The following is a 55,400-nucleotide window of genomic DNA, read 5'->3' on the forward strand; positions in this document are numbered from 1 at the left end:
CGCCTGGATTGCTCCAGGCGCCCCACTCGGCGAACCGATTGTCCCTTCCGGAGAAGGGAGCGAAATCAGGCGCTGTAGTACATGTCGAACTCGACGGCCGACGGCGTGGTTTCCCAACGCAGCACTTCCGGCCACTTCAGTTCGAGGTAGGATTCGATCTGGTCGGCAGTGAACACGCCGCCCTCGATGAGGAAGTCGTGGTCAGCGGCCAGAGCTTCGAGAGCTTCACGCAGCGAACCGCAGACGGTCGGCACTTCGGCGAGTTCGGCCGGCGGCAGATCGTAGAGGTTCTTGTCCATGGCGTCGCCCGGATGGATCTTGTTCTTGATGCCATCGAGGCCGGCCATGAGCAGCGCGGCGTAGCACAGGTAGGGGTTGGCCATCGCGTCGGGGAAACGGAATTCCACGCGCTTCGCCTTGTCACCCGCACCGTAGGGGATGCGGCACGAGGCCGAACGGTTGCGCGCCGAGTAGGCGAGCAGAACCGGGGCTTCGTAGCCCGGCACCAGGCGCTTGTAGCTGTTGGTGGTCGGGTTGGTGAAGGCGTTGAGGGCCTTGGCGTGCTTGATGACGCCGCCGATGAAGTACAGGCAGGTGTCCGACAGGCCGGCATACCCGTTACCGGCGAAGGTGTTCTTGCCTTCGTCCCAGATCGAGATGTGCGTGTGCATGCCCGAGCCGTTGTCCTTCATGATCGGCTTCGGCATGAACGTGGCGGTCTTGCCATAGGCCTGAGCGACCATGTGCACGACGTACTTGTAGATCTGCATGCGGTCGGCGGTGGTGACCAGCGTACCGAAGGTCAGGCCGAGTTCGTGCTGCGCGGCAGCCACTTCGTGGTGGTGCTTGTCGCAGGGCAGGCCCATTTCGATCATGGTCGTGACCATTTCGGCGCGGATGTCGACAGCCGAGTCGACCGGAGCGACCGGGAAGTAGCCGCCCTTGGCACGCGGACGGTGAGCCAGGTTGCCCTGGTCGTACGACTTGTCCGAGTTGCCCGGCAGTTCGATGTCGTCGAGCTTGAAGCCGTTGCCGTCGTAGCCGTCGTAGAACTTCACGTCGTCGAACATGAAGAATTCGGCTTCGGGGCCGACGTACACGGTGTCGCCGAAACCGGCAGCCTTGACGAAGGCTTCGGCGCGCTTCGCGGTCGAGCGCGGGTCACGGCCGTAGAGGTCGCCGGTCGAGGGTTCGACGATGTCGCAGAACAGGATCAGCATCGGGGTGGCCGAGAACGGATCGGTGTAGACGGCATCGAGGTCGGGCTTGAGGATCATGTCCGACTCGTTGATGGCCTTCCAGCCTTCGATCGACGAACCGTCGAACATGAGGCCGTCTTCCAGTTCGTCCTCACCAAGAACCGAGGACACCATCGTCAGGTGCTGCCACTTGCCCTTGGGGTCGGTGAAGCGGAGATCAACCCACTCGATTTCCTCGTCCTTGATCTTCTTAAGGACGTCCTTTGCACTTGCCATTTCCGTTGTTCTCCAGTCTTGCCCTGCCGCCGCGCGGAAGGGGATCAGGGGTTTATTGGCACTCCAGGAATTCTACCGGCCCCCCGTGCCGGATTGTTCCCCAGTCCGGCTCAAGCCGGAATTTGAGAAAGCCCTCGGATCAGAGGGCGTCGTCGTCCCGTTCGCCGGTGCGGATGCGCACCGCGGTCTCGACCGGGATGACGAAGATCTTGCCGTCGCCGATGCGGCCGGTCTGCGCGGCTTCGGCAATCGCCTCTACCACGCGGTCCGCCAGGGCGTCGGCCACGACGACCTCGAGTTTCACCTTGGGCAGAAAGTCTACGACGTACTCGGCACCGCGATAAAGCTCGGTATGCCCCTTCTGACGCCCGAAGCCCTTTGCTTCGGTGACGGTGATGCCCGAAACGCCCACTTCGTGAAGCGCTTCCTTCACTTCATCGAGCTTGAACGGCTTGATGATGGCTTCGATCTTTTTCACGCCTGTCTAGACCCCTGCACTTGATCCCGGATTTCCGAAGAGGTTTTCCGGTCCGGGAACCAGATGCCTCGCGCGCGACTCCCATCAAGAATCGTGCCAATACGGTTGCCCACTAGGTAGGACATGTGTGCAGCCGCGAAAAGACCGGAATCGTTCGATTTACCCTATCGAATGCGGTGTTTCGGCAATGTCCGGCGGGCAAGATGCACAACATCTGTTCAATATTCAGGCAAGCCCTGCCTCAAAATTGTGCAATGCGCCCAACAGGGCGTCAGCACGAGGCGCGGCGGGGGTGGCTCCGGGAACCGGGTAAGGCAACGGGCAGCCGGAAGGGCTTGCCGACCGTTCCGGACGTGAAGCCGTTGTTGGTGGGGCCAACCGGCGCTCTATCGGCGCCGGGGCGAAAGGCCGGCTCGTCAGAGACGCAGTCCTGCGGTTTCGGGCAGGCCGGCCATGATGTTGAGGTTCTGGACCGCGGCGCCGCTGGCGCCCTTGCCCAGATTGTCGAGCATGGCAACGAGGCGGGCCTGGCTGCCGTCGGCAGAGCCGAAGACGCGCAGGGTCAGCGTGTCCACCGGCTGCATCGAAGCGCGCAACAGCAGCTCGCCCGGTTCGTCGTCGACGACCGAAACGATCGGGCTGCCGGTATAAGTCTCGCTTAACTTTTCGCGCAGGGCATCGGGCGAGCCGGCATTCTTCATGGCGCCAAGGTGCAGCGGCACTTCGACGACCATGCCGCGATGCGCGGCGACGACGGCGGGCGCGAAGAGCGGTGCAACCGAAAGACCGGCATGAACCGTCATTTCGGGCACGTGCTTGTGTCCCATGGCCAGGCCATAGGCGCGGAATGCGATGTCGCGGTCTTCCTCGAAGCGCCCGATCAGCGCCTTGCCACCGCCCGAGTAACCGGAAACGGCATGGCACACGTAAGGCCAGTCGGCCGGTAGCAGCCCGGCGGCCACGAGCGGCGCGACGAGGGCGAGGAAGCCGGTCGGATAGCAGCCCGGATTGCTGACGCGCATGGCCGAGGCAATCGCGTCGCGGCCGACCAGCTCGGGAAAGCCGTAGGTCCAGCCATCGGCGGTGCGGTAGGCGGTCGATGCGTCGATCACGCGGGTACGGTCGTTGCGGATCATCGCGACGGCTTCACGGGCGGCATCGTCGGGCAGGCAAAGGACGACGAAGTCCGCGTCGTTGAGCGCTTCGGCGCGCGCAGAGGCGTCCTTGCGGCGTTCGTCGTCGAGAATGACGAGGTCGAATTCGCTGCGGCTGCCGAGCCGATCGGCAATTTCGAGGCCGGTGGTACCGGCGGCGCCGTCGATGAAGACCGTCGTGCTCACTGCTCGATCACCTCAATCCCGGAAAGCGCGACGTAGCCGACCTGGCCATCCTCGCCGAGCTGGCCCCAGGCCCAGTTGCCGGCGATATCCAGCACGTTGAAGGTTTCGCCTGCGGGCAGTTCGCGGATCGCGTCTGCATCCTCGCGCCCGGCGATGCGCAGGATCGCGCCCGGAAGCACCTTGTGCGGCATCGGCACCGAGTAGTGCGGCACGAAGTAGAGACCGGCGAGCTTGATGTGCGCCAGATCCCCGCGAACCGGAAGACAGCCGGGATCCGCGGTCACACTCGGCCCGGTCATGGCAAGAATGCCGTCGATCCGGGGGGGACGGGTATGGGAATCCTCGATGGCCAACGCGGTCATGTCTCCAAAGTCAAAGATGGGCGCGCTTAGCTGGGGCATGGCCAAGAAGCAAGGTTTCGGCGAGTCATTTGCCGTACCGCTGTCTTAGCATATTCCAGCTCGCCCGCAGACCCAAAGCGTCTCCCCCCTTCGGACGACCCGGCTTGGCGGAAGGCCGCCAGGCGAAGGTGTCGAAATGGGCCCAGTCGACGCCCTTGGGGACGAAGCGGTCGAGGAACAGCGCCGCGGTGCAGGCGCCGGCAAAGCCGCCGCTGCCGGCGTTATTGATGTCGGCCACGTCGGACTTGAGCATTTCGCGGTAGCCTTCGTGCAACGGCAGGCGCCAGCACGGATCGTCGCTGGCAAGGCCGCCGTCGAGCAGGGCCTGCGCCGTTGCGTCCTCGCGCGCGAAGAGCGCGGGCAGGTCGGGGCCGAGCGCGACCCGGGCCGCACCGGTCAGCGTCGCAAAATCGATGATCAGCTCCGGCTCCTTCTCTCCGGCACGGGCGAGGGCGTCGCCGAGGATCAGGCGGCCTTCGGCATCGGTATTGCCGATCTCCACCGAGATGCCTGCGCGACTGCGCAGGACGTCGCCCGGGCGGAAGGAGTTGGCTGAAACCGCGTTTTCGACGGCGGGGACCAGCAGGTGCAGCCGCACCGGCAGCTTCGCGTCCATGATCAGCCGCGCCAGCGCCAGGGCATGCGCCGCGCCGCCCATGTCCTTCTTCATCAGCAGCATGCCCGAGGACGGCTTGATGTCGAGCCCGCCCGAATCGAAGCAGACGCCCTTGCCGACGATGGCGATCTTCGGGTGCTTGGGATCGCCCCATTCCAGCTCGATCATGCGCGGCGCGTGGCTGCGCCCGGCAGCGCGGCCCACGGCATGGACCATCGGGTACTCGCGTTCGAGCATGTCGGCGCGGGTCACGTGGATTTCCGCGCGATAGGCCTTGGCAAGGCTTTCGGCCTCCGCCTCGAGCTGGCCGGGACCCATGTCCTCGGCCGGGGTGTTGACGAGGTCGCGGACCAGTTCGACGGCCTCGGCTTCGGCGGTGATCGCGTCGATCTTGCCCGCCTCTGCGGTCAACAGAACGCGCGGGCCTTCCTCGGAAGGATCGGAGCGATAGCGCTCGAAGCTGTATTGCCCGGTGATCCAGCCGAACATCGCGCGGCCCGGCTCGGCGCCGTGGCAACGATAGGTGCCGGCAGGCAGCGCATCGGCGAGCTTGGCGAGGCACCAGCTGGACAGTTCCCCGGTCCGGGCGACGCCTGCCACCACGACCCAGCCGTCGCCATCGGGCACGATCGCGTGCTCGCCTGCATCGGCGGTGAACTTGTGTGCGTCGAGCGCGGCGCGCTGGGCCGCGGTGCGTTCCTTGAGGAAGGCATCCAGTCCGTCCTTGTCGACGAGGTGGATTGCCACGGCCTTCTGGCCCCGGTCCGGCTGAATCAAAGGGTTCTTGTCGCTCATATCGAGTTTCTCTAGCGTTGGCTCAGGCCCGAGTGCGAGAGGAAATTTATGCGAATTGGCGGATTGGTGTTGGCAAGCGTTCTCCTGGCAGGCGGCTGTTCGGGCAAGCAGGCCGATGCCCCGGAGGATCAGCCTTCGCTTTCAGCCTCGAATGATGCCGGGGTTGGCGGCACGGGAGCCGGCTCGGCCTCGCAGGCGGCGACGTCCGATGGCGCTTCGCCGGACGCGCAGGCTGCAGCAGCCATGGGGCGCAAGGAAGAAGCCTCGAACGACCTTTACGAGTTCGCTTACGAGTATCCCGATCAGGCCGGCGCGATTCCCGGGCTGCGCGCGCGGCTTGATGCCAAGCTGGATGAAACCCGCAAGGCGCTGATCGCCGAATCGCGCGACGACCGGCGCGAGGCGAAGAAGAACGACTTTCCCTATCACGCGCACAGCAGCCAGACTTCGTGGAAGGTGGTAACCGACCTGCCGGGCTGGCTGTCGCTGTCCTCGGAGTTCTACGTTTTTTCCGGTGGCGCCCACGGCATGAGCGGCTTCGATTCGCTGCTGTGGGACAAGCAGGCCGACGCGGCCCGCAAGCCCGAAACCCTGTTCACCAGCGAAGCGGCCCTGCGCTCGGCAATCCGCAGGCCCTTCTGCAGTGCGCTCGACAGGGAGCGGGAAAAGCGGCGCGGGGTGCCGGTGCAGCGTGGCAGCGACGACATGTTCAGCGACTGCATCGATCCGCTGGAAAGCACGGTGATTCTCGGCTCGTCGAACGGCAAGACCTTCGATCGCCTTGGAATTCTTGTCGGTCCCTATGCGGCCGGGCCCTATGCCGAAGGCACTTATGAGATCACCTTGCCGGTCACCTCGGCCGTCCTTGGCACGGTGAAGCCAGCCTACAAGGACAGTTTTTCGATCGGCAACTGATCTTTCGCGATTGCGAGCATCTCGCATTTGGCGGGCAAGATCGCTATGTGGGGGCCATGAGCGAATACCAGATTGTCGAACCCGGAAGTGAAACCGTCCTGCGCGACGGCACCATCAAGTTGCACGGACCCGAGGCTTTCGAGGGCATGCGCAAGGCCGGGCGCCTTGCTGCCGCGATCCTCGACGAAGTGGCCGCGATGGTGCAGCCGGGTGTCACCACGGCTGAAATCGACGACAAGGTTCGCGAACTGACGCTCGACGGCGGTGCGGTTCCGGCGACACTGGGCTATCGCGGCTATGCGCATTCGTGCTGCATCTCGATCAACCATGTCGTGTGCCATGGCATTCCTTCGGAAAAGACGCTGAAGGAAGGCGATATCCTCAACATCGACGTGACCCCGCTGCTGGATGGCTGGCACGGCGATTCCAGCCGCATGTACTTCGCGGGCGAGCCCTCGCTGAAGGCGCGCAAGCTGGTCGATGTGACTTACGAGTGCCTGATGATCGGCATCGAGCAGGCCAAGCCCGGCAACCGCGTGGGCGACATCGGCGCGGCGATTCAGGCCTATGCCGAATCGCACCGCTACGGCGTCGTACGTGAGTTCTGCGGGCACGGTCTCGGTCGCCTGTTCCATGATGCGCCCGAAGTGGTCCACGCCGGTCGTCCCGGCACCGGGCCGCTGCTCAAGCCCGGCATGTTCATGACCATCGAGCCGATGATCAACCTGGGCAAGCCGCCGGTGAAGCTGCTCAACGACGGCTGGACCGCGGTCACGCGTGACAAGTCGCTTTCGGCCCAGTTCGAACACTCGATCGGCATTACCGAGGACGGCTGCGAGATCTTCACGCTCAGCCCGGCGGGCCAGCACAAGCCGCCCTACGCCTGACCCCGACCGTGGCCGGGGCTGAAAGGCCCCGCCGCAACCGCGCGGCGCCCGGCGCGTTGACGCCTCTGCCATGATCCGCGCCAAGTTTCCCGGAATTTGCCTGCTGCTCGCGCTTGCGGCGGCGCCCGGCCTGTTCCTGCCGGGCGCGGCCCATGCGGGTCCATGCCCTGTCGAACATGTCGGAAAACTCGGCACCGGCGCCTGGCCGGTCGATGGCGAGAACGCTCTGCAGGCCGATCTGGCGCGCCTGCACGGCGGCTGGTTCTACACCTGGCAGGCGAAGTCGGGGCTAAGCGATCCCCGCTTCGTGCCGATGATCCGGTCGGGCCGGGATCTGCCGCAGGTCTTCGCCACGGCTTCGCCAGTGCTGCTGACCTTCAACGAACCGGACGAAGCGAAGCAGGCGAACATGAGCGTCGAGCTTGCGCTGGCCTATTGGCCGACGCTGATGGCGACGGGCAAACGTCTCGGATCACCGGCGACTGGTACGGGCAACGAACTGGGACCTGACAGCTGGCTCGGCCGCTTCATGGCCGGGGCAGGCGCGCGCGGTTATCGCGTCGATTTCATCGCCGTCCACCACTATGCGCAGTCCCCGGATATCGACGCATTCCGCCGTCGCCTCGAGCGGATCCACGCGGCTTATGACAGGCCGATCTGGGTTACCGAATGGGCGCTGGCCGACTGGACGCGGCCGGGCCGCTTTTCCGTTGCCGAACAGGCATCGTTCTTCCGCCGCGCCTCTGCGATGCTGGATGACTTGCCCTTTGTCGAACGCCACGCGTGGTTCGGGCTCTACGAGGGGCTCGACGGCTGGAACCTGCATTCCGGGCTGGTCGCAGACGGCAGGCTCACCGAGGTCGGCAGGGCCTTCGTCGATCTCGCCACCTGCGAGGCCGCACCGGACGATCCGGAATAGCCCTGCCGCTCAGAAGCTGATCACGGCCTCGCCGATGGCATTCCACACGTCGGCCAACTGATCCTCCGTGATGCAGTAGGGCGGCATGACGTAGACCGTATTGCCCAACGGACGCAGCAGGATCCCGCGCTCGCGGAAGAAGGCCATGAGGTCGGGCGCCAGCGTATCGAGATAGCCCCCTTCGCCCGAGGTCTTGAGGTCGAGCGCGGCAATCGTCCCGCATTGGCGGGCGTTGTCGAAGTGGCAGAAGCTGCCGAGCTTTTCCAGCCAGAGCGCCTGCCGCCCGGCCAGTGTGGCGATACGCTCGCGCACCGGTTCCTCGCGCCAGATCTGCAGGTTCGCGTGGGCCGCCGCGCAGGCGAGCGGGTTGGCGGTGTAGCTGGACGAGTGGAAGAACATCTTCGCGCGGTCGGTCGACCAGTGCGCCTCGAATATCGCCTCGGTCGCCATCGTGACCGCCAGCGGGATCGCGCCGCCGGTAAGGCCCTTGGACAGGCACAGGATGTCCGGCGCGACGCCCGCCTGTTCGCAGGCGAGCAGGGTGCCGGTGCGGCCCCAGCCGGTCATCACTTCGTCGGCAATGAACAGCACGCCGTGGCGTGCGCAGACCTCGTGCATCTGCGCCAGCGTTTCCGGGGTGTAGATCAGCATGCCGCCTGCGCCGAGTACCAGCGGCTCGACGATGAAGGCGGCGGTGTCGTTCTGGCGGCAGATCGCGTCCAGCGCATCGAGCGTGGCCTGCTCTGTTCCCGCGGCGGGGAAGGGCACGGTCCCGACGTCGAACAGTAGCGGTTCATAGGCCTGGTTGAACACGCCGCGTGCACCTACCGACATCGCGCCGATGGTATCGCCGTGGTAGCTGTGCTCCATCACGACGATGCGGTGCCGCGCCTCGCCCCGCGCGTGCCAGTAGCCGAGCGCCATCTTCAGCGCGACTTCGACGGCGGTCGATCCGGAATCGGAGAAGAACACCCGCGACAGGTTCTGCGGCATGATTGCGCGCAGGCCGGCGGCCACCGCTTCGGCGGGTTCATGGGTCCAGCCGGCGAAGATGATCTGGTCGAGCTTGCCCGCCTGTTCGGCGATGGCGGCCATGATCTTCGGGTTGCAGTGCCCGTGCGTCGTCACCCACCACGACGAGATCGCATCGATGTAGGATTTGCTCTCCGCGCTATGGAGCAGCGCGCCCTCGGCGCGTTCGATCATGGGGATCGGTTCGCGCAGGCCGTGCTGCGTGAAGGGGTGCCAGACAGATGACGTCACCGGGTGAAATCCTCCAGTCGAAAATGTTCGGCAAAGGCCGCGCGCAGGGTTTCGGGCGTCAGCGGATCGAGCCGCGGCAGGCGGCCCAGGCGGCGGACCTTGCCCATCTCGCAGATCGTCGCCTCGCTGTCTTCCACGGCATCGCCGACGAAGGCGATACCGAGAATGGCGATGCCGCGCCCCCGCAGCGCCTCGATCGACAGGAGCGAATGATTGATCGTGCCCAGCATGGTCCGCGCGACGATCACGACCGGGCATTGCCAGCGCGCGAACTGGTCGGCGTAAGTCATCTGGCGGGTGAGCGGCACGAGGGCACCGCCGGCTCCTTCGATCACCAGCGGCCCGTCGACCTGCGGCAGGGCGAGCCGTTCCGGATCGATGGCGACCCCGTCGATCTCGGCGGCAAGGTGGGGCGAGCAGGGTGTAGTGAGGCGATAGGCGTCGGGCAGCACGCGCTCCGGCGCGATACCGGCGAGACGGGCCACGCGGTCGCGGTCGCCGCCGTCGGCTTCCAGTCCGGCCTGCACGGGTTTCCAGTAATGGGCGCCGAGCGCGCCGGTCAGGGCGGCGGCGAAAACGGTCTTGCCGATTTCGGTGTCGGTGCCGGTGACGATGATGGGGGTGGTTGGCATGGTCGTTTCACCTAGCGCGATGAAGGTGACAGGTCACGACCTCGTATGTCACCGCGCTCCCCGATTGTTCGAAGCGGGTCATGACCTTGCGCAGGACGCCAGGCGGCAGCGGGCGATGGCGTGGCGAGGACGTACCGGCGCCGATGGCCTTGAGCGAGCGCAGGAATGCACGGGCATCGGCATGGCTTTCGACAAGTGCCTCGATGTCGAGCGCGGCCGGGGCAAGCCGGGTGAAGTCCTCGACCGGGCGGAATTCCGGCGTTCCGGCGACCAGCCCCTCGGCCGCGTGAGCTTCGCGCCATTCGGCAAAGGTGCGGGGCCCCAGCGTCGTCACGAGGCAGTGACCGCCCGGCGCGAGCCATTCGGCCATGCGGGCCAGTGCGGCAGGCGCATCGGTGAACCACTGCAGGGCAAGGCTGGAGCAGATGAGATCGAAAGGCCCGCCTTCCGGAGTGCCGAATTCCCCGTCCATCGTCGCGAATCGGCGCGAGGGCGCATCGCCCAGGTTGGCCCGGCAACGCTCGACCATTTCAGGGGCGATGTCGGTGATCGTCCAGTCCCCGCCGATCCCTGCCGCGACCAATGCGCGCGTCAGGAAGCCGGTGCCGCAGCCGATCTCCAGCACGCGGGGGCTTTGCGGCAGGTCAAGCGCGGCGATACGCTCGGCGAGGCGCACGGCGACACTGCGCTGGACGCGGGCATGGCCCTCGTAGTCCGGCGCCCTGGCGAAGGCCGTTGCGATACGTTCGCGTTGCCCGGTCATGCCAGCACCCCGGTCATGTCGCGCACCGCCTGCGCGCAAAACGCCGGGTCTTCGAACGGGAGGAGATGGCCGCCGCTTTCGTGCCTAAGGTGCCGTGCGGCTACGCCGACAAAGCAGGCCTCGCGCATGGCCTCGGGAAGTAGTGGATCCCCGCCAGCCTGTACGATGAGGACCGGCACTTGCGGCAAGGGTGGCCGGGAATCGCGCAAGTGCAGCAGGTCTTCGCGCAGCGGGGCGGGATCGATCCGGGCCAGAGGCTCGTCGCAGCCGACGCGCTGGCGGAATTCTTCGACCACCGGGCGCGGCTCGCGGTCGAACCGGCGCAACATCAGGTCGACGACGCGGGTCGGTACGCCCGGACTGTCGGGTGCGGCGGTGAAGCGCTCGAACCCGTTGATCGCGACGATGCCGGCGAGCCCCGGAGGCGGATCGGCGAGGATCCGCATGGTGCCGAAGGAGTGGGTTATCGCAAGGCAAGGGCCTTCGACCGCCGGGACCAGCGGATCGCCGAAATAGCCGCGGTCGTCGCGGTACTGCTCCCATTCACCGAGGAGCGGAGCGAGGGCGTCCCAGAAATGCCGGTCGAAGCCCCAGCCGTGGCAGAACAGCAGTTTCACCGCTGCACCTCTATCGCGGCGAGCAGGGCGTCGATGTCGGCCTCGCTCTGGCTGGCGCGAAGGGCGATGCGCAGGCGGCTGGTGCCCGGCGGGACCGTGGGCGGGCGGATCGCGGAGGCCAGGAAGCCTGCCTGTTCCAGCCGGGCCGAAAGCGCCATGGCATCGGCTTCAGCGCCGATCACCGCAGGCACGATCTGGGTGCTCGACTCGCCATGGTCGAGGCCGAGGCGCGCAAGGCCGCTGCGCAACCGCTCGCCCAGCATGGCCAGGTGGGTCCGCTCGGCCTCCATGCCCGGCACGAGATCGAGCGCCGCATCGATGGCGCCGAGTACCGCAGGCGGCGGCGCGGTCGTGAAGATGAAGCCGCTGGCAGTGTTGACGAGATAGTCGATCAGCGCCTGCGAGCCCGCGACATAGGCTCCGAACCCGCCGAGCGCCTTGCTGAAGGTGCCCATGGTCAGGTCGACCCGGCCCGGCACTTCGGCCGACAGGCCTGCGCCGCCCGGACCCAGCACGCCGGTGGCATGGGCCTCGTCGATGAAAAGCACGGCATCGTGGGCCTCGGCGATCATGGCAAGGCGCGCCATGTCGGCGCGGTCGCCGTCCATGCTGAACACGCTTTCGGTCAGGATCACTCGGGCCGGGGCATCGCGCCCCTTGTCCGCCAGCAGCGTTTCGAGGTGGTCGAGGTCGTTGTGGCGGAAGCGGTGCTGGCGCACGCCGGCAATGGTGATGCCCGCGTGCATGCTGGCGTGGATCAGCCGATCGGTGAAGACGGCGGCCCCCGGTAAGGCGGCGAGCAGGGCGGGAATCGCCGCGGCATTGGCCTGCCAGCCGCTGGCGAAGATCAGAGCGGCTTCGGTTCCCTTGAACTTTGCGATGCGCGCCTCGAGCGCAAGGTGCGCCTCGCTGGTGCCCGTCACCAGTCGCGATGCGCCTGAGCCGGTGCCCAACTTCGCGGTCCATTCGCGCGCACGCTCGGCCAGCAGCGGATGACGCGCGAGGCCGAGGTAATCGTTGCTGGAAAAGTCGACCAGTTCGCGCCCCTCGCGGATCACGCGGCCGCCGCCGGCGAGGGCAGCCGCACGCAAGGTGCGGCGCTGACCGGCGCTGTCGATCCGCGCCAGCGCGGACCTGAGAAGGGAATCGAGCCTGCTCATCGCAGGTGCCGGTATGGCAAGCGGAGCCTTTGCACAATGGCGCGACGGAAATCGGTGCCCCGGGCACGGCATTTCATCGAGGGGCCGTACTGGATTTTTTAAGAGTTTACGGGCTATGCAATCGATAGCATATTGCATTCCCTAACGCCCGAAGTCGGACGCGGGCGTTGATTGGCCCGGTGCCGGATCGCTTCTCTTCCATTCTCTCTCCGCGATCCTGCACCGGGCACTTTTCCGGGGCACGCGCCGCAGCGATGCAAGAGATCAGCCTTCGAACAGGTCGAGGTAGGCCACCACGTCGTTGTCGGTGGCGATGAACAGCCCATCCTGCACGTCTTCGGGCTGCTGCGCCGCGATCTGCATGGCTTCGGACAGGGGGCCGTAGAACAGGGTCTGCGCGGCGCCGCCTTCGGGGCCGGCATCGAGGTGATAGAGGCGGACCGTCGCGCTTTCGTAAGTCGTGCGCATCAGTCCACGTCCCCGTTCCCGTCTGAGTCTCTCTCGCGCTTCGCCCCGTCTAGCGTCCGGTCGAAGCGGGCCGCTTCGGCTTCGGTCGCCTTGCGCTCGGCCTTCGTGCGTCCATGCAAGGCGCGGTTGCTGTGCGCCTGCGCCTTGTCGGCGGCGCGGTCCCTGGCCTTGCGGGCCAGACGAAGGTTGATGATCTCGGCCATGTCCGGCCCGTCTTACGCCTCGACGGGTGCCGTCGTCACGCCCAGATCGGGCAGGCCGACCGATCGCTTGCCCGAAAAGTCGGTACGCACCACGATCAGGCCGTCCTTTTCCAGGTAATCGAGCAGGCGCTGAACGCGGCGCGGGCTGCTGGTGCCGTAGATGCGCGCCAGTTCCATGTCGTCGGGGCAAGGCTTGCCGTCCATCGCCGCGCGGGCGATGACGTAGAACGTCGCCAGCGCGTCGTCGGGCACGTGCTTGGCAAGGTTGAGCAGGTCGAGCCAGCGCTCGTCCTCCGGGTCCTCGATTCCTGCGAGAGCGGCGGCGAACCCGCGGCGGAACATCGTGGCGTCGAGGCCGCGGATCGAAATTCCCTTCATCCGGCAGCGGATCGTGAAGTCCTGGAACAGCGTGGTCGAGGACTGGAACGTGCAATCCTCCTCCTGCGCCATCGCATTGAGGATCTCGACCATTGCCGCGCGATTCTCTTCCGGCTCGGGTTCGGGCCGTTCGGGGCGCGGCGGCGCATCGGCGACACTGTCGGACGTCGCGATGCTGGCCGCCAGTTCCTCGACGTCGAGGCGCGGGCGCGGCGCCGGGCGCGGGAATTCGGGACGCTCGGGCTCGACGTGGAGGTCGGCGTGGAGCAGCTCGCGCATGTCCTCGGTGCTGGCGGTAGGCAGCGGGGCGAGGCCGGGCGTCACCGACTTCGCGCCGGTCCGGACCGAGCCGATGTTCACCGCGACCGGGCGGCGCGCGATGGCCGGGCCGAGGCCGAGGAACTGGCCGCGCGCAAGGTCGCGGATCTGTTCGGCCTGACGGCGCTCCATGCCCAGCAGGTCGGCAGCGCGCACCATGTCGATGTCGAGGAAGGTGCGGCCCATCAGGAAGTTGGATGCTTCGGCCGCGACGTTCTTGGCCAGCTTGGCGAGGCGCTGGGTGGCGATCACCCCGGCGAGGCCGCGCTTGCGCCCGCGGCACATCAGGTTGGTCATCGCGCCCAGCGAGATGCGGCGGGCTTCCTCGGAAACTTCGCCGGCGGCGGCGGGCGCGAACATCTGCGCCTCGTCGACCACCACCAGCGCCGGGTACCACTGCTCGCGCGGGGCATCGAACATGGCATTGAGGAACTGCGCGGCGCACTTCATCTGCTGGTCGATTTCCAGCTCGTCGAGCGCAAGGACGACCGAGGCGCGGTGCTGGCGGATGCGCGCGCCCAGCCGGACGATCTCGGCCTCGCCATAGGCGGCGCCGTCGATCACGACGTGCCCGAACTCCTCGGCGAGGCTGACGAAATCGCCTTCGGGATCGATCACCACCTGCTGGACGATGGAGGCGCTTTCTTCGAGCAGGCGGCGCAGCAGGTGCGACTTGCCGGACCCGGAATTGCCCTGCACCAGCAGGCGGGTCGCGAGAAGCTCCTTGATGTCTATCCTGATCGCCTCCCCATTAGGGGTCTGGCCGATGACGATGTCTGCACTCACCGGTCCTGCATTAAGCAAGCGGTGCCGGGGAATCAAAGGCGCGAGGGGCTTTTATCCATAGCTTGGGGTGTCCCGGCGGCCTGCGGCGCGGTTCGCCGCCGTCGCGGTTCTATCGGTCCAAGGTACAATTGGCGGGCCATCCCGACAGGCGCACAATGCCCATCGAAACTTCATGCCAGAACATGAATGGAGATTGGGATGCTGGAACAGGCCATGAGCAGATTCACCGGCGATTCGCTGATTCGCGAGCGCTTCGACAACTTCATCGGCGGCAAGTGGGTGGCCCCGGTCCGGGGTGAGTATTTCGACAATATCTCGCCCGTCACCGGCCAGGTCGTGTGCCAGGTCGCGCGCGGCACGGCGGAGGACATCGAACTCGCGCTCGATGCTGCCCATGCCGCCCGCGAGGCATGGGGCCGCGCCTCCACCATCGAGCGTTCCAACACCCTGCTGAAGATAGCCGACCGAATGGAAGCCAATCTCGACAAGCTGGCGCTCGTCGAGACGATCGACAACGGCAAGCCGATCCGGGAGACGACGGCTGCCGACATCCCGCTTGCGATCGATCACTTCCGTTACTTCGCCGCCTGCATTCGCGCGCAGGAAGGTTCGCTGGCAGAGATCGACCACGACACCGTGGCCTATCACTTCCACGAACCGCTCGGCGTGGTCGGCCAGATCATCCCGTGGAACTTCCCGATCCTGATGGCGGCCTGGAAGCTCGCTCCGGCGCTTGCAGCGGGCAACTGCGTCGTGCTCAAGCCGGCCGAGCAGACGCCGATGGCGATCATGGTCCTGGCCGAGCTGATCGCCGACATCCTGCCCGCCGGGGTGCTCAACATCGTCAACGGCTTCGGCATCGAGGCCGGCAAGCCGCTTGCCACCAACAAGCGCATCGCCAAGATCGCTTTCACCGGCGAGACGACGACCGGGCGCCTGATCATGCAGTATGCGTCGGAAAACCTGATTCCCTGCACGCTGGAACTGGGCGGCAAGAGCCCGAACATCTTCTTCGCCGACGTGATGGCGCAGGACGACGATTTCCTCGACAAGGCGCTCGAAGGCTTCGCCATGTTCGCACTCAACCAGGGCGAGGTCTGTACCTGCCCGAGCCGGGCACTCGTCCACGAATCGATCTACGACCGCTTCATGGAAAAGGCGATCGCCCGGGTCGAGGCGATCAAGCTGGGCAGCCCGCTCGATCCCTCGACGATGATCGGCGCGCAGGCATCGAACGACCAGCTCGAGAAGATCCTGTCCTACATCGACATCGGCAAGGGCGAGGGCGCCAGGGTCCTCACCGGCGGCGAACGCTTCGTGCAGGACGGTGAACTGGCCCAGGGATACTACATGCGCCCGACCGTCTTCGAAGGGCACAACAAGATGCGCATCTTCCAGGAGGAAATCTTCGGCCCGGTCCTATCGGTCACGAAGTTCGCCAGTGACGAAGAAGCGCTCGAGATCGCCAACGATACGCTCTACGGTCTGGGCGCGGGCGTCTGGAGCCGCGACGGCACCCGCGCCTATCGCTTCGGTCGCGGTATCCAGGCGGGCCGCGTGTGGACCAACTGCTACCATGCCTACCCGGCCCATGCGGCCTTCGGCGGCTACAAGCAGTCGGGCATCGGCCGCGAGACGCACAAGATGATGCTCGACCACTACCAGCAGACCAAGAACCTGCTGGTCAGCTACAGTCCGAAGGCACTCGGCTTCTTCTGATGCCTTCGGCCCGGGCCTTATCGGGCTTGCCGGTGCCGGTCTTCTCTCTCCACCAGCCAACGACCGGCACCGGAACCTCTGCAACGGCGGGTGGCCATGCGGCCATCCGTCGCCTTTTCGCGTCATGAGCGCCCCCGTGCCACCGCGCATCCTTGCCACGCCAGAGGCCGAGGCGTGGATCGAACGGCTGCGCGCCAGGCATGGCGATCTCATGTTCCACCAGTCGGGCGGGTGCTGCGACGGATCTGCGCCGATGTGCTTTCCCGCCGGCGAGTTCCGCGTCGGCGGGCAGGATGTGCTGCTGGGTACGCTGACGGGCGACACCCCGGTCTGGATCGGCGCGGCGCAGTTCGAATACTGGCGCCATACGCAGGTCACCATCGACATCGTGCCGGGACGCGGATCGGGCATGAGCCTGGAAGCGCCCGAAGGCGTGCGATTCATCATCCGCTCGCGCGTGTTCAGCGATGCCGAGGCCGAGGCGCTGGCGGCAGCGGGAGAGCCCCGCCGCGGCGATGCGCCGCCGACAGGCGCAAGCGGATAGAACCGACAGGAATGCCCGAATTTCCTTGGCGGTCCGTCGGCAAGGTCCTAGAAATTCGGGAGATCGGCACTCGCTCGCAAGACAGAAGCGGGGCCGATGGGAGACAGGCGAATGGACATGGAAGTGCAGCATGGCAAGGATCGGCTGGTGGCCAGCACCTCGCGCGCCGAGGATCCGGTGGCGGCCGTGGCCGAACTTGTCGAAGGGCTGGAGGGGTGCGAACTGGCTGGCGGTCTGCTGTTCTGTTCGCACCGCTACCCGCGCGACGACCTCGCCCGCGAACTGGGCCGGGCACTGCCGGGTGTTCCGCTGGTCGGCTGTACCAGCGCGGGGGAACTGACCGATCGCGGCTATGACACCGACAGTCTGTTGCTGATCGGCTTTCCGGCCTCCAGCTTCTCGATGGCGGCGCTGCGCTTCGACGATCTCGACCATTTCGATCCGCGGGCGGCGCAAGGCGCGATCCGCCAGCTCGTTTCGGGCGCGCGGCTGGATCATGGCGCGGCCGGCGATCTGCACCAGGTCGCGCTGTTCTTCGTCGATGGCCTTTCGCACCGCGAGGAACTGCTGACGATGACGGCGCAACACGCGCTGGGCGATGTCCAGCTGATCGGCGGGTCGAGCGGAGACGACCTTGCCTTTGCCGAGACCGCGGTGCTGCACGAGGGTGAATTCCATTCCGATGCGGCAGTGATCGCGTTGCTCACCAGCAGGCGGCCGATGCACGTCTTCAGCGCCAGCCACTACCAGCCGGGTCCGGCCAAGATGGTGATTACGGAAGCCGATCCGGAAACGCGCACGGTCTACGAGATCAACGCCGCGCCTGCTGCGGAAGAATACCGGCGGCTGGCCGGCAGCCCGGCCGAGACGCTCGACGTCCATTTCTTCGCCGCCCATCCGCCGATGGTGCGCACCGGCGGGCAGTACCACGTGCGCTCGATCCAGTCGGCCAACCCCGACGGCAGCCTGACTTTCTATTGCGCCATCGATACCGGGGTGGTCCTGACCATCGGCGAGCCGGTCGACCGCATTGCGTGGCTGCGCGAACTGTTCGGCAAGGTCGGCGCGCGGGTCGGCGAAATCGACCACATCATCGGTTTCGACTGCGTTCTCAACCGGCTGGATGCCGAGGACCGCCAGATCTCGCGCGAGATATCCGGGCTCTATTCCGAGTTCAACGTGCTGGGCTTCAGCACCTATGGCGAGCAGTTCCTGGCCGCGCACATGAACCAGACTTTCAGCGGCCTGGCGATCGGGCGGTGACGGCGATGGGCACAGCGGCGGATACCGGCGAGGTGGAAGAGCTGAAGCTGCGGATTGCCCGTCTGGAAAAGATCAATGCTGCGCTGATGGACCGGGTCGAGCGCTCGACCGACATTCAGGGCGGGGCCTTCTCGATGTTCGAGACGGCGATTTCCCTGGAGGCCATGGTGCGCGACCGCACCGGGGCACTCGAGGAAGCGCTCGGTCGCCTCAACGATGCGAATGCGGAACTGGCGGCCGCCCATGCCGCTGCAACATCGGCGCGAACCCTTCTGCGCGATGCGATCGAGTCCCTGAGCGACGGCTTCGCGCTGTTCGGCAGCGACGACCGCATGATCCTGTGCAACCGCGCCTTCCTGAAGATCTTTCCCTATTTCGAGGACATCAGCGATGCCGCGCCGGAGTTCTCGCAATTGGCCTCGCATCTTGCCCAGTCGGGCGCGGCCCTGGCGTCGCGCGATGCGCCCGAGCGTTGGCTGCAGGACCGGGTGGCGCGCCATCGCCTGGCGCAGGGCGCGCATGTGCAGGCGCTGTCGGACGGGCGCTGGATCCAGATCAACGAACTCAAGACCAGCGACGGCGGCACCGTCGGGATCTACACCGACATCACCTCGGTCAAGGCCGAAGACGCCCGGCAGCGCGCCCGCGAACTGGCCGAACGCAACCTCGCGCTGCAGGCCACGCTCGATACCCTGTCCGAAGGCGTCTGCCTGTTCGATCCGCAGCGGCGGCTGCAGGCGTGGAACGAGGGCATGCTGACGATCCTCGGGCTTGGCACGGATGCGCCGGGCAACGGTCTCGACAACCACGCTGCGCTCTCCGAATGGTGCATCCTCAAGCTCGGCCTCGACCGGCCCGACGCTCTCGACTGGCGTGAGGGCGGGGCCGCGCAGGTGGCGACCCAGTGCATGATCGGCGAGCGGCATTTCACCGTGCGCTCGGTTCCGCTCAAGAACGGCGGCATGGTCTTCACTTTCGACGACATAACCGACCGCGTGCGGTTCCAGCGCTCGCTGACCGAGACGGCCGAGACGCTTGAACGCCGGGTCGCCGAACGCACTGCCGAACTCGTCGACCTCAACCGGCAGCTCGTCGAGGCGAAGAACGAGGCGGAGACGGCCAACCGTTCGAAGACCAGCTTCATTGCCGCGGCCAGCCATGACCTGCTCCAGCCGCTCAATGCCGCGCGACTGTTCGTTTCGGCGATGGACGGGCATGACATGCCGGCCAAGTCGCACAGCCTCGTGCAGCAGGCATCGACCGCGCTGGACTCGGTGGAGGACCTGCTCGAAGCGCTGTTCGAGATCTCGCGTCTCGACGCCGGGGCGATCCAGCCCGAGTTCACCGATCTCTCGCTCGACCAGATCCTGCGCGCCTTGCGCATAGAGTTCGCCCCGCTGGCGCAGGCGGGCAACCTTGTCTTCGATGTCCCCGAAACGGAGCTGTGGGTGCGCAGCGACCATCGCCTGCTGCGCCGCGTACTGCAGAATTTCGTGTCGAACGCGATCCGCTACACCGAAGAGGGCAGCGTTGCTGTGGAGCTGACGCTGGAGGGCGATCACGTCGTCGTTACCGTGCGGGACACCGGGCCCGGCATTGCCGCATCCGACCGCGACGAGATCTTCGAGGAGTTTCGCCGCATCGGCAAGACGCAGAAAATCCCGGGCAAGGGGCTGGGCCTTGCCATCGTGCGGCGCGTCACGACGATGCTGGGCCACGAGATCGGCCTGGAAACGGCGCCCGGAGAAGGGGCGGCGTTCTCGATCCGCCTGCCGCGCGCGGAACCGGCCGCACTGCCGACCGAAGTGCGGCCTGCCGCCGTGAACGGCTCCGGCGAAGCCGGGGGCCTCGTGCTCGTCGTCGACAACGACCCGGCGATCCTGTCCGGCATGGAAGCCCTGCTGGAGAACTGGGGGCTCGATGTCGTCGCCGTCGGCGATCCGCAGGACCCGGCTGCGCTGGCTGCGCTGCAGCAGGGGCCGGCCATGCTGATCGTCGACTACCACCTCGATGACGAGGTGACCGGCGATGTCGCGGTTGCCCAGCTGCGCGAGAAAGCAGGCTCGCAAGTACCGGCGATGGTAATTACGGCAGACCGCGGCGAGGAGACCAAGGCGCAGCTTGCCGGCCTGTCGCTTCCGGTCCTGCACAAGCCGGTGAAACCTGCGCAGTTGCGGGCCCTGCTGCGCCAGCTTGAGGTGATCTGAAAAGGCGCGGTTCGTCGAAGGACGGGGGCCTTGGCGCTATCTGACGCCGATCACCCCCTGAAACCGACCTTGCCGGCCATGATCACCGCCTGTGTGCGGCTGAAGACGTTCATTTTCTGCAGTATCGCGGAGACGTGGGCCTTCACCGTCGTCATCGAGACGTCCAGCTCGTAGGCGATCTGCTTGTTCAGCCGCCCGGCGACGAGATGGCCAAGGACGACGCGCTGCTGCGGGGTGAGGCTGTCGATGCGCGCGCGGATGAGGTCTTCTTCCGCGGCTTGCGTATCGTCGACCTCCAGTTCGGGCATGTAGATCTCTCCGGAGAGGACCTGTTGCAGGGCATCGACGATCGCGGCGCGCTTCAGTGACTTTGGCACGAAGCCCGCTGCGCCGGCTGCCAATGCATCGCGCACCACGTTGCGGTCGCACACGCCCGAGACCATCACGACGGGGGTCGCGGGAAAGTCGTCGCGCAGGCGCTCCAGTCCGGAAAGGTGCGAGACGTCGGGGATGTTGAGGTCGAGCAGCATCAGATCGACGTCGCCCGATGCCGACAGCACCTGCAGGGCGCTCTCCAGACAATCCGCCTCGAGGATCTCACAATCCGGGAAGGTATCGTCGAAGATCGAGCGCAGTCCGTCACGGACCAGCGAATGGTCGTCGACGATCAGGACGCGGTCCGGTGCGGTGAACTCTTCCATGGTTCTGTCCCTGGCGACCAATATGCTCATGAAGTTAACCCGGGGAGGTTGGGCGCGCCAGTCCCGGACTGGCGCGCCGGTTGCCGTGCTGACCGCTTACTTGGGCAGCTTGAACACCCAGAGCATGCCGCCCTGGCTGATTTCCTTGAACGTCTTGGCGACTTCGCCGCCCCAGAGCGGCACCGCGCCGCCCCAGCCTGACATCACCGCGACGTACTGTTCGCCGTCCTGCATCCAGGTGATCGGCGAGCCGACGACGCCCGAGCCGGTCTGGAACTTCCACAGTTCCTTGCCGGTCTTCGCGTCGAAGGCCTTGAGGTAGCCCTCCGGCGTGCCGGTGAAGACGAGGTTGCCGTGCGTGGTCAGCACGCCGCCCCACAGCGGCGCCGCGTTCTTGTATTCCCACACGATCTTGCCGGTCTTCGGGTCCATCGCACGCAGGGCGCCGATGTGGTCTTCGGCGATCGGCCTGATGGTAAAGCCCGCGCCGAGGTAGGCCGCGCCCTTCTTGTAGGCGATCGGTTCGTTCCAGATGTCCATGCCCCAGTCGTTGGAGGGCACGTAGAACAGGCCGGTATCCTGGGAATAGGCCATCGGCATCCAGTTCTTGCCGCCCAGGAACGAGGGCGAGGCGAACACCGACTTGCCCTTGTCCGGACCGGCCGGTGCGCCGGGACGGTTGGCATCGACGTAGTTGGGACGGCCGGTCTTGAGGTTGATGCCGTTCGCCCAGGTCGTCTCCATCACGAACTTGTGCGCGCCCAGAAGCTTGCCGTTGCTGCGGTCGAGCACATAGAAATAGCCGTTGCGGTCGGCCTTGGCGCCCAGCTTCATCGGCTTGCCGTTCATCGTCGCGTCGAAGGGAATGAATTCGTTGACGCCGTCGAAGTCCCAGCCGTCGTGCGGGGTGGTCTGGTAGTGCCACTTTATCACGCCGGTATCGGCGTCGATGGCCAGGGTGGAACTGGTATAGAGGTTGTCGCCCGGGCGCAGGTGGCTGTTCCACGGGGCCGGGTTGCCGGTGCCGAAGAACAGCAGGTTGGTGCCCGGGTCATAGGTGCCCCCCAGCCATGTGGCGCCGCCGCCCGTCTTCCACATGTCGCCCGGCCAGGTCGCGCCGGTCTTGCCGGTCACGCCGTTTTCCCTGCCGTTGAGCATGCCCATGTGGCCTTCGATGGTCGGGCGCGACCAGATCAGCTCGCCGGTGTCGACGTTGCGCGCCTGCACTTCGCCGATGATCCCGAATTCGCCGCCGGAATTGCCGGTGATGACCATGTCCTTGACGATCAGCGGGGCGGCGGTGGCCGAGTAGCCGGCCTGATAATCGGCGAGCTTCTTGTTCCACACGACCTTGCCGGTCTCGCGGTTGAGCGCGATGAGGTGCGCATCGAGTGTGGCGAAGATCACCTTGTCGCCGTGGATCGCGGCGCCGCGGTTCACGACGTCGCAGCACGGCATGATCGCATCGGGCAGGCGGGCGTTGTATTCCCACTTCTTCTCGCCGGTGCGCGCGTCGAAGGCGAAGAGGCGCGAATAGGAACCGGTGACGTAGATGGTGCCGTCATAGACCAGCGGCTGGGCTTCCTGCCCGCGCTGCTTTTCCCCGCCGAGCGAGGCCGCGAAGGCCGGCACGAGCTTGCTGACATTGTCGGCGTTGAGCGTGTCCAGCGGCGAGAAGCGCTGCTGCCACGGCCCCAGGCCGTAGCTGAGAACGTCGCCGGTGGATTCAGCATCGTTCATGAGGTCGGCGCTGGTCGGTCCGGCCGCGTGGAGCGGTACGGCTATCGTACTGCCAGCCGCGGCGAGCACCGCGATGAGTTTTGAGAAACGCCGCTTCATCCTATCCCTCCTTGTTGCTTATGCGCCGAGTTCAGGTGCCGGTAATCGACCTGTTGCCCCCGGACGTCGAAAGTCAGCCTAGTCGTTGGAGAGGGGCGGACAATTGAACCTTGGGACAAGACGAGTGGGATATGCGCATCTTCGGCAAAGCTTCGAAGGGCGCACCGCAATGGCGGCCGGAAGCGGGCGGGTCGCGCGGATGTCAGGTAAGGATGCGGTTCGGGGGACGCCGGTCGCAGTCGGCGTCCCCGTCCCCCTGGTTCACGAAGCGGAGGGCTGGGCGGCAAGAGCCGGCTGCCACTCGACCCCGTGTCGAGCGAAGATCGTCTTCATCCGGCCGTCCGCGGCCATGGCCATGATCTCTTCCTCGAGGACGAAGCCGAGCGAGCGGCTGTTTTCCTTGACCGCGATGCCGATGTCCCAGCCCGGCGAGAGCATCGCGGGCAGCGGTCCCTTGCGCTTGCGGATCGCGGCATCGGGATGGTCGGCAAGCGCGGCCTCGATCTGCGCGCGGCTGGCGACGGCGAAGTCGGCCTTGTCCTCGCCCAGCGCCGCGACGGCGGCATAGCCGCTCGGCAGGTGGGTCACGTCCCTGGCAAGAATGCCGCCGAAGCTGCCCAGCAGGTAGAAGTCGGGGATCGAATCCAGTTCGGCCGCCAGTCGCTTGCCGTGCATCTGGACGGGTGGAGCCTCGCAATCGCCGATATCGGCCGCGCAGGCCGCGCCGAAGCTCTCGCGGTAATAGGGCGCCAGGAACACGACGTTATCCTCCTGCGCCATGATCTGGCGGTCGAACGGCACGTGCAGCATCACGTCGCAGCGCTGGAAGCCAAGCAGGCCGCCGCGCCATACGACGTTGCGCAAGTCGTCCGACAGCTCCTCGTCGGCCGGGAACAGCGCGATGTCGGCGCGCACGCCGAGGTGTTCGGCCAGCACGCGGGCGAGCTCGACATCGATCCCCGAGGGCGTGCCGTCCCGGTCCCACGACCAGGGCCGGTTGTCGGCATAGAGCCCGACGCGCAGCACGCCCAGTTCGCGGACTTTCTCCAGCGGGGCGGCGAGCAGGGGTGCCGGGCGCAGGGCGGCAGGCAAGGCGAGCGCGCCGAGCGCGCCCGCCAGCCCGGCCAGGAACGACCTGCGGCTGTCGCCTGCCACCGGTCAGTCCTCGGTGTGCTGGGTTTCCAGCCAGGTGCGGATCGCCCAACCGGCCTTTTGCCCCAGCACATCGCCGAAGGGCGGCATATAGACCTTGCCGTCGTGGCTGGAGCCGTGGCGGAAGCGTTCGACGAACCATTCGTCTCCCGATGCACCCAGTTCGAGATAGCGCAGGTCCGGCGCGATACCGCCGGAAATCGCCTGCAGGCCGTGGCAGCGCGCGCAGTTCTGGCCATAGGCGGATTCGCCGATCTCGATGGCCTTCGGGTTGCCGGTATAGGGGTTCTCTTCGAGCCAGTGGTCGTTGCCGCCGTCAATATCGGGCAGGGCGCTGGTGTCGACCGCCTGCGGGGTTACGTTACCGTGCGCATGGAGGTTGCCGGCGATGGAGAAGGAAGCGATGGCCGCCGCGCCAAGCAGGGCCGAGCGGCCGATTGTCAGTTTCATGGTCAGTCATCCTCTGCGACTTGCGGCCTTGCGACTTCGGATTGCCTCCGGTTGCCGCCGCCTTGTTGCCGTTCTGGATAACCGAGAGCCGCGCGCCGCCCCAATTGGACTATGGTACCAGACCAAGGTGCAATTCCCCGCAGGCCGCCAGGTGGTAGGCTTGCCCCCATGGAGAGATGCCTGAACCGGATCGCGCTGGTCGCTTGCGCCGCGCTCTCGCCGCTCGTTTGCGCCGCACCCGCACTTGCCGGGGACCAAAGCGCCGCGACCAGGGCCTATGTCAGCAATGAGCGTTCCTCGACGGTCACCGTTGTCGACCTCGCCAGTGGCAAAGCCGTGGCGAACTGGCCGGTGGGCCATCGCCCGCGCGGCATCGCGCTCACCCGCGACGGCAAATACCTGCTGGTCTGCGCCAGTGCCGACAATGCCGTGGAAGTGCGCGATCCGCAGACCGGGGCGCTCGTCTCGGTCCTGCCCTCGGGCGCCGATCCGGAGCAGTTCTTCGCCTCGCACGACGGGAGGCTGCTGTTCATCGCCAACGAGGACGATGGCGCGGCCACTGCAGTCGATCTCGCCAAGGGTCGCCTTGCCTGGCAGGTTCCGGTCGGGGAAGAGCCGGAAGGGATTGCCGAAAGCCCCGACGGCAAATGGCTGCTCGTCACCAGCGAGGAGGACGCGACCGTCGCCTGGATCGACCTCGCCACGCGCGAAGTGATCGAGGAAATGGAGACGCAGACCCGGCCACGCCACGTCGAATTCACGCCCGACGGCGCCCACGTGTGGGTTGCCGCGGAAATGGCGGGCGTCGTCCAGATCGCCGATGTCGCGAGCCGCTCGGTAATCGCGACCATCGACTTCGCCCCGCCCGGCGTGCCGGCATACAAGGTCATGCCCTGCGGCATCCGCTTCACGCCCGATGGCCGCACCGCCGTCGTCGCATTGGGGCGGGCCAATGCCGTGGCCGTGGTCGACGTAGCCAGCCGCAGGGTGCGCGGCTACATCGCCGTGGGCGAGAGGCCCTGGCACCTGGCGATCCTGCCCGGCGGCAAGCGTGCGCTCGTCGCCAATGGCGGCAGCGACGACCTTTCGGTGGTCGACCTCGAGGCACTGGCGGTCACGGCGACGATCCCCACGGGCGAAGGCCCCTGGGGCGTCGCGCTCGGCCATTAGCCCTCGTTCCAAAGTACAGGAACCAAAGTCCAATACCCGACGGGGCGCTCCCGGCCCATCATCTTCCCCAGTCGCAGGAATAGTCGACACCATCTTACCGAAGGGGGAAGGATAATGATCTCCAGGATCATTCTACGTGGCTCTGCCGCGCTGGGGGCACTCGCCCTGGCGAGCGCGCCAGCATATGCCGGAACGGGCGAAACGCTGCTCAAGCGCCTTCATGAAAAAGGCATCCTGAGCGATGACGAATACGCCGAACTGCTGGCCGAGGAACAGGCGCAAGCGGCTCCGCCGTCCAGTGCCGCACCGATGGAAAGGGCACAGGAAACGCTCGATTCCAGCCGCATGGTGCGCATGACGGAAAGCGGGATCGGCATGGAAGTCGGTCCGGCCACGATCAAGTTCTCCGGCTCGGTCAACGGCTTCTACGTTCACGACAATCCGGACACGCCTTCGGCCACGACGAACGTCGTCGGCGGCATCGCCAGCGTCGGCACCCGCAATTCCAGTGCGGTGCGCAACGGCCTGCTGCCCGGCTACCTGACCGTCTCGGTCTCTACCAAGCAGGAAGGCTGGGATATCGGCGCCTTCTTCGGCCTCTATCCCGGCATCAACTCGACCGCCTGGGGTGCGCTGGGTGCGAACAACGGCGGCCAGCCGACCGCGCTGGCCACGGCCGGTATCGATGCCCGTCAGACCTACCTGACATTCGGCAAGCCAGGGCTGGGCACGATCAAGATCGGTCGCGACATCGGCCTCTTTGCCTCGGAAGGCATCCTCAACGACATAACCCTGTTGTCCTCGGGCACGCCGGGCAACAACGTCGCGCCGGGCAATACGACGCTGGGCCGCATCGGCGTGGGCTACATCTACACCGACTTCCAGCCGCAGATCACGTATACCAGCCCCAACTTCTCCGGCTTCCAGGCCTCGGTCGGCGTGTTCCAGCCGCTCGATTCCCTGACCGGACCGGCGCAGAGCAATTCCAGTCCCGGCGTGCAGGGCAAGCTGACCTATGACGGCAAGCTCGGCGGGATCGGCACCCGGTTCTGGGTCTCCGGCGTCAGCCAGAAGCACGACATCGCGGCAGGCGGCAGCTACACAGGCAAGGGGCTGGACCTGGGCGGCAAGGTTACGGCGGGGCCGATTGCCGTGACCGGTTACTACTATACCGCCAGGGGCCTTGGCACGACGGTCTTCGGCCTCTTCGATACCGACGCCTTGGGCAATCCGCGCAAGAGCGACGGCTTCTATGCCCAGGCTCTCGCTACTTTCGGCAAGATCGGAGTCGGTGCCAGCTACGGCGAAAGCTCGCTGCACCATGCCAATGCCGCCGACGCGCTGGCCAATCCGGATCTGGTCAAGACCAACTCCAGCTACGTCGGACAGCTTCGCTACAGCCTGACGAGCTGGGTCACGCTTATCGGAGAATACGTACACTCGAAGGCCAAGGCCCACAGCGGCAACGCGGCCGAGAGCGACGCCATGGCGCTGGGCGGGATCCTCTTCTTCTGAGGCGCTTCCCGGCCCCGTGCGGCGTGCTTCCCCGCCGCACGGGGCATCCCGGCAGACCCGCCTCCTACCAGGGCTGCCGGGATCGCCGGCTCCCTTTTTCGTCACCCGTAGACAGGTCGCAGAGATATGGATGACTTTCGTTTCCCGGGCGCCATGCGTGGCCCCTTGACCATCACCGCCACGGCGCTTGCGCTGGCGTTCCTGTCCCCCGGCCTCGCGCTCGCCGACGAAGCCGCCGATGCAGGAGAAATCCTCGTCACCGGGCACGGGCTTGAGGAAACTCCGGGCACGCCCGCCTATTCCACGCTCGAAATCGCCCGGAAGGAGATCCTTTCGGCACCGTCCGGGCGGATCGAGGACGTGCTGACCTCGGTTGCCGGCTTCCAGCAGTTCCGCCGTTCCGACAGCCGTTCGTCCAATCCTTCGGCGCAGGGGGTGACCTTGCGGGCGCTGGGCGGCAACGCATCGAGCCGCGCGCTGGTCCTGCTCGACGGGGTGCCGATGGCCGACCCATTCTTCGGCTACATCCCGCTTCCCGCTCTGGCTCCCGACCGTCTGGGCCGCATTCGGGTGACGCGCGGTGGTGGTTCCGGTCCCTTCGGCTCGGGCGCGCTTTCGGGCACGATCGAACTGGAAAGCGCCGGACCTGAGGATCTCGGGCTTGTCTCGGGCAGCGTCCTTGCCAACCAGCGCGGCGAAACCGAAGCGAGCGCCTCGATCGCGCCGCAGCTGGGCTCCGGCTTCGTCGTCGCCAGCGGGCGCTGGGATCGCGGCAAGGGCTTCTGGACCACGCCGTCCGATGACCGCGTCCCTGCTTCTGTGCGAGCCCGCTTCGATTCCTGGTCGGCCGGCCTGCGCGCGATCGCGCCGCTTGCTGACGACATGGAGCTGCAGGCGCGCGGGCTTGTCTTCGAGGATCACCGCACCTTGCGCTTCGATGGTGCGGACAGCGCGACCGAAGGGCAGGATGCCAGCCTGCGGCTTGTCGGGCGGGGTGCGTGGCAGTTCGATGCGCTGGCCTATGTCCAGGCGCGCAACTTCAGCAATGTCGTCGTCAGTTCGACGCGGTTCGTTCCCGTGCTCGACCAGTACAAGACGCCCGCGACCGGGATCGGCGGCAAGTTCGAACTGCGCCCGCCGCTGGGCGATGCCCATGTGCTGCGGCTCGGCGCCGACTGGCGGCGCACTTCGGGCACCATGCAGGAAGTCGCGATCAGTGCCATTACCGGCAAGATTACCGCGCGCCGACGGGCCGGTGGGCACAATACCGACCTCGGCCTCTTCGCCGAGGAGGACTGGACGCTGGGTCCTTTCGTTCTCACCGGCGGCCTGCGCGCGGACAGGACCGTCATTGCAGGCGGGTATTTTACCGAGAGCAGCCCCGATGGCCTTGTCGCCAGCGACGAGCGCTATCCCGACCGGGCCGACTGGACGCTGAGCTACCGCGCCGGTGTGCTGTTCCATGCAAGCGAGGCCATTGCCCTGCGCGCCTCGGCCTACAGCGGGCTGCGCTTGCCGACGCTCAACGAACTCTATCGTCCCTTCACCGTTTTCCCGGTCGTCACCCGCGCCAATGCCGCCCTGCGCAACGAGAAGCTCGAAGGTTACGAGGCCGGCGTCGATCTCGCTCCGGCGCGGGGCTTGAAACTCTCTTTGACGGCGTTTGAAAATCGCATCGAGAACGCCATAGCCAACGTCACCATCGGCACCAACCTGCGCCAGCGCCGCAACCTGCCCGAAATCCGTTCGCGCGGGATCGAAGCCGCGGCGCACTTCGCCACCGGTCCGGTCCGCCTTGATGCCTCCCTCGCGTGGAACGATGCAGAGGTCCACGGCTCCGGGATTTCCGCGGATCTCGACGGAATGCGTCCGGCACAGACACCGCGTTTTGCAGCCAGCGCGACCCTCGCCTTCGTTCCTGCCGACAGGTGGAGCGTGGCCCTGACCCTGCGCCATGTCGGCGCGCAGTTCGAGGACGACTTGCAAACCGACGTTCTTCCGGCAGCCACCACGCTCGATGCCCTTGTGGAAATCCCGCTCGGCGCGCGCGCCTCGTTCATCCTGCGCGGCGAAAACCTGTTTGACGAGAAGATCATAACCCGTAACTCTGGCGGCTCGTTGGACCTTGGCGTGCCCCGCACGCTGTGGGCCGGTTTCCGCTGGGGCTTGTGATCGGGCCCCGATCATGAGGTCATCCGATGACGGTCGAGAAGTACAACCTGGGGGCCCGCTGGTTCCACTGGATCCTTGCGATTCTTGTCATTCTCAATCTGGCGTCCGGCCTGCTGCACGAACCGCTGGAGAAGGTCGTCCAGCTCATGACCGTGCACAAGTCGTTCGGCCTGATCATCCTGCTGGTCACGATAGGGCGGATCATCTGGCGCCTGCGTTGGAAAAAGCCTGCGCTGCCCGATCACTTTTCACCTCTCGAGCGCATGGCCGCATCGACCACGCATGTGGTGCTCTATGCGCTGATGCTGATCATGCCGCTGACCGGCTGGATATTCTCGTCGGCGGGCAAGTATCCGCTCAGCTTCTTCGGCCTGTTCCTCTGGCCCAAGCTGCCGATCAGCAAGGACGGCCCGTTCGCCGGCCCGGCGCACGAAGGCCACGAGATTCTCGGCTGGGTGATGCTGGCGCTGGTGGTGCTGCACATCGCTGCCGCCCTGCGCCATCACTTCGTGCTCAAGGACGGCATCCTGCGCCGCATGATGTAAGGACCGGCCTGGCCGCGGTACTGGCCGCGGCCGCGCTGGCGTGGCCGGCCCCGTCCCGGGCGGACGAGGCGCCGCCGATCACGGTCGTCGCTCCGGGCGGCGCGATCGATCTCGACGAAGCCCGGGTCATCGATGCCAGGGCGCTCGATGCCGCGGCCCGGCCCGACCTTGGCCGCACGCTGGAGCGCACGGTTCCGGGTCTTACCCTTGGCGAAGCGACCGGCAATGCCTGGCAGCCATCGATCGGATGGCGCGGCTTTTCCGCCTCGCCGCTTCAGGGCGCGGAGCAGGGGCTTGCCGTCTATCTTGACGGCGTGCGCTTCAACCAGCCTTTCGGCGACGTCGTGCTTGTCGACTTGCTGCCCGAGGCGGCACTGGTGCGCGCGCGGCTCACCGAAGCGAGCCCGGTCCACGGCCGCAATGCGTTGGCCGGATCGCTGCTGCTTGAAACCCACGACGGCACGACACTGCCCGGTCTGCGGCTCGCGCTCGACCGGGATAGCCTGGGGAGCATCGGAGGAATCGCGTCGGCCGGGATTGGCGACACGGATTCGAGCGTCCTGCTGGTAGCCGACCGGCGTGACGACGAGGGCTGGCGCGATGCCAGCCCCTCGCGACTGGATCGGCTTTTCGCCAAGGGATTGCACGCCGGGCAAGGCTGGGGGCTGGAGGTACAGGCGCTGGCGGCCCGAACCCGCCTGACCGGCAATGGCGTTTCGCCGGTGGAGCTGCTGGCCGCAGACTACCGCGCCGTTTTCACTCGCCCCGATACGACGCGCACGTCGTTTCTGCGCCTTGTCGCAGCGCCATACTTCGATCTGGGAGCGAGTGGACGGATCGAACTGCGCAGCCATTACCAGCGCCTCTCGCGACGAAGCGCCAATGGCGATCTCGCCGACTTCGGTCCCTGCGACGGCAAATCCGGGTTCCTGTGCCTTGGCGATGAGGAAGACGGCTTTTCCGAGCCCCTGCTGTCGGGAGGGGCAGCGGTTGCCGCCGATCCCGCCATCGCGGATTACGCCGTCTTCAACCGTGGCCGCGAGCGGACGCACGGCGGCGGCGCGACGCTGCAATGGCTCGACGAGCGCGAGACCGACCGGGGCACGCGCCGGTTCGCCTTCGGTCTTTCGTGGGAGCGGCACCGCACGCGCTTTCGCGCCGTCAGTGAACTGGGCGTGCTGGAGGAAGACCGAACGGTCGAGGCGCTTGGCCACGTACTCGCCTCGGCGGACGGTGCGATCACTTCGGTCGATGTCGTCAGCCGGATGAACGACCTGGCGCTGTTCGCAAGCGCCGAACTGCCGCTGACACGTGCGCTCACTGCCGAACTGGGCGCGCGCTGGGCACGCAATCGGGTCGAGCTCGACGACCGGCTCGGCACTGCCCTCGATGGCCGCCACCGCTTCGCCCGGATCAATCCATCGTTCGAATTCGACTATGTCTTGCAAAAGAACCTGCGCGCGACGGCGGGTTTCGCGATGACCAGTCGCATCCCGACGCCTGCGGAGCTTTCCTGCGCCGACCCCGAAGCGCCGTGTACATTGGCCAATTTCTTCATCGCCGACCCCCCGCTCAAGGCCGTCACCGCGCGCAACTGGCATGTCGATCTGGAAGGCGCGTCGGGGAGACTGGGCTGGCGCCTGTCCGTCTGGCGCGCGGATACGCGAAACGATATCCGCATGGTTGCCTCGCAAGTGCGCGGGCGCGCCTACTTCGCGAATCTCGGGCGCAGCCGCAGGCAGGGCGTTGAGGCGTCGCTGGAATGGCACCGCGATGCCTGGCGCCTGAGCGCGGGCTATGCCTTTACCGACGCCCGGTTCCGCAGCCCGTTCCTGCTGTCGAGTCCGGCCAATCCCATGGCCGACGCGGAACGGGTGATCGCGGTTGCGCGCGGCGACCGGTTGCCCGGCACGCCGCGCCATGCGCTGAACCTTTACGCGGGCCGCGCGACGAACGCCTGGGAACTGGGTGCCGCGATGCGTGCGCGTACCGCGCAAGTGCTTATGGGCGATGAGGGCAACGACAATCCGCGCATACCCGGCTACGCCGTTTTCGACCTGTTCGGCAGGCTGACTCTGGCTCCGGGACTGGAACTGGCAGGCGAACTGCGCAACCTTTTCGACAAGCGCTACGCGACCGCAGGGACCTTCGCCGAAATCGAAGAGATCGACCTTGCCGAAGCCCCTGGTGCCAGCGATCCGCGCGCCTATGCTCCCGGCGCGCCGCGCCGCCTTACGGTTTCACTGCGCGCGCGTTTCTAGGGGTGTTCAGTTGGACGGTAACTGGCCGGTCTGGTCCAGCCGCCGCCACACTTCGTCCATGGGTTCGATCACCGTGACAGTGCGGTTTTCGCCAAAGCGAATGCGCGTGCCATCCTCGACGGGCGTGATGAAAGTGACTTGTGTGGCATTGACGATGGCAGGCACTCTGTCGGTGGCGGTGAACTTCACGAACATAAACGGCTCTCCCACTTGTTTGTGCTGACGCTAGCCTGATTTCGGGAAGTTGCCAGAGGCATTTCACTGGCTTTGCGCAGACGTGCATTTTCCGATGCGGCGGGCGTATGACGACGACGATGGCGTCACGACGGGGTAGGATGCGTCATCCCCGCCTGCGCGGGGATGACGGGCTGGGAGGAGCGGTCCCTTAACGTTGCTGCTTGAGGTAGTCGATGATGGCCTGCCGCTTGGCAGGGTCCTTGAGGCCGGGGAAGCTCATGCGGTTGCCCGGGACGAGTGCGCGGGGATTCTCGATCCACTTGTCCAGCGTCGCCTCGTCGAAGGTCAGGCCGGAATTCTCCAGCGCATCGGAGAAGCTGAAACCGCCTTGCGCGGCCTTGGCGCCAAAGACGCCGTAGAGGTTGGGGCCGAGCTTGTCCGGTGCACCCTTGGCCGCCTCGTGGCAGACCGCGCAGCGCGCAAAGACGGCAGGGGGCGCGGCATCGGCAAGCTTGACCGGCTCTGCAACCGGCATCGCGGCGGCAACCGGTGCAAGGCCCGGCTTTGGGCTTGGCGATGGCGTGGGCTTCGGTTCAGGCGTCGCCGCTTGTGTCGGCTCGGGGGCGCTTGTCGGCGCCTCGGCTTCCGGCGCGGCGATGGCGACGGCTGGGGCAGCAGCTTCGGTTGCGGCGGCGCTGACCGTTTGTGCAGGTTCAGGTGCGGCCGTGTCGTTGCCGCCGGAACAACCGGCCAGCACCAGCGCCGACAGGCCAGCGGCAAGGTGAAAACGCATGTGATCATCTCCCGGATCGAATGTTGGCGCAGGTTTCGCACGGTCGCCGGGAGGCCCGCTATTGCACTTTGGTTCTGTGCAGCCGGGCAGCGCGGACGACGAGGCGGGAATTGGTATTCCATACCTTTGGTCCGGTTGTGGACGCACGGCAGGCCGGTTTATTATGCTGCCATCGAATCCGGAGCGAACCCGGGATCGCTGCAGGGATGAGTCATGCACAATGAGCACGAATTGCGCCGCACCGTCGTCGGCGAAATGCACCTGCGACGCTGGCCCTTGCTGGAGGCGCCGTGTCTTATCATCCAACTGGTCCGGGTCCTCGATGCGCCAGACCGCGAGGCCGAGCGTCGGGCACTGGAAGACTTGCCCCAGGGCGCCTGGATCGATTGCACCGACAATCCACGCCATGTGAAGGGCCTGTTCTCGCCCGGAGTGGCCTTTACGCTGGAGCGGCACAACGAAGCGAGCACCACGACGCTTTTCGTCAGGGACGGTACGCTGGAGGCGCTGTTCGCCCCGGCGGTCGGCAGCGACCTGGAGAAGGCGGTGGCCTGGGCCAATGTCCTGCCGGGCAAGGTGATCCGCGCGACCCGGCTGCTGCTGGTGAAGGACGAGGGCGAGGCCGGCGCGCTGCTGCCGCAGATCGGCATTGCCGACGACGAACTCGTATCCTGCCGCATCGGAACCGGTGAATCGCTCGGTGCATCGGCGCGGATCTGGTCGGACTTTCGCCTGCGTGAGCAGGGCTTCGGCATCCTTATCGTCGCGGCCAACGGAATGCTGCCCGCCGACCTTACCCGCACCGTCCAGCGGCTGCAGGAACTGGGCAACTACCGCAATCTTGCGCTGCTCGGGCTTCCGGTCGCGCGCGAAGGGTGGAAGCGGCTCGATCACATCGAGGCGATGCTGGGCAAGATGAACGGCGCAATCGCGCGGCCAGAAGTGACCGACGATTCGCTGCTGGAGGAAGTGACCAGCCTCTACATGGATCTCATCACCCACTCGGCCGAATGCGATTACCGGATGAGCGCGACCGAGGCCTATGCCACTATCGTCGAGGAGCGGCTTTCCGACCTCAATATACGGCCATGCCCGGGGCACCTGTCGCTGACCGACTTCACCCAGCGCCGCTTCTTCCCGGCCGTGCGCACCTGCGCCGCCCATCGCCGCCGCGCCGAGCAACTTGCCCAGCGCACCGCGCAGTTCGTCTCGCTGTTCCGCACCCGGATCGAGACCCGCATCGAGAACCAGAACGGGCGGCTGCTCGCCTCGATGGAGCGCAATGCCACGCGCCAGTTGCGCCTGCAGCAGCTGGTCGAAGGCCTTTCGGTCGTGGCGGTGAGCTATTACGCCCTGGGCCTGCTGGCAAAGCTGCTGGAAGGGGTGGAGAGCGTCGTGCCCGGGCTGCACGCCCATTTCCTGACCGCGCTGATGGTGCCGTTCGTGCTCGCTGCGGTGTGGCTGGGGATCCATCATATGAAGAGACGGATTCTCGAGCCCATGGCGAGGTAGCTTGTGACAATCCATGACAAAGGCACCTCGGTCACGGGACTGTCACAAGTGCGCGGCATAGGCGCAGGCCATGGATGTTCGCAGTCTCTCGCCCGATCGGGGCAATGTGCCGCAGCCGATCCGCCTGATCGTTCTGGCCGGCCGTCCGCGCAATGGGACAGATCCCCTCGCGGAGCGCTTCGGCGTGAGCCACAAGTGCCTGATTCCGCTCGCCGGCAAGCCATTGATCGCGCATGTCCTGCAGACCGCGGTAAGCCACCCGCGCATCGCCAGCCTTGCCGTCTGTATCGAGCGTGACGGCTTCGAGCCGGTCTACGATGTCCTGACGCGCCTGCCCGGGCGCGGTACGGTGGCCCTGATCGAAGCGCGCGAATCGCTGGCGGACAGCGTGCGCGCCGCGGCGCAGGGCTGGGACGGGCCGACGATCGTCACGACCGCCGATCATGCGCTGTTGAGCGCTGCATCCATCGATGCCCTGCTCGATACGCTGGAAACGGCCGACATCGCCTTTGCCCTGACCCGCCGCGAATGGGTAGAGGCCGCCCACCGTGCAGGCCGTGGCCATTATCTCCGGCTGCGCGACGGCGATTTCGCCGCCTGCGACCTTTACGGCATGTCCGGGCCTCAGGCCTTGCGCGCGATCGAGGTGTTTCGCGGCGATCGCTTCGACCGCAGCGGCCAGCGCATCGCCCGTGCGACCGGGGCACTGGGCCTCCTGCGGGTCATGCTCGGGCTTGAGACCCTTTACGGGGCCATCGCGCGCGCCTCCCGGCGATTGGCGCTGAAGGTCGGTGCTGTAATTTTGGGCGATGGCAGTCAGGCCATCGATATCGACGATGACCGCACTTACGCGGTGGTGCGCGACTTGCTCGAGACGCGCCATGTCGAGCAAGTCGAGGAAGAAGCGCCCAGGCGCGCCGTCGCCTGACGGCGTGGGCGCGCCGGGCTTTCGCATCGATTTCCGGATTGCCTGCCAAGGTTGAGGCGGGGTCTGTTCCCTGGCCTCAGGCCCCTGAATTGTTTCGTCAATTCAGGGGATGGTGCGGTCGAGAAGACTCGAACTTCCACGGGCTTTCGCCCACAACGACCTCAACGTTGCGCGTCTACCAATTCCGCCACGACCGCTAAATCAAACGGGGCTTGGTTCGCACCAGCCCCGTGGCAGGAGCGCGCCATTAGCAAAGGGATTGGGGGGCTGCAAGCGCTGTTTCCGATAAATTTTCCCGGAGGCGAAATTTATTCGGAGTGGGCGCGTGCGAACCCGCCTTATTCGGGCTTCCAGCCGATCTCGGCAGCGGCAGCCGCCTTGGGAATGTCGGTCAGCGCTTCGTTGATGGTCACCATTTCGCCGGGCGCGAGTTCGCGCTTGGGCGGAACGATTTCCTTTTCGTAGACGATGCGCTCGCGATCGTCGCGCAGGACGACGAGCAGCGAGGGGACGTAGCGCGATTCGCTGCCGATGTTGCTGATCGTGCCGCTCACGCTGAAGAATTCGGTGCCGTCGGGCAGGGGCTTGCGGTCCTGCCGCTTGCGCGGGAAGTCCAGCTGCAGGTCCGGCTGCGCCTTGGTGAAGCTCTGGCGCGGGATCGGCACCCAGTCGGGCAGGCCGAACCATGCCACGGCTCCGGTCAGGCTCAGCGTCGCGACGGCGAACACGCCGGCGGCAATGGTGCCGATCTTGGTCCAGTTGCGGCGCGGGCGGAACGGCGGCGAGAAATCGAAGCTCGAAGGGCCTTCATCGGCATAGCGCGCGCCAACGGTGTCGTCATAGTAGGATGCCACCGTGCGCTGCGGCGCCCGGGGCGGGGGCGGCAGCGGGGAATCCTCTTCGGAAAAAGGCGTGCGCCCCGGCGCGACGGGTTCCGCCTTACGCTCGGTCTCCGGCTCTGCGGTGCGGGCTTCGGGCGGGTTTTCCCTGGCGGCGGGGGCAGGTTCCGGCCGCGGCTGCGCCGTTTCCTGAGCCGGGCCTTGCGCCGCGGCCTGGCTTTCGGTTTCGGCCAGGGCGAGTTCCGGGCCTTCCTGGAACCAGCTGTGACGGCATTTGGCGCAACGAACGGTGCGGCCATCCACGCCGATGGCACTGTCCGGGACGGCATAGCGCGTAGAGCAGGCAGGACAGGCGATTATCATGGTGCCATGTTATAAGCACGGTTAGCTCGCGCGGGACAAGCTTCGGACATGTGGGTAGGCGGTCCAATGGCCTTTTTTCCACATTCAATGCTCGCTATAGGCCACAAATCGCCCGTTCGGACCGGACACACTGACTAACCAGATGAGTATGACTGCGGACGGGGAAATCATTCAGTTCGACAACGTGGGGCTTCGCTACGGAACCGATCGCGAGGTTCTCAGCGATTTGAGCTTCACCTTGTTTCCGGGGCGCTTTTACTTCCTGACCGGTGCCAGCGGTGCAGGAAAGACTTCGCTGCTGCGCCTGCTCTATCTCGCCCAGCGCCCTTCGCGCGGGATGATCCGCATGTTCGGGACCGACGCGATCACGATGCCGCGCAGCCGCCTGCCGGGCCTGAGGCGGCGCATCGGCGTGGTTTTCCAGGACTTCCGGCTGATCCCGCACTTGTCCGCGTTCGACAACGTCGCGCTGCCGTTGCGCGTGGCCGGGCATCAGGAAAAGGATCTGGTCGGACCTGTCCGCGACATTCTCGACTGGGTGGGCCTGTCCGACCGCATCGATGCGCGCCCTCCCACGCTTTCGGGCGGTGAGCAGCAGCGCGTGGCCATCGCCCGCGCGGTAATCGCGCGACCGGCGATGCTGGTCGCCGACGAGCCGACCGGCAACGTCGATCCCGAAATGGCGCTCAAGCTGATGCGCCTGTTCGAGATGCTCAATCGCCAAGGCACGACCGTCGTCGTCGCGACCCACGATCTCGACCTGCTGCGCAAGGTGCCCGAAAGCCTGATCATGCGGCTCGACCGCGGCCGCCTGTCCGATCCGACCGGAGCGCTGCGCTACCCGCCGAGGAAGATGCAGTGAGCCTGCGCACCTTACTGGGCGGCGGGCGCCGGCTGATGGGCCGGGGCGAGGCCGAGCTGATCCCGCAGGGACGCATGTCCGGCCCGATGCCCTGGGTCATCGCGATCATGGTGGCGATGACCGCCATCGCCCTGGCCGCGGGTCTCGCGCTAGGCAATGCCGTCACTGCCGCGCGCGCCGAGATCGAGGGCGGCGTGACCGTCCAGATCGTCGAACCGCGCGCCGACGTACGCGCCGGACAGGCGAAGCGTGCGGTCGCGGCGATCAAGGACCTGCCCGGCATCGCCGGCCTGCGGCTGGTTCCCCAGACCGAACTCGATGCCCTGATCGAACCCTGGCTGGGCACGGGCATCGACGATGCGACGGGGAATGCCATTCCGGTTCCCGCGCTGATCGATGTGCGCCTCGATCGTCAGGCGACGCCCGCCCGGCTCGCCGCGATCGCGAAGGCGGTCATGCCGGTCGCCCCGTCCGCGAAGATCGATGCGCAGTCGAACTGGCTCAAGCCGGTGTTCGACGCGATGGTCTCGCTGCAGTTGCTGGCGATGGTACTGGTCGGACTGCTGGCTCTGGCGCTTGCTGCCGCGGTCCTGCTGGCGGCGCGTTCGGCGCTCGGTGCCAATCGCGACACGATCGAGATCGTCCACCTGCTTGGCGGCACCGATGCGCAGGTCGCGCGCGTGTTCCAGCGCTCGATCGGCTATGACGCGGCCGGGGGCGGGGCGGTGGGGCTGGTGCTGGCGATGGTGGTCATCTTCGCGCTCGGCCGTCGCTTTGCCGGGCTGGGCGCTGGCCTGGTCGATAACGGTGCGCTGATCTGGAGCGACTGGCTGCTTCTTGCACTTGTCCCATTGCTGGCCACATTGTTGGCAATGGTCACGGCGCGGCTCACGGTGATGCACGCCCTGCGCAAGATGCTATAGTACACACACGATGTTTCGTCGCACGGTCGCATTCCTGTTTCTTGCCTGGCTGTTCGGGTTCCTGTGGTTCGCCATCGCGCTGCCGCAGCCGCTCGACGGGACGAAGACCGATGCGATCATCGTCCTCACCGGCAGTGCCGGCCGGATCGAACATGCGCTGGACGTGCTGAAGGAGGGACAGGCGTCGCGCCTGCTCGTCTCGGGGGTCGACCGCGAGGTCAAGCCGCGTGAATTCGCCGCCCAGTTCGGCGTATCGGACAAGCTGCTCGAATGCTGCGTCACCCTTGGCTACAACGCCTATGACACACGCTCCAATGCGATCGAGGCGGCACAGTGGGTCAGTGAGCACAAGTCCAGGTCGGTGCGTCTCGTTACCGCCGACTGGCACATGCGCCGCGCCATGCTGGAAATCTCGCGGGAAATGCCTGCCGGTGTCGAACTGAAACCGGATGCGGTGTCCTCGCGTCCCAGCCTTGGCGCGCTGTTCCTCGAATACCACAAGCTGCTGGCGCGCTTCGTGCTGAACCTGTGGGGCAAGTGATGCGCAGTACCCCGGCCGACGTCATGCGCAGCCTGGCGTTCTATCTCGCGTTCTATACCGGCTCGATCTTCTATGTTCTGGGCTTCTTCGCGGCCGCCAGGCTGGGCGAGATGCCCGCCCGGAAAGTGGTGCGCGGCTGGTCGCGCTTCCACCGCGGCTGTGCCCGCTGGCTGCTGGGCATGCGTGTCGTCGTCGAGGGCGAAATGCCCAACGACGGGGTCCTGGTGGCGATCAAGCACGAGAGCTTCTTCGAGGCCATCGATTTGCCCTCGCTGATGGACTGGCCGGTGCCGTTTCCCAAGTCGGAGCTTGCCCGTATTCCCGGTTGGGGCGCCGCGGCCATGCGCTACGGCATCGTCGTGGTCGAACGCGAGGAGGGGGCGAAAGCCCTGCGCTCGATGGTCGCCAATGCCCGCCACTTCGCCGCCAAGGGCAGGCCGCTGGCGATCTTCCCGGAAGGTACGCGGGTGCCGCACGGGACGCGCGGCGAACTGCAGTCCGGCTTTGCCGGGGTCTACAAGCTGCTCGGTCTGCCGGTCGTGCCGGTCGCGGTCGACAGCGGGCGGCTCTACCACCGGCGCTGGAAGAAGCCCGGGGTCATCACCGTGCGCGTCGGCGAAATGATTGAGGCGGGCCTGCCGCGCAAGGAAGTCGAAGCGCGCGTGACCGAGGCGATCAACGCGCTCAACCGCTGAGCGCTCGATATTGTCGGTTAGGTGACTTCGGTGACTTCCACGCTTTGCGAATTGAGCGTGACGGCGCCGTAGCTGGTGAGGAACGAGACGTCGGCGGCATCGCGGCCCACGCCGATCTTGGCAATGCCTTCCGGACGCGACATGCCGGTCGCGTCGACCATGTGCCAGGCCCCGTCGAGGAACACTTCGGCCACCGCGTGGAAATCCTGCGGGTCTACGCCGAGACCGTAGACGCTGGCAAAGCGCGCCGGGATTGCGCTGGCGCGGGTCAGCGTGATCATCAGGTGCGCGAAATCGCGGCAGACGCCCTGCCGGGTCACGAAGGTCTGCTCGGCGCAGGTGCTGCTTTCGCTCGATCCGACGACGTAAGTGAGGTGCTGGCCGATCCAGTCGCGGATTGCGCCGACGCGAGCGCCGCCCTGCAGTTCGCCGAATTCGGCCTCGACCAGGTTCTGGAAAGTATCGGAAGGGCAATAGCGCGAGGGCATCAGGTAATCGACCGTCTCCCCGGGCAGGAGGTGGGCCGGAACCGCGGCAAGGTCATCGACATTGGCAAGCATGCGCACCGGTTCCACCGTCGCCTCGTAGCGGACCTTGAGCGATTCCGCCGCGGCCAGCCAGATCCGGTCGCCGATGTTGTCGTGCCCGGGGATGCGCGCGAAGTGTTCCACCGGTGGCAGGTCGATATGGGCGCGCAATACTTTCTGTTCGGGCAGGATGGCCGCCTCGACCTGAAGCAGCACGTCGGCAGGCGCCGGAAGCGAATAGTCGAGCTCGGTACGGATCGATAACTTCATGTCGGCACGGCTCCGGCGTGAGGGCTGTCCTCCGCTCAATGCCGGGTAGCCGAAAAAGGTTCTCCGGGCCTCAGATTTTCTTCGTTCCGTTCTCGTGGTCGCCGCGGCCGAAGTCGGGGCGGGAATCGTCCTGCCCTTCCTGGATGATCGAGCGGCGGATCGCGCGGGTGCGCGCGAAGTGCCCGAACAGTGCGTCGCCATCGCCCACGCGGATGGCGCGCTGCAGGGCGGTGAGGTCCTCGGTGAAGCGCTGCAGCATCGTGAGCACCGCTTCCCTGTTGGTCAGGAACACGTCGCGCCACATCGTCGGATCGCTGGCGGCGATGCGCGTGAAGTCGCGGAAACCGCCGGCAGAGTACTTGATCACCTCGCTCTGGGTCACGTCCTCGAGGTCCGAGGCGGTGCCGACGATGGTATAGGCGATCAGGTGCGGCAGGTGGCTGGTCACGGCGAGGACGAGATCATGGTGCTGGGCATCCATGATCTCGACGTTTGCGCCCAGCGCCTCCCAGAATTCGACGAGCTGCGAGAGCTTGACGAGGTCGGTATGCTCGGGCGGGGTGACGATGCACCAGCGGTTGCGGAACAGGTGGGCGAAGCCCGCGTCGGGGCCGGAATTCTCGGTGCCGGCGACGGGGTGGGCCGGGATCACGTAGTGATCGGGCAGGGCTTCGCGCAAGGCCGTCGCGATCGACTGCTTGCACGAGCCGACATCGCTGATCAGCGCATCCTCGCGCAGCGCGTCCCGCACCTGTGCCGCCGCTTCGCCCATGACGCCGGGGGGCACGCAGAAGATCACGAGATCGGCCTCGCGCACCGCCTCGGCAGAGGTTTCGCAGACCTGGTGAACAAGGCCGCGCTCGGCCGCACGGGCGCGGGTGGCGGGGTCTAGGTCGAAACCGGTAGTCCGGACCTCGGGCAGGAATTCCTGCGTGGCCAGGCCGATCGATCCACCCTGCAGCCCCAGCCCGATGATGGCGACTTTCCTGAAGCTCATTTGGCGGCTTCCGCCATTTCGCGCAGGGCATCGGCGATCACGTCGAGGTCGGCGCGTTTGCCGATGGTGATGCGCAGGGCTTGCGGCAAGCCCTGTCCGGGCAGCCAGCGCACGATGTAGCCGCGTTCGGCAAGGCCGTCGAACGCGGTCTCTGCCGAAAGTGCGCCTTCGAACAGGATCAGCACGAAGTTCGCCTGGCTCGGCAGCGCGCGCAGGCCGTGGTTGCCCAGCGCTTCGATCTTCTCGACGAAACGGGCACGCTCGACGCGGTTGTGGATGTGGCTGCGCTCGAGAAAGGCTGTATCCTCCAGTGCGGCCAGCGCCTTGGCCTGCCCGGTGTTGGAGACGTTGAAGGGGCCGCGGATGCGGTTGAGTGTCTGGATGATGCCCGGCGCGCCGGTGCCCCAGCCGATGCGTTCGCCGGCGAGGCCGAAGATCTTCGAGAACGTGCGGGTGACCAGCACGTTTTCGTGCATGGCGGCCAGAGCGATTGCGCCATCCTCGTCCTCGGGCGCAACGTATTCGCCATAGGCCTGGTCGATCACCAGCAGCACGTCGGCGGGCAGCGCCGCGTGAAGCCGCGCGATCTCGCCCTTTGGCAGGAAGGAGCCGGTCGGGTTGTTCGGATTGGCGATGAAGACGACGCGCGTCCTGTCCGTCACCAGGGCGATCAGGGCGTCGACATCTGTACCGTAGTCTGCATCGGGAGCGACCACCGGAGTCGCGCCGCAGCGGCGCGCGGCTATGTCGTAGACCGAAAAGCCGTAGCGCACGTAGATCACTTCGTCGCCCGGACCGGCATAGCCCTGCGCGGCCAGGTTGAGCAGTTCGTCAGAGCCGGTGCCCATGACGATCCGCGCCGGATCGATGGCGTGCATTTCGCCGATCTTCGCACGCAGCGCCTTGCTGTCCGGGTCGGGATAGAGCGAGGGGACCTGGGCCTGTGCGGCCAGCGCGGCCTCGCTGGTGCCCAGCGGATTCTCGTTCGCCGAGAGCTTGATCAGCGGCCGCCCGTCCTTGCCGGAGGATTTGCCCGGCACATAGGCGTGAATCGCCTCGATCCAGGGCTTGGGCTGCGGGGCTTTCGAACGGGTTTCGGTTTCGGTCATCACGCGCGCGCCTTTAACGCAGCGTGGGACCGATTGACAGCCTGTGATTGACAGTTGCCGGGACGTCCCCCACTTGGCGGTTCATTATGGCCACGGCCCGCGACATAGAAACGAGCAAAGTCCTTGAACTGGCGCAGCCTCTCCCGCTCGATGGCGGGCAGAGCCTCGAAGGCGTGCGTGTCGCTTACGAGACGCACGGAACCCTCAACGAGGCCCGGGACAACGCGATCCTCATCTGCCACGCCCTGACCGGCGATCAGTATGTCATGTCCGATCACCCCAAGACCGGCAAGCCGGGGTGGTGGGTGCGCATGGTCGGGCCGGGCAAGCCGATCGACACGGATCGCTTCTTCATCATCTGCGCCAATGTGATCGGCTCGTGCATGGGCTCGACCGGACCGGCAAGCTTGGCGCCGGACGGCAATCCCTATGGCATGCGGTTTCCGGTCATCACCATCCGCGACATGGTGCGCGGCCATATCGCCCTGCTCGATGCGCTGGGGATTGACAGTCTCTATGCTGTCGTCGGCGGATCGATGGGCGGGATGCAGGCGCTTTCGCTGGCGGCGAACTTCTCCGAACGTGCGCGCGCGGCGCTGGTCATCGCCTCGACCGCGCGCCATTCGGCGCAGAATATCGCCTTCCATGAAGTGGGGCGCCAGGCGATCATGGCCGATCCGGACTGGCGCGAGGGTGCTTATTACGAGGCCAAGGAGAACGGCGGGAAGGGTCCGGAAAAAGGCCTCTCGGTCGCGCGCATGGCCGCGCATATCACGTATCTGTCGGAAGCCGGTCTGACCGAGAAGTTCGGTCGCCGCCTGCAGGACCGCAGTGAGAAGACCTTTGGCTTCGATGCCGATTTCCAGGTCGAATCCTACCTGCGTTACCAGGGCCTGTCCTTCACCGACCGGTTCGACGCCAATTCCTACCTCTACATTACCCGCGCGATGGACTACTTCGACCTTGCCGAGGAGCATGGCGGGATGCTGGCCAAGGCGTTCGCCCGCTCGAAAGCGCGCTTCTGCCTCGTCAGTTTCGATACCGACTGGCTCTATCCCACGTCCGAATCGCGCAACGTGGTCCACGCGCTCAATGCGGCCGGCCTGCCGGTGAGCTTCGTCGAACTGTCCGCCCCGTTCGGGCACGACTCGTTCCTGCTCGACGTGCCCGCGCTCGACCGCGTCGTCGAAGGATTCCTCGGAGAAGGCCGCTAGAATGCCCGCCATCGAATACAGCGACGACACCTCGCGGCTGGACATCGCGCGCATCCACGGCTGGCTCGCCTCGAGTTACTGGACGCCGGGCATTGCGCGCGAACAGGTGGAGCGCCAGATCGCGGGCTCACACTGCCTCGGGGCCTATCGTGCGGACGGCGGGCAGGTGGGCTTCGCGCGCGTCATCTCCGACCGTGCCAGCTTCGCGTGGCTGGCCGACGTCTGGGTGGACGAGCGCGCGCGCGGGCAAGGCCTCGGCACCGAACTGGTGCGCTGGTTCCTCGCGCATCCCGACTACGCCGGGGTCCGCCGCTTCGCTCTTGCCACCAAGGACGCACATGGCGTCTACGCAAAGCTGGGCTTCACCCCGCTCGTGCGGCCCGACTGGCAGATGGAAAACCTCTCCGGCCCCTTCGCCGCGCTACCGGATCAGGATTGATGAGCCTGCTGCGCCCCGATCTTGCGGTGATCGCCGCCAATGTCGCGCCGGGATCTCGTGTGCTCGACGTCGGCTGCGGCGACGGTACGTTGATGCAAGCCCTGCGCGACGAGAAGCAGTGCGATGCGCGCGGCATGGAACTGGATCCGGCGAACGTGGGAAAGTGCGTGGCCAAGGGGCTTTCGGTGATCCAGGGCGATGCCGACAGGGACCTCGCCTTCTATCCCGACAAATCGGTCGACTACGCGATCCTCTCGCAGACGCTGCAGACGACGATGCGCCCCGACATGGTGCTGGAAGAACTGCTGCGCATCGGGCGCCGCGCCTTTGTCAGCTTCCCCAACTTCGCCCACTGGCGCGTGCGCCTCTCGCTGCTGTGGGGCGGGCGCATGCCGGTGACCCGGCTGCTGCCGGTCGCTTGGTACGAAACGCCGAACATCCACCACCTCACCGTCGACGATTTCCGCGCGCTGGTGAAGGAGCGCGGGATCACCGTGGAAGGCTGCTGGTTCCTTTCCGGTGACACCCAGTGCAGCTCGGCAGCGGCGAACTTCCGCGCCGAACACGCGGTGTTCCAGCTTTCTCGGGGCTGATCGGGGCTGGTATGGCGCGGGGCCTTCGACAGGCTCGGGCTGAGCTTGTGTCGAAGGCCGTGCGTTCACTCGGACCCGGGAACTCAGCGAGCCCCGAGGTCTCCCTTGCCAACGGCACCTGAAGCCATTTCCAGCATCCGGTCCAGGCTCTTCTTCGCGGCGACGCGCACGCTTTCCTCGATCTCCACGCGCGGCTGAAGGTCACGCAGGGCGAGGTAGAGCTTTTCCATGGTGTTGAGCGCCATGTAGGGGCAGATGTTGCAGGCGCAGTTGCCGTCGGCACCGGGGGCGCCGATGAAGGTCTTGCCCGGCAGCGCCTTTTCCATCTGGTGGATGATGTGCGGCTCGGTGGCGACGATCAGGGTATCGCCCTCGAATTCCTGTGCGAACTTGAGGATGCCGCTGGTCGAGCCGATGTAGTCGGAATGATCGATGATGTGCGGCGGGCATTCCGGGTGGGCAGCGATCGGTGCGCCCGGGTGCTGTGCCTTGAGCTTGAGCAGTTCGGTCTCGCTGAAGGCCTCGTGGACGATGCACACGCCCGGCCAAAGCAGCATTTCGCGATTGAACTTGCGGCTGAGATAGCCGCCCAGGTGCCGGTCGGGGCCGAAGATGATCTTCTGGTCCTTCGGGATCTGCTGCAGGATCGTTTCGGCGCTGGAGCTGGTGACGATGATGTCGGACAGCGCCTTCACCTCGGTCGAACAGTTGATGTAGGTCAGCGCGATGTGATCCGGGTGAGCTTCGCGGAAAGCCTTGAACTTTTCGGGCGGGCACGAATCCTCGAGGCTGCAGCCGGCTTCGAGGTCGGGCAGGACGACGATCTTTTCCGGGCTCAGGATCTTGGCGGTGTCGGCCATGAACTTCACGCCGCAGAAGGCGATGACATCGGCATCGGTCGCCGCAGCCTTGCGGCTCAGCTCCAGGCTGTCGCCCACGTAGTCCGCCAGGTCCTGGATTTCGGGCTTCTGGTAGTAGTGGGCGAGGATGACGGCGTTGCGTTCCTTGCGCAGTCGCTCGATCTCGGCGCGAACGTCGACGCCGGACAGATCGGCGGGCATTACGGTCATGGTAGGCTTTCCCTCTGGTTCCTGTGCCAGTTTTGCACCGGTTGCGGGCCCTATCTAGGGACGGAACGCCCGCGCCCCAAGGGGAAAATGCGTTAACCGCCCCCGGTGATGCGTGCCGCAAGCTCTGCCATGAGCGATGTGCGGCCCATGGCTTCGTAGAGCGCGTGGTTCGCCGCGACCACGCCAATCGCAATCAGCGTTGCGCGGTGGACGCTGCCCAGCGTCGCCCTGTCGTGCCGCGCCACGATCGCCAGAGTGCCGAGCTGGATGAGCATGCCAACCGTTTCGCCCCAGGGCGCAAGCAGCGGCATCGGCAGCATGCGTCCATAGGCAGGCTCCATCAGCAGTACGTTGGCACCGACGATGAGGCGGCGGTGCATTTGCGTGTCGTGCCGGTTCACGATCGCGGCGACGAGCATCGCGGCGAACAGGGCCAGGCCGACGTGATTCAGGGCCAGGAAATAGGCAGGGGTGAAGAACGGCGGTACATGGTCGGTGCGGATCGTCATGATCGAGGCGAAACTGCCGAGGATCACGATCAGCGCAGCCAACGCCATGCCGATCCGGCCGAACCGGCGGTGTCGCGCCGGATCGCCGCGCTTGATCAATGTCGGCTGGTAGATGAACAGGCCGAGCCAGCTGACCATCACCAGCGCATGGATGTGGATCCAGACGGGCACGCTCGCGATGTCGACGAAGCCGCGCGCCGTCCACTGCAAGAAGCCGAAAAGAATGAAGGCGGCAATACCGATTGCCATCTTCTGCCAGAACGTCAGTGCCCCGCTGCGTTCGTCTGCAATGCTTGCCATGTATTCCCCCAAGACTTTTGTCTTTGGCGCAAGGAGATACAGTATTGCCTGTCAGGCTTCCAGTCGCAGGTAAGTCAAGCGCGCAAGGACCATTTGTCGTTTGCGCTCGTGACCAGATCTCTTCTTTCCAGATCAATCAGATGCGCATGGACCGAACGACCTGCAGCGGGCCAGAGGCGCTCGTCCACGCCTTTGTACATGTGCGGAATCATGTCGCCGATCCGGTGGCGGCCTGCTTCCAGCTGGCGAAGGATCTGCTTCTCGCGCTGGCGGCGGTGGCCGATCATCCCGCGCACGAGCTGGCGCGGCTTCTCCACCGCAGGGCCGTGAGCCGGGTAATAGACCGTGTCCTGCTCGCGCCGGTAGAGCAGGGCGAGGCTTTCCATGTAGTCGGACATGTCGCCGTCCGGTGGTGCGACCACGCTGGTCGACCAGCCCATCACGTGATCGCCGGTAAACAGCGCGCCGGTTTCGGGCAGCGCGTAGCACAAGTGGTTGGAAGTGTGGCCGGGCGTGGCGATGGCCGTGAGCGTCCAGCCGTCGCCCGCTACCGCTTCGCCGTCGGCCAGGACGCGGTCCGGGCGATAGTGAGAGTCGAAAGCCGCGTCCGCGCGCGGTCCGTCGTCTTCCAGCGTAAGCGGGGCGCAGCCGATGATCGGTGCGCCGGTCCGCGCCGCGAGCGGGGTAGCCGCGGGCGAATGATCCCGGTGGGTGTGCGTGCACATGATCGCAGCGATGCGTGCGTTCCCGGTCGCGGCCAGGATCGCGTCGATGTGTTCGGTCTCGTCAGGGCCCGGATCGATCACCGCCACGTCGCCAGCGGCGCCAACAAGGTAGGTCTGCGTGCCGGTGTAGGTGAAAGGCGAAGGGTTTCGCGCCAGGACACGCCGCACGAGCGGGCCGACCTGCTCGGCTTCGGCATAGGGGGCGGCAATGGCGCTTGGGTCGGTCATGGGGGGCGATATGGCCCCTGATTGCCGCGCTGTCGAGTTGTCGACCCGCCGGCGTGTGCGCGATCAGCCGGCCAGCCGCTGCTCGATGCGCTCGCGCAGCCGCTCGATCGCGCTCGGCTCGGGGCTTTCGCTCAGGCGCCAGTTGCGATCCAGCCACAGCAGGCGTTCGTAGAAGCGACGCGTCGCCTGCACCAGTGAGGCTGTTTCGGGTTCGAGCAGGGCCAGCTGCTGCGGATCGGACCGGCGCATGTCGGACGAGAGGCGCCCGTGGCGGCGCAATTGGTACTCGGTGATCTCACCCATGAAGAAGGCCCGGTGATTGAGAAGCCAGGCGATCGCGTGCATCATCCGGGTCGTCGTGCGCAGGCCCTCGCTCGAGAGAGCCACGCGCGCGACATCCTCGTCGTGTCCGGCCCGCTCCAGCTGGCCGGACAGCGTGAAGGCATGGCGCACTTCGTCCGAAAGCGTGAGAGCCTCGCAATAGAGCGCTTCGACGATGCGCGGATTCATGGTCACTGGTTCGGACATTGCGTTCGATATTTATGAAGGTCGAATCGCGGGCAACAGCGACTTTGCAGGAATCCACGGCCCGATTCGGGACTGTCCCTGCGTGGGACGCTTCATGGTTTAGGAATGTTAACCGAAAAGCTGCTGTGTGTCGCAGAAACCTGCCGAATCAGGCGATTATGTCCGGGATTAGGTAATCCTCGATCTGCGCGATCTGATCCTTCAGGATGAGTTTGCGCTTCTTCAGCCTGGCAATCTGCAACTGATCGGTCGAGCCCGAGGCATTGAGTGCGTCAATGGCAGCGTCGAGATCGCGATGCTCGATCCTCAGGAGTTCTAGGCGCTTGCGCATTTCCTCTTCGGTCACGCCGGAATTCCTCATAACTTTGCGCGGCTTGTGGCCGGAACGCTGGTTTGGCTGCTGGCCCGCTCGACGCAGCGACCATGCGATTCACCGAATATGAATCAATCATACTCTTCGCAAGGTGGCCTGAATATGTTTGGATGACTTTGCGCCGCATCCGAGAGGAGTCGAGTCGCCAATTCGGGAGCTCGGCTCGGATCCGGCCCTTCTAGAGGAGAACCGTCCATGGATAGTTCGCACGTCAGCGCCCTTCAACTCAAGCATGCCGGGATCGAACGCCGGCTCCACGACGAGATGACGCGGCCGCTGCCTGATAATGCGTTGATCCAGTCCCTCAAGAAGCGAAAGCTCAGACTCAAGGAAGAAATCGCCCGCTGTTAGGCGCGCGATTGCCCGCGTAGCGGAGATAAGTTCCGAATTAACCTGATTTCACGGTCCCGCTCCGTTCCCAAAGCGCTCCGATTGGGGTAGTTCTCAGGGCATGACCAGCGGAGCCGTCGAAGCAGCACGAAACATTCTCACCCGCCTCCACGAGGTCATGGCTTCGCGCAGCAATGCGCAGGCCAAGCTGAACAACGTGGTGGAAGTGATAGGCGAGTGCCTCGATAGCGAGGTCTGCTCGATCTACCTCCTGCGTGAGGGGATGCTGGAACTCTTCGCAACGCGCGGCCTGGCCCAGGAGGCCGTCCACGTCACGCGAATGGCGGTGGGTGAGGGTCTCGTCGGCACGATTGCCGACAATATCGAGACGCTTAACCTCGCCGAAGCGACAGCGCACCCCGACTTCTCCTATCGCCCGGAAACGGGGGAAGAGAAGTTCCATTCCTTCGCGGGTGTGCCGATCGTGCGGCGCGAACGTGCGGTTGGCGTGCTGTGCGTGCAGCACGTCGATCCGCGCCGCTACGAGGAAGTCGAGATCGAGGCCCTGCAGACGGTGGCGATGGTGCTCTCCGAGCTCATCACCAATGCAGACCTCATCGACGAAGTGGACACCCATTCCTTCGATGCGGCCAGCAACGGTCCGGAACAGCTTCATGGCCTGACCCTGGTCAAGGGACTGGCGTCGGGCACGGCCGTCTATCACCAGCCGCGCGTGACGATCGAACATGTCGTCGCAGAAGACACCGAGGCCGAGCGCCAGCGCGTCATCCTCGCCTTCGAGAAGATGCGCGAGCAGATCGACCGCATGGCGAGCCAGGCGGAATTCGGCGTGGGCGGAGAGCATGAGGAGGTTCTCGAGACCTACCGCATGTTCGCCTATGACGAAGGCTGGACTCGCCGGATCAACGAGGCGATCGATTCCGGCCTGACCGCCGAGGCGGCGATCGAGCGCGTGCAGCAGCGTACCCGCATGCGCATGCGCCAGATCGACGACCCGCTGCTGGCAGACCGCATGCACGATCTGGAGGACCTGGCGAACCGCCTGCTGCGGATCGTCTCGGGCCAGATGGGCACGGCGGCCTCGATGGGCCTGCGTGCCGATGCGATCCTGATTGCGCGCAATCTCGGCCCGGCCGAGCTGTTGGAATACGACCGGCGGCGCCTCAAGGGCGTTATCCTCGAGGAAGGTTCGCTTACCAGCCACGTCGTGATCGTCGCGCGCGCCATGGGCGTGCCGGTGCTCGGGCGCGTGCGCGGAATGCGCGGCGTCGTGCGGGAAGGCGACCTGCTGCTGCTCGATGCCGACCAGGCGACGGCGACGGTCCGGCCCGCCGCCGGCATGATCGAGGCCTTCGAAGCCCGCTTCGCCAAGACCCGCGAACGCCAGGCCGTCTATGCGGCGCTGCGCGAAGTGCAACCGGTCTCGCGCGACGGAGAGCGGATCAAGGTGATGATCAACGCCGGCCTTCGCGAGGACATCACCAATCTGAGCCTTACCGGCGCTGACGGCATCGGTCTGTTTCGCACCGAATTCCAGTTCCTCGTCTCTGCCACGCTGCCGCAGCGTGAACGCCAGACCCGCCTCTATCGCGACGTCCTTGATGCGGCGGGGGACAAGCCGGTGATGTTCCGCACGGTCGATATCGGCGGCGACAAGACCTTGCCCTACTTGCGCCACGACGACGGCGAAGGCGAAGAGAACCCGGCGATGGGCTGGCGCGCGCTGCGCGTTGCGCTGGAGCGCGACGGCCTGCTCAAGGCGCAGGCCCGTGCCTTGCTGGAGGCTGCCGGTGGACGCACGCTCAACGTCATGTTCCCGATGGTCGCCGAACCCTGGGAGTTCGATGCCGCCAAGGCGGTGTTCGACAGCCAGCTTGCCTACCTCAAGACGCAGAAGAAAGTCCTGCCCGAAGCGATCCGCTACGGCGTCATGCTCGAGGTGCCTGCGCTTGCCGAGCAACTCGACCTGCTGGCGCCGAAGATCTCGTTCCTGTCGATCGGCACCAACGACCTGACCCAGTTCCTGTTCGCGGCGGACCGTTCGAACCCCAAGCTGGCCGAGCGCTACGACTGGCTGAGCCCTGCGATCCTGCGCTTCCTGCGCCGGGTTCTGCGCAACGTCGAAGGACAGGATGTCGATGTCGGTGTGTGCGGGGAGATGGGCGGCCGACGGCTGGAAGCACTCGCGCTGCTCGGCCTGGGCATCAGGCGCCTGTCGATTACCCCCGCGTCGGTCGGTCCGATCAAGGAAATCATCGGCAAGGTCGATATCTCGGAGATCAGCGCGGCCATGGAGGGGTGGCTCGCCAACCCGCCGGAGAACATGCGCGCGACGTTGGCAGGCTGGGCGGCGGAACGCGAAATTCTCGTGGATTGACATAACTCTGACGCGAGCAGAGGATATCCGTCGCCGGTCAGGCACGATCCACCGCATGCCCTTGAATCAGAAACCTGCCTTCTGATTGACTTCGGGGACTCGTCCGGCTTGGGTCGGTCCGGATCGGGGCCTTATCACCTCATGTCCCTTCGGGAGCGGAATGGAAGACGTCGAAAGCAATGGAGCGGCAGTTTCGCCGACGACTGCAGGCAACAGGCTGCGCAAGGCGCGTGAGGCTGCCGGGCTGACCCGTGCCGATATCGCCACGCAAACCAAGATTGCCGAACGCCATCTCATCGCCATCGAAGAAGATCGCTTCAATGATCTGGCGGCGCGCACTTATGCTGTCGGGTTCTCGCGCGCCTATGCTCGCGCCCTTGGCATCAGCGAAGCGGAAATCGCCGATCAGGTGCGCGAACAGCTTCACGGGGAAGATCACCTGCGCTCCGAACTGGTCGAACCGAGCTTCGAGCCCGGCGATCCGGCTCGCGTTCCGCCGGTACGCATGGCCTGGATCGCGGCTGGCGGCGTTGTCGTGGTGGTTGGCCTGCTGCTGGCTTTCTGGGGCAGCTTCCTGTCGCCGGAAGGTACTTTGCCCGATCTGATCGCCGACAAGCCGGTGGCCACGGCCAGCAAGGCGCCGGCGCCTCGCCCGACGGCTGCGCCCGGTGCGGTGGCGGCGAACCGGGGGCCGGTTGTGATGACCGCCACGGCCGACAAGGTCTGGGTCAAGGTGACCGACGCCGATGGCAAGCAGCTTCTTCAAAAGGAAATGGCGCTCGGCGAAAGCTGGACGGTGCCTCAGGACGCAAAAGGCCCCGAACTGCGCACCGCCCGCCCGGACGCGCTGCAACTGACTGTCGGCGGTCAGGCCGTGCCCGAGATCGCCGACAAGCCGACACTGGTTTCCGGCGTTTCGCTGGCTGCTGCCGACATACTTGCACGCGGTGCTGGCGGTGGGAATGCACCGGCGCCGCAGGCTGCGCCTGCGTCGGCTCCGTCGCCGCGCGCGATCGTTACGCCGACGCGCGCTCCTGTGCCCTCGGCGATGGCGGATCGTCCCGGAACCTTGCCGACGCCTAGTCCGACGCCGGTTACGGCATCACGTTCGTCCGCCCCACTGGCATCGCCGCGGCCTGCCGGGACGCGCCCGACGGCAACGGCATCGGCCACCGTGCGTCCGAAGCCCAGCGTTGCCGCGGCCACGACCGTGCCGCAATCGAAGCCGACGGCCGCTGCCACGCCACTCCCGACGCCTTCGCCGACGCCCAGTTCGCGGCCTTCGGATCAGGTGGTTTCCACGGTTTCCGAGTAAGGCCGCCTCGACACAAGGGGCCACTTTCTGCAAACATCCCGCGCGTCGCGCATGGTTAATTGCCGGTTTCGACGGCGCTGGCCATGTTGCGATGCCATTGGGGGCAATGGTGATGGGGCGGTGGGCCCCGACTTGGAGTAGATTTGGCGATGATTGGTTCACTTCGGGCTGGGCGAGGGATGCGGTTCATGAGCGGACGCCTGCTGGCGACCTCGGCCGTTGCGACCCTGCTGGTTTGCGGGGCGGTGCCGGCCCTGGCGCAGGATTCCACGGAAGGCCGTCTCAAGAAGGTCGAGGCCGAGGTCCGCGCCTTGCAGCGCAAGGTTTTCCCGGGCGGCGACGGCAAGTTCTTCGAGCCGCAAATTTCCACGCCCGCACCGACGGCATCGACCGGACCGCAGGTTCCCACCAGCACCCCGGTGACGGACCTGCTCGGCCGCATGGATGCGGTAGAGGCGCAGATGAGCCGCCTGACCGCGCAGGTTGAGCAGAACACCAATCGTCTGAACCAGTTGGAAGCGAAGCTGGCTGCCGACGCGCCGGTCGCGGCCGGTTCGGGTGCGGCTTCGCTGGCGGCGACTTCGGCGCCCGCAACAAGCGCGCCTGCCGCCAACCTCTCCGCGACGAGCGGCGTCGGCGTCGCCAATCAGCCTTCCTCGCTTAACCGAACCCCGGTAACAGCCAAGCCGACCCCGGCGGTGCCGTCCGCATCGCGCCTCCAGGCGGTGCAGGCCATCGTCAAGCCGCAGACGGACGATCCGGCCGACGATGAGTACAGCTACGGCTACCGTCTCTGGGACGCCAAGTTCTATCCCGAGGCTGCGCAGCAGCTGAAGCTGTTTCTCGAAAAGTACCCGAAGAGCAGCCGTGCAAGTTGGGGGCGCAATCTTCTGGGCCGCGCCTATCTCGACGATGGCAATCCCCTGGAGGCGGCCAAGTGGTTCGTCCAGAACTACCAGGCCGACAAGAACGGCGAGCGCGCGCCGGACAGCCTGCTCTACCTCGCGGTCTCGATGAAGCAGCTCAAGGACAACAAGCGCGCCTGCATCGCACTGGCCGAATTCAGCCAGACCTATGCGGCCGAAGCGGCTGGTCGCCTCAAGAGCCTGTACGACGCCACGCGCAATGGGCTCTCCTGCAGCTGACCCCTCGGCCGCGAGGCTGATCCCGCAAGAGGCGCGCGTCGTCCGGTTCCGTGAGGGTCTGGCCGCGCTCTGGCCCGAGGCGATCGATGCCGAGCCGGCCCGGCTGGCGGTTGCGGTTTCCGGGGGGCCTGACAGTACGGCGCTGCTCCTGCTGGCCGCTGCCGCGCTGCCGGGCCGTGTCGAGGCGGCAACCGTGGATCACGGCCTGCGGCCCGAAAGCGCGCGGGAAGCAGCGGACGTCGCCGTGCTATGCGCGCGCTTGGGCGTGCCGCACGAAACCCTGCGGGTCGAGGTGGCCCCCGGCAATGTCCAGGCCGAGGCGCGGACCGCGCGCTATGCCGCGCTTGCCGAATGGATCGAGGCGCGGCAGCTGGCGGCGCTGGTTACTGCCCACCATGCCGACGATCAGGCCGAAACGCTGCTGATGCGCCTTAACCGGGCGAGCGGGGTTGCCGGATTGGCAGGCACGCGCGGGCGGGGGCAGGTGCCCGATACCGACATTGCGCTACTGCGTCCGCTGCTCGGCTGGCGGCGCGCGGAGCTGGCCGAAGTGGTTGCCGAGGCCGGTGTGGCCGCGGCGCAGGACCCGAGCAATGCGGACGACAAGTACGATCGGGTACGGGTGCGCAAGGCGCTTGCCGATGCCGATTGGCTGGACGTTTCCGCGATTGCCCAAAGCGCGGAGTACATCGCCGAGGCCGATGCCGCGCTCGACTGGATGGCGGCGCTCGAATGGCGCTCCTGCGTCAAGAAGGAGCCGATGGGGCTGGGCTACCGTCCGCAGGCGCCGCGTGCCGTCGTGCTGCGGGTGATCGCCCGGATCGTGCGCGAACTCGACGGGGCCGAACCGCGCGGCAGCGCCGTCGCGCGATTGTTCGAAACGCTTGTGCAGGGCAGCCCGGCATCGATCGGTGAGCTTGTCGTGCGTCCCAATGCCGGGCGCTGGAGTTTCAGCAAGGCGCCGGTGCGCGCAGCCCGGCGCAGGACCTGAAGGTCAGGCGCCGACGAGGCTGTCACCCATGCCGACCTGCTTGCCGCGGGTGATGTAGACCTTGTCGCCCAGCTTCGTGGTCCGGAACAGCTTGGCGGCGAAGGGTTCGGGCATGCCGATGCAGCCGTGGCTGGCATAGCCCAGCTCGACCTTGGAGCCGTGCAGGGTGATGCCGTCGTCGGTCAGCCGCTGCATGTAGGGCATCGGTGCGCCGGTGTAGATGTTGGACACGTGGTCCTTGTCTTTCTGCGTGATCGGGAAGACGCCGAGCGGGGTGGGCTTGTCCTCGGTGCCGAGCAGCACGGCAGTCGCGCCGATCTCGTAGCCGTTGCGGAACACGGAAAGGACGCGGGCGTCGAGGTCCACGGTCACGACGATCGGACCGTCGGGGACATTGGCGTCGTCCCAGTGCCATTCGCCGTACTTGATCGGGCCGTCGATGGGCAGGATCCGCTTGATCACGAAAGGCTCGTTGGCCTTGGCGACAGGCGTTGCGGCCTGTGCGGCGGGGGCTTCGGAGGCAGGGGCGGCCGTTGCCGGATCGGCCTTGGCCGCTGCCACGCGGGCCTCGGCAAGCGAAGCGGGCTGCGGTTTGTCGGGGGACGCGGCAAGCATCAGGACGCCGGCAATGACGGCCAGGGCGAGGAAGCCCGAAGCGAGGAGAATGCGTCCGTTCACGTAGTCCTGTCCTTGACGAATCTGCCGGTACCGATGCGGCGATGATCGCCCAAAACAGGGTGAAGGGCCAGCGGCA

At 66.2% G+C, this 55,400-nt stretch carries 55 protein-coding genes and 1 tRNA gene; 26 read left to right on the forward strand and 30 right to left on the reverse strand.

The features are described 5' to 3' along the window. Nucleotides 1-65: 65 nt before the first annotated feature. The 5 genes from glnA to SPHV1_RS11025 all read right to left on the reverse strand — a co-directional run bounded on the left by glnA (nt 66) and on the right by SPHV1_RS11025 (nt 5,105). The gene (gene glnA / locus SPHV1_RS11005) at nt 66-1,475 is read right to left on the reverse strand and encodes a type I glutamate--ammonia ligase (protein WP_054946094.1); all 1,410 of its coding nucleotides are present in this window, start codon (nt 1,473-1,475) and stop codon (nt 66-68) included. A gap of 139 nt (nt 1,476-1,614) precedes the next feature. After that, nucleotides 1,615-1,953, reverse strand: a complete 339-nt coding sequence (locus tag SPHV1_RS11010; protein ID WP_007013120.1) for a P-II family nitrogen regulator — start codon at nt 1,951-1,953, stop codon at nt 1,615-1,617. Between the two features lie 416 nt (nt 1,954-2,369). Next, nucleotides 2,370-3,293, reverse strand: coding sequence for an N-acetyl-gamma-glutamyl-phosphate reductase (gene argC, locus SPHV1_RS11015; protein ID WP_054946095.1), 924 nt, complete (start codon nt 3,291-3,293; stop codon nt 2,370-2,372). Further along, nucleotides 3,290-3,655: an SH3 domain-containing protein gene (locus tag SPHV1_RS11020; protein ID WP_054946172.1), complete on the reverse strand. Its 366-nt coding sequence runs from the start codon at nt 3,653-3,655 to the stop codon at nt 3,290-3,292. The genes argC and SPHV1_RS11020 overlap by 4 nt, the downstream gene beginning before the upstream one ends. A 64-nt stretch (nt 3,656-3,719) precedes the next feature. Next, on the reverse strand, nt 3,720-5,105 hold the full coding sequence (locus tag SPHV1_RS11025) for a M17 family metallopeptidase (protein WP_054946096.1): 1,386 nt from the start codon (nt 5,103-5,105) through the stop codon (nt 3,720-3,722). A 66-nt stretch (nt 5,106-5,171) separates the two neighbouring features. Here SPHV1_RS11025 and SPHV1_RS11030 point away from each other — a divergent pair, with 66 nt between their 5' ends. From SPHV1_RS11030 to SPHV1_RS11040, 3 genes are all read left to right on the forward strand, one after another. Next, nucleotides 5,172-6,020, forward strand: coding sequence for a DUF4163 domain-containing protein (locus SPHV1_RS11030; protein ID WP_231634639.1), 849 nt, complete (start codon nt 5,172-5,174; stop codon nt 6,018-6,020). Nucleotides 6,021-6,076: 56 nt separating this feature from the next. Beyond that, entirely contained in the window at nt 6,077-6,907 is an 831-nt protein-coding gene (map, locus tag SPHV1_RS11035; RefSeq protein ID WP_054946098.1) for a type I methionyl aminopeptidase, read from the forward strand. A 70-nt stretch (nt 6,908-6,977) separates the two neighbouring features. Further along, nucleotides 6,978-7,826: a glycosyl hydrolase gene (locus SPHV1_RS11040; RefSeq protein WP_054946099.1), complete on the forward strand. Its 849-nt coding sequence runs from the start codon at nt 6,978-6,980 to the stop codon at nt 7,824-7,826. A 9-nt stretch (nt 7,827-7,835) separates the two neighbouring features. Here SPHV1_RS11040 and SPHV1_RS11045 read toward each other — a convergent pair whose 3' ends face one another. The 8 genes from SPHV1_RS11045 to SPHV1_RS11080 form a co-directional block, all read right to left on the reverse strand. Next, on the reverse strand, nt 7,836-9,089 hold the full coding sequence (locus SPHV1_RS11045; protein ID WP_054946100.1) for an adenosylmethionine--8-amino-7-oxononanoate transaminase: 1,254 nt from the start codon (nt 9,087-9,089) through the stop codon (nt 7,836-7,838). Next, complete coding sequence (gene bioD, locus SPHV1_RS11050) at nt 9,086-9,721, reverse strand: dethiobiotin synthase (protein WP_054946101.1); 636 nt, start codon at nt 9,719-9,721, stop codon at nt 9,086-9,088. Before bioD ends, SPHV1_RS11045 begins: the two co-directional genes overlap by 4 nt. Nucleotides 9,722-9,728: 7 nt before the next feature. Beyond that, nucleotides 9,729-10,484, reverse strand: coding sequence for a methyltransferase domain-containing protein (locus tag SPHV1_RS11055; protein ID WP_054946102.1), 756 nt, complete (start codon nt 10,482-10,484; stop codon nt 9,729-9,731). Continuing rightward, complete coding sequence (locus SPHV1_RS11060; protein ID WP_054946103.1) at nt 10,481-11,101, reverse strand: alpha/beta fold hydrolase; 621 nt, start codon at nt 11,099-11,101, stop codon at nt 10,481-10,483. The genes SPHV1_RS11055 and SPHV1_RS11060 overlap by 4 nt, the downstream gene beginning before the upstream one ends. After that, the gene (locus SPHV1_RS11065) at nt 11,098-12,261 is read right to left on the reverse strand and encodes an 8-amino-7-oxononanoate synthase (protein WP_054946104.1); all 1,164 of its coding nucleotides are present in this window, start codon (nt 12,259-12,261) and stop codon (nt 11,098-11,100) included. Before SPHV1_RS11065 ends, SPHV1_RS11060 begins: the two co-directional genes overlap by 4 nt. A 264-nt stretch (nt 12,262-12,525) precedes the next feature. Next, nucleotides 12,526-12,729, reverse strand: coding sequence for a hypothetical protein (locus SPHV1_RS11070; protein ID WP_054946105.1), 204 nt, complete (start codon nt 12,727-12,729; stop codon nt 12,526-12,528). Next, the gene (locus tag SPHV1_RS11075) at nt 12,729-12,932 is read right to left on the reverse strand and encodes a DUF4169 family protein (RefSeq protein ID WP_054946106.1); all 204 of its coding nucleotides are present in this window, start codon (nt 12,930-12,932) and stop codon (nt 12,729-12,731) included. The genes SPHV1_RS11070 and SPHV1_RS11075 overlap by 1 nt, the downstream gene beginning before the upstream one ends. Nucleotides 12,933-12,944: 12 nt before the next feature. After that, nucleotides 12,945-14,414, reverse strand: a complete 1,470-nt coding sequence (locus SPHV1_RS11080; RefSeq protein ID WP_054946107.1) for an ATP-binding protein — start codon at nt 14,412-14,414, stop codon at nt 12,945-12,947. A gap of 198 nt (nt 14,415-14,612) precedes the next feature. On the opposite strand from SPHV1_RS11080, the gene adh reads away from it, so the two are divergent. The 4 genes from adh to SPHV1_RS11100 all read left to right on the forward strand — a co-directional run bounded on the left by adh (nt 14,613) and on the right by SPHV1_RS11100 (nt 20,147). Next, on the forward strand, nt 14,613-16,133 hold the full coding sequence (adh, locus tag SPHV1_RS11085; RefSeq protein WP_054946173.1) for an aldehyde dehydrogenase: 1,521 nt from the start codon (nt 14,613-14,615) through the stop codon (nt 16,131-16,133). Between the two features lie 124 nt (nt 16,134-16,257). Then, nucleotides 16,258-16,677 (forward strand): DUF779 domain-containing protein, encoded by a 420-nt coding sequence (locus SPHV1_RS11090; protein WP_054946108.1) that lies wholly within the window; start codon nt 16,258-16,260, stop codon nt 16,675-16,677. A 117-nt stretch (nt 16,678-16,794) separates the two neighbouring features. Beyond that, nucleotides 16,795-17,940 (forward strand): FIST N-terminal domain-containing protein, encoded by a 1,146-nt coding sequence (locus SPHV1_RS11095; RefSeq protein ID WP_176168098.1) that lies wholly within the window; start codon nt 16,795-16,797, stop codon nt 17,938-17,940. 5 nt (nt 17,941-17,945) lie between these two features. Beyond that, the gene (locus SPHV1_RS11100; RefSeq protein ID WP_082430964.1) at nt 17,946-20,147 is read left to right on the forward strand and encodes a PAS-domain containing protein; all 2,202 of its coding nucleotides are present in this window, start codon (nt 17,946-17,948) and stop codon (nt 20,145-20,147) included. A gap of 50 nt (nt 20,148-20,197) precedes the next feature. Here the strand turns inward: SPHV1_RS11100 and SPHV1_RS11105 are convergent, their stop codons facing one another. The 4 genes from SPHV1_RS11105 to pedF form a co-directional block, all read right to left on the reverse strand. After that, a complete protein-coding gene (locus SPHV1_RS11105; RefSeq protein ID WP_176168092.1) occupies nt 20,198-20,878 on the reverse strand; it encodes a response regulator transcription factor in 681 nt (226 codons plus the stop codon). Nucleotides 20,879-20,944: 66 nt separating this feature from the next. Then, entirely contained in the window at nt 20,945-22,687 is a 1,743-nt protein-coding gene (locus SPHV1_RS11110) for a methanol/ethanol family PQQ-dependent dehydrogenase (RefSeq protein WP_054946110.1), read from the reverse strand. A 261-nt stretch (nt 22,688-22,948) separates the two neighbouring features. After that, nucleotides 22,949-23,842 carry an ABC transporter substrate-binding protein gene (locus SPHV1_RS11115; protein WP_054946111.1) on the reverse strand — a complete coding sequence of 298 codons (894 nt, stop codon included), beginning with the start codon at nt 23,840-23,842 and terminating at the stop codon, nt 22,949-22,951. Nucleotides 23,843-23,845: 3 nt separating this feature from the next. Then, nucleotides 23,846-24,289: a cytochrome c-550 PedF gene (gene pedF / locus SPHV1_RS11120; RefSeq protein ID WP_054946112.1), complete on the reverse strand. Its 444-nt coding sequence runs from the start codon at nt 24,287-24,289 to the stop codon at nt 23,846-23,848. Nucleotides 24,290-24,457: 168 nt separating this feature from the next. On the opposite strand from pedF, the gene SPHV1_RS11125 reads away from it, so the two are divergent. The 5 genes from SPHV1_RS11125 to SPHV1_RS11145 all read left to right on the forward strand — a co-directional run bounded on the left by SPHV1_RS11125 (nt 24,458) and on the right by SPHV1_RS11145 (nt 31,952). Next, complete coding sequence (locus tag SPHV1_RS11125; protein WP_082430965.1) at nt 24,458-25,459, forward strand: PQQ-dependent catabolism-associated beta-propeller protein; 1,002 nt, start codon at nt 24,458-24,460, stop codon at nt 25,457-25,459. Nucleotides 25,460-25,573: 114 nt separating this feature from the next. Continuing rightward, on the forward strand, nt 25,574-26,974 hold the full coding sequence (locus SPHV1_RS11130) for a porin (protein ID WP_156367337.1): 1,401 nt from the start codon (nt 25,574-25,576) through the stop codon (nt 26,972-26,974). Between the two features lie 153 nt (nt 26,975-27,127). Further along, nucleotides 27,128-29,146 (forward strand): TonB-dependent receptor, encoded by a 2,019-nt coding sequence (locus SPHV1_RS11135; protein ID WP_054946178.1) that lies wholly within the window; start codon nt 27,128-27,130, stop codon nt 29,144-29,146. Nucleotides 29,147-29,172: 26 nt separating this feature from the next. Then, nucleotides 29,173-29,691 carry a cytochrome b gene (locus SPHV1_RS11140; protein ID WP_054946113.1) on the forward strand — a complete coding sequence of 173 codons (519 nt, stop codon included), beginning with the start codon at nt 29,173-29,175 and terminating at the stop codon, nt 29,689-29,691. A 314-nt stretch (nt 29,692-30,005) separates the two neighbouring features. Continuing rightward, on the forward strand, nt 30,006-31,952 hold the full coding sequence (locus SPHV1_RS11145) for a TonB-dependent receptor (RefSeq protein WP_369817894.1): 1,947 nt from the start codon (nt 30,006-30,008) through the stop codon (nt 31,950-31,952). 6 nt (nt 31,953-31,958) lie between these two features. Here SPHV1_RS11145 and SPHV1_RS11150 read toward each other — a convergent pair whose 3' ends face one another. Further along, nucleotides 31,959-32,147 carry a hypothetical protein gene (locus SPHV1_RS11150; protein WP_041558713.1) on the reverse strand — a complete coding sequence of 63 codons (189 nt, stop codon included), beginning with the start codon at nt 32,145-32,147 and terminating at the stop codon, nt 31,959-31,961. A gap of 190 nt (nt 32,148-32,337) precedes the next feature. Next, a complete protein-coding gene (locus SPHV1_RS25765; RefSeq protein WP_231634634.1) occupies nt 32,338-32,922 on the reverse strand; it encodes a cytochrome c family protein in 585 nt (194 codons plus the stop codon). A gap of 213 nt (nt 32,923-33,135) precedes the next feature. Between SPHV1_RS25765 and SPHV1_RS11160 the strand changes: the two genes are divergently transcribed. Next, nucleotides 33,136-34,434, forward strand: coding sequence for a DUF3422 domain-containing protein (locus SPHV1_RS11160; protein ID WP_054946114.1), 1,299 nt, complete (start codon nt 33,136-33,138; stop codon nt 34,432-34,434). Between the two features lie 70 nt (nt 34,435-34,504). Further along, entirely contained in the window at nt 34,505-35,362 is an 858-nt protein-coding gene (locus SPHV1_RS11165) for an NTP transferase domain-containing protein (RefSeq protein ID WP_054946115.1), read from the forward strand. Between the two features lie 110 nt (nt 35,363-35,472). Here the strand turns inward: SPHV1_RS11165 and SPHV1_RS11170 are convergent. Continuing rightward, nucleotides 35,473-35,559: transfer RNA gene (locus SPHV1_RS11170), tRNA-Leu, on the reverse strand. Between the two features lie 141 nt (nt 35,560-35,700). Beyond that, a complete protein-coding gene (locus SPHV1_RS11175) occupies nt 35,701-36,564 on the reverse strand; it encodes a zinc-ribbon domain-containing protein (protein ID WP_054946116.1) in 864 nt (287 codons plus the stop codon). Between the two features lie 148 nt (nt 36,565-36,712). Between SPHV1_RS11175 and ftsE the strand changes: the two genes are divergently transcribed. Genes ftsE through SPHV1_RS11195 form a run of 4 tightly spaced genes read left to right on the forward strand, consistent with a single transcriptional unit; the run spans nt 36,713 to nt 39,585 of the window. Further along, complete coding sequence (gene ftsE / locus SPHV1_RS11180) at nt 36,713-37,426, forward strand: cell division ATP-binding protein FtsE (RefSeq protein WP_054946181.1); 714 nt, start codon at nt 36,713-36,715, stop codon at nt 37,424-37,426. Nucleotides 37,427-37,461: 35 nt separating this feature from the next. After that, nucleotides 37,462-38,349 carry an ABC transporter permease gene (locus SPHV1_RS11185; protein ID WP_054946182.1) on the forward strand — a complete coding sequence of 296 codons (888 nt, stop codon included), beginning with the start codon at nt 37,462-37,464 and terminating at the stop codon, nt 38,347-38,349. A gap of 10 nt (nt 38,350-38,359) precedes the next feature. After that, the gene (locus SPHV1_RS11190; RefSeq protein ID WP_054946117.1) at nt 38,360-38,890 is read left to right on the forward strand and encodes a YdcF family protein; all 531 of its coding nucleotides are present in this window, start codon (nt 38,360-38,362) and stop codon (nt 38,888-38,890) included. After that, nucleotides 38,890-39,585 carry a 1-acyl-sn-glycerol-3-phosphate acyltransferase gene (locus SPHV1_RS11195; RefSeq protein ID WP_054946118.1) on the forward strand — a complete coding sequence of 232 codons (696 nt, stop codon included), beginning with the start codon at nt 38,890-38,892 and terminating at the stop codon, nt 39,583-39,585. Before SPHV1_RS11190 ends, SPHV1_RS11195 begins: the two co-directional genes overlap by 1 nt. Nucleotides 39,586-39,602: 17 nt before the next feature. On the opposite strand, the gene SPHV1_RS11200 is transcribed toward SPHV1_RS11195, so the two are convergent. From SPHV1_RS11200 to hisC, 3 genes are all read right to left on the reverse strand, one after another. Continuing rightward, a complete protein-coding gene (locus tag SPHV1_RS11200; RefSeq protein WP_054946119.1) occupies nt 39,603-40,382 on the reverse strand; it encodes a transglutaminase family protein in 780 nt (259 codons plus the stop codon). 70 nt (nt 40,383-40,452) lie between these two features. Continuing rightward, nucleotides 40,453-41,379 (reverse strand): prephenate/arogenate dehydrogenase family protein, encoded by a 927-nt coding sequence (locus SPHV1_RS11205; protein WP_054946120.1) that lies wholly within the window; start codon nt 41,377-41,379, stop codon nt 40,453-40,455. Continuing rightward, nucleotides 41,376-42,488, reverse strand: coding sequence for a histidinol-phosphate transaminase (gene hisC, locus SPHV1_RS11210; RefSeq protein ID WP_054946121.1), 1,113 nt, complete (start codon nt 42,486-42,488; stop codon nt 41,376-41,378). The genes SPHV1_RS11205 and hisC overlap by 4 nt, the downstream gene beginning before the upstream one ends. A gap of 86 nt (nt 42,489-42,574) precedes the next feature. On the opposite strand from hisC, the gene SPHV1_RS11215 reads away from it, so the two are divergent. The 3 genes from SPHV1_RS11215 to metW are packed head-to-tail and all read left to right on the forward strand — an operon-like array spanning nt 42,575 to nt 44,734. Next, complete coding sequence (locus SPHV1_RS11215) at nt 42,575-43,702, forward strand: homoserine O-acetyltransferase (protein WP_054946122.1); 1,128 nt, start codon at nt 42,575-42,577, stop codon at nt 43,700-43,702. A 1-nt stretch (nt 43,703) separates the two neighbouring features. Further along, a complete protein-coding gene (locus SPHV1_RS11220; RefSeq protein WP_054946123.1) occupies nt 43,704-44,141 on the forward strand; it encodes a GNAT family N-acetyltransferase in 438 nt (145 codons plus the stop codon). Next, complete coding sequence (gene metW, locus SPHV1_RS11225; protein ID WP_054946124.1) at nt 44,141-44,734, forward strand: methionine biosynthesis protein MetW; 594 nt, start codon at nt 44,141-44,143, stop codon at nt 44,732-44,734. Before SPHV1_RS11220 ends, metW begins: the two co-directional genes overlap by 1 nt. A gap of 83 nt (nt 44,735-44,817) precedes the next feature. Here metW and nadA read toward each other — a convergent pair whose 3' ends face one another. The 5 genes from nadA to SPHV1_RS11250 form a co-directional block, all read right to left on the reverse strand. Then, entirely contained in the window at nt 44,818-45,804 is a 987-nt protein-coding gene (gene nadA / locus SPHV1_RS11230; protein ID WP_054946125.1) for a quinolinate synthase NadA, read from the reverse strand. A gap of 92 nt (nt 45,805-45,896) precedes the next feature. Continuing rightward, nucleotides 45,897-46,613, reverse strand: coding sequence for a hypothetical protein (locus SPHV1_RS11235; RefSeq protein ID WP_054946126.1), 717 nt, complete (start codon nt 46,611-46,613; stop codon nt 45,897-45,899). A 74-nt stretch (nt 46,614-46,687) separates the two neighbouring features. Then, nucleotides 46,688-47,566, reverse strand: coding sequence for an MBL fold metallo-hydrolase (locus SPHV1_RS11240; protein WP_054946127.1), 879 nt, complete (start codon nt 47,564-47,566; stop codon nt 46,688-46,690). A 63-nt stretch (nt 47,567-47,629) separates the two neighbouring features. Then, entirely contained in the window at nt 47,630-48,094 is a 465-nt protein-coding gene (locus SPHV1_RS11245; RefSeq protein WP_054946128.1) for a DUF1465 family protein, read from the reverse strand. A gap of 148 nt (nt 48,095-48,242) precedes the next feature. Then, nucleotides 48,243-48,440 carry a YdcH family protein gene (locus SPHV1_RS11250; protein WP_176168093.1) on the reverse strand — a complete coding sequence of 66 codons (198 nt, stop codon included), beginning with the start codon at nt 48,438-48,440 and terminating at the stop codon, nt 48,243-48,245. A 222-nt stretch (nt 48,441-48,662) separates the two neighbouring features. On the opposite strand from SPHV1_RS11250, the gene SPHV1_RS24440 reads away from it, so the two are divergent. From SPHV1_RS24440 to tilS, 5 genes are all read left to right on the forward strand, one after another. Further along, nucleotides 48,663-48,818 carry a YdcH family protein gene (locus SPHV1_RS24440; RefSeq protein WP_079731327.1) on the forward strand — a complete coding sequence of 52 codons (156 nt, stop codon included), beginning with the start codon at nt 48,663-48,665 and terminating at the stop codon, nt 48,816-48,818. Nucleotides 48,819-48,918: 100 nt separating this feature from the next. Further along, nucleotides 48,919-51,195, forward strand: coding sequence for a phosphoenolpyruvate--protein phosphotransferase (gene ptsP / locus SPHV1_RS11255; RefSeq protein ID WP_054946130.1), 2,277 nt, complete (start codon nt 48,919-48,921; stop codon nt 51,193-51,195). Nucleotides 51,196-51,355: 160 nt separating this feature from the next. After that, the gene (locus SPHV1_RS11260; protein ID WP_054946131.1) at nt 51,356-52,510 is read left to right on the forward strand and encodes a helix-turn-helix domain-containing protein; all 1,155 of its coding nucleotides are present in this window, start codon (nt 51,356-51,358) and stop codon (nt 52,508-52,510) included. A 188-nt stretch (nt 52,511-52,698) separates the two neighbouring features. After that, nucleotides 52,699-53,655 (forward strand): tol-pal system YbgF family protein, encoded by a 957-nt coding sequence (locus SPHV1_RS11265; protein WP_054946183.1) that lies wholly within the window; start codon nt 52,699-52,701, stop codon nt 53,653-53,655. Beyond that, nucleotides 53,636-54,646 carry a tRNA lysidine(34) synthetase TilS gene (gene tilS, locus SPHV1_RS11270; protein ID WP_054946132.1) on the forward strand — a complete coding sequence of 337 codons (1,011 nt, stop codon included), beginning with the start codon at nt 53,636-53,638 and terminating at the stop codon, nt 54,644-54,646. The genes SPHV1_RS11265 and tilS overlap by 20 nt, the downstream gene beginning before the upstream one ends. A 3-nt stretch (nt 54,647-54,649) precedes the next feature. Here tilS and SPHV1_RS11275 read toward each other — a convergent pair whose 3' ends face one another. Further along, nucleotides 54,650-55,324: a L,D-transpeptidase family protein gene (locus tag SPHV1_RS11275; RefSeq protein WP_054946133.1), complete on the reverse strand. Its 675-nt coding sequence runs from the start codon at nt 55,322-55,324 to the stop codon at nt 54,650-54,652. Nucleotides 55,325-55,400 lie beyond the last annotated feature (76 nt).

Source organism: Novosphingobium sp. KN65.2, assembly GCF_001368935.1.
Taxonomy (GTDB): domain Bacteria; phylum Pseudomonadota; class Alphaproteobacteria; order Sphingomonadales; family Sphingomonadaceae; genus Novosphingobium; species Novosphingobium mathurense.

Excerpts from the sequence above, each read along its gene's own strand:
- glnA (WP_054946094.1), bottom strand. The coding sequence starts at position 1,475 with ATGGCAAGTGCAAAGGACGTCCTTAAGAAGATCAAGGACGAGGAAATC.
- SPHV1_RS11020 (WP_054946172.1), bottom strand. The coding sequence starts at position 3,655 with ATGACCGCGTTGGCCATCGAGGATTCCCATACCCGTCCCCCCCGGATC.
- SPHV1_RS11025 (WP_054946096.1), bottom strand. The coding sequence starts at position 5,105 with ATGAGCGACAAGAACCCTTTGATTCAGCCGGACCGGGGCCAGAAGGCC.
- map (WP_054946098.1), top strand. The coding sequence starts at position 6,077 with ATGAGCGAATACCAGATTGTCGAACCCGGAAGTGAAACCGTCCTGCGC.
- SPHV1_RS11040 (WP_054946099.1), top strand. The coding sequence starts at position 6,978 with ATGATCCGCGCCAAGTTTCCCGGAATTTGCCTGCTGCTCGCGCTTGCG.
- bioD (WP_054946101.1), bottom strand. The coding sequence starts at position 9,721 with ATGCCAACCACCCCCATCATCGTCACCGGCACCGACACCGAAATCGGC.
- SPHV1_RS11055 (WP_054946102.1), bottom strand. The coding sequence starts at position 10,484 with ATGACCGGGCAACGCGAACGTATCGCAACGGCCTTCGCCAGGGCGCCG.
- SPHV1_RS11065 (WP_054946104.1), bottom strand. The coding sequence starts at position 12,261 with ATGAGCAGGCTCGATTCCCTTCTCAGGTCCGCGCTGGCGCGGATCGAC.
- SPHV1_RS11070 (WP_054946105.1), bottom strand. The coding sequence starts at position 12,729 with ATGCGCACGACTTACGAAAGCGCGACGGTCCGCCTCTATCACCTCGAT.
- SPHV1_RS11075 (WP_054946106.1), bottom strand. The coding sequence starts at position 12,932 with ATGGCCGAGATCATCAACCTTCGTCTGGCCCGCAAGGCCAGGGACCGC.
- adh (WP_054946173.1), top strand. The coding sequence starts at position 14,613 with ATGCTGGAACAGGCCATGAGCAGATTCACCGGCGATTCGCTGATTCGC.
- SPHV1_RS11090 (WP_054946108.1), top strand. The coding sequence starts at position 16,258 with ATGAGCGCCCCCGTGCCACCGCGCATCCTTGCCACGCCAGAGGCCGAG.
- SPHV1_RS11095 (WP_176168098.1), top strand. The coding sequence starts at position 16,795 with ATGGAAGTGCAGCATGGCAAGGATCGGCTGGTGGCCAGCACCTCGCGC.
- SPHV1_RS11100 (WP_082430964.1), top strand. The coding sequence starts at position 17,946 with ATGGGCACAGCGGCGGATACCGGCGAGGTGGAAGAGCTGAAGCTGCGG.
- SPHV1_RS11105 (WP_176168092.1), bottom strand. The coding sequence starts at position 20,878 with ATGAGCATATTGGTCGCCAGGGACAGAACCATGGAAGAGTTCACCGCA.
- SPHV1_RS11110 (WP_054946110.1), bottom strand. The coding sequence starts at position 22,687 with ATGAAGCGGCGTTTCTCAAAACTCATCGCGGTGCTCGCCGCGGCTGGC.
- pedF (WP_054946112.1), bottom strand. The coding sequence starts at position 24,289 with ATGAAACTGACAATCGGCCGCTCGGCCCTGCTTGGCGCGGCGGCCATC.
- SPHV1_RS11125 (WP_082430965.1), top strand. The coding sequence starts at position 24,458 with ATGGAGAGATGCCTGAACCGGATCGCGCTGGTCGCTTGCGCCGCGCTC.
- SPHV1_RS11130 (WP_156367337.1), top strand. The coding sequence starts at position 25,574 with ATGATCTCCAGGATCATTCTACGTGGCTCTGCCGCGCTGGGGGCACTC.
- SPHV1_RS11135 (WP_054946178.1), top strand. The coding sequence starts at position 27,128 with ATGCGTGGCCCCTTGACCATCACCGCCACGGCGCTTGCGCTGGCGTTC.
- SPHV1_RS11140 (WP_054946113.1), top strand. The coding sequence starts at position 29,173 with ATGACGGTCGAGAAGTACAACCTGGGGGCCCGCTGGTTCCACTGGATC.
- SPHV1_RS11150 (WP_041558713.1), bottom strand. The coding sequence starts at position 32,147 with ATGTTCGTGAAGTTCACCGCCACCGACAGAGTGCCTGCCATCGTCAAT.
- SPHV1_RS25765 (WP_231634634.1), bottom strand. The coding sequence starts at position 32,922 with ATGCGTTTTCACCTTGCCGCTGGCCTGTCGGCGCTGGTGCTGGCCGGT.
- SPHV1_RS11160 (WP_054946114.1), top strand. The coding sequence starts at position 33,136 with ATGCACAATGAGCACGAATTGCGCCGCACCGTCGTCGGCGAAATGCAC.
- SPHV1_RS11165 (WP_054946115.1), top strand. The coding sequence starts at position 34,505 with ATGGATGTTCGCAGTCTCTCGCCCGATCGGGGCAATGTGCCGCAGCCG.
- SPHV1_RS11175 (WP_054946116.1), bottom strand. The coding sequence starts at position 36,564 with ATGATAATCGCCTGTCCTGCCTGCTCTACGCGCTATGCCGTCCCGGAC.
- ftsE (WP_054946181.1), top strand. The coding sequence starts at position 36,713 with ATGACTGCGGACGGGGAAATCATTCAGTTCGACAACGTGGGGCTTCGC.
- SPHV1_RS11185 (WP_054946182.1), top strand. The coding sequence starts at position 37,462 with ATGGGCCGGGGCGAGGCCGAGCTGATCCCGCAGGGACGCATGTCCGGC.
- SPHV1_RS11190 (WP_054946117.1), top strand. The coding sequence starts at position 38,360 with ATGTTTCGTCGCACGGTCGCATTCCTGTTTCTTGCCTGGCTGTTCGGG.
- SPHV1_RS11195 (WP_054946118.1), top strand. The coding sequence starts at position 38,890 with ATGCGCAGTACCCCGGCCGACGTCATGCGCAGCCTGGCGTTCTATCTC.
- SPHV1_RS11200 (WP_054946119.1), bottom strand. The coding sequence starts at position 40,382 with ATGAAGTTATCGATCCGTACCGAGCTCGACTATTCGCTTCCGGCGCCT.
- SPHV1_RS11205 (WP_054946120.1), bottom strand. The coding sequence starts at position 41,379 with ATGAGCTTCAGGAAAGTCGCCATCATCGGGCTGGGGCTGCAGGGTGGA.
- hisC (WP_054946121.1), bottom strand. The coding sequence starts at position 42,488 with ATGACCGAAACCGAAACCCGTTCGAAAGCCCCGCAGCCCAAGCCCTGG.
- SPHV1_RS11215 (WP_054946122.1), top strand. The coding sequence starts at position 42,575 with ATGGCCACGGCCCGCGACATAGAAACGAGCAAAGTCCTTGAACTGGCG.
- SPHV1_RS11220 (WP_054946123.1), top strand. The coding sequence starts at position 43,704 with ATGCCCGCCATCGAATACAGCGACGACACCTCGCGGCTGGACATCGCG.
- metW (WP_054946124.1), top strand. The coding sequence starts at position 44,141 with ATGAGCCTGCTGCGCCCCGATCTTGCGGTGATCGCCGCCAATGTCGCG.
- nadA (WP_054946125.1), bottom strand. The coding sequence starts at position 45,804 with ATGACCGTAATGCCCGCCGATCTGTCCGGCGTCGACGTTCGCGCCGAG.
- SPHV1_RS11235 (WP_054946126.1), bottom strand. The coding sequence starts at position 46,613 with ATGGCAAGCATTGCAGACGAACGCAGCGGGGCACTGACGTTCTGGCAG.
- SPHV1_RS11240 (WP_054946127.1), bottom strand. The coding sequence starts at position 47,566 with ATGACCGACCCAAGCGCCATTGCCGCCCCCTATGCCGAAGCCGAGCAG.
- SPHV1_RS11245 (WP_054946128.1), bottom strand. The coding sequence starts at position 48,094 with ATGTCCGAACCAGTGACCATGAATCCGCGCATCGTCGAAGCGCTCTAT.
- SPHV1_RS24440 (WP_079731327.1), top strand. The coding sequence starts at position 48,663 with ATGGATAGTTCGCACGTCAGCGCCCTTCAACTCAAGCATGCCGGGATC.
- ptsP (WP_054946130.1), top strand. The coding sequence starts at position 48,919 with ATGACCAGCGGAGCCGTCGAAGCAGCACGAAACATTCTCACCCGCCTC.
- SPHV1_RS11260 (WP_054946131.1), top strand. The coding sequence starts at position 51,356 with ATGGAAGACGTCGAAAGCAATGGAGCGGCAGTTTCGCCGACGACTGCA.
- SPHV1_RS11265 (WP_054946183.1), top strand. The coding sequence starts at position 52,699 with ATGAGCGGACGCCTGCTGGCGACCTCGGCCGTTGCGACCCTGCTGGTT.
- tilS (WP_054946132.1), top strand. The coding sequence starts at position 53,636 with ATGGGCTCTCCTGCAGCTGACCCCTCGGCCGCGAGGCTGATCCCGCAA.